The 57671-nt window shown below is 45.5% G+C and carries 56 protein-coding genes (2 of these 56 cut by a window edge); 41 read left to right on the top strand and 15 right to left on the bottom strand.

The genetic code is table 11. The features are described 5' to 3' along the window. The 9 genes from TOL_RS15600 to TOL_RS15560 all read left to right on the top strand — a co-directional run. Positions 1 to 506: the final stretch of an FAD-dependent oxidoreductase gene (locus tag TOL_RS15600; protein WP_015488337.1), read on the top strand. 913 nt of this gene lie to the left of the window's left edge; only the last 506 of its 1419 coding nucleotides appear in the window; its start codon lies off the left edge, out of view; it ends in the stop codon at positions 504 to 506. 165 nt (positions 507 to 671) lie between these two features. Further along, on the top strand, positions 672 to 2258 hold the full coding sequence (locus tag TOL_RS15595; RefSeq protein WP_015488336.1) for a vWA domain-containing protein: 1587 nt from the start codon (positions 672 to 674) through the stop codon (positions 2256 to 2258). 82 nt (positions 2259 to 2340) lie between these two features. Further along, positions 2341 to 3405 (top strand): uroporphyrinogen decarboxylase, encoded by a 1065-nt coding sequence (hemE, locus tag TOL_RS15590; RefSeq protein WP_025266357.1) that lies wholly within the window; start codon positions 2341 to 2343, stop codon positions 3403 to 3405. Between the two features lie 124 nt (positions 3406 to 3529). Beyond that, the gene (locus TOL_RS15585) at positions 3530 to 6340 is read left to right on the top strand and encodes a monovalent cation/H+ antiporter subunit A (RefSeq protein WP_015488334.1); all 2811 of its coding nucleotides are present in this window, start codon (positions 3530 to 3532) and stop codon (positions 6338 to 6340) included. Next, a complete protein-coding gene (locus TOL_RS15580) occupies positions 6340 to 6717 on the top strand; it encodes a Na+/H+ antiporter subunit C (protein WP_015488333.1) in 378 nt (125 codons plus the stop codon). Before TOL_RS15585 ends, TOL_RS15580 begins: the two co-directional genes overlap by 1 nt. Further along, complete coding sequence (locus TOL_RS15575; RefSeq protein ID WP_015488332.1) at positions 6714 to 8222, top strand: monovalent cation/H+ antiporter subunit D; 1509 nt, start codon at positions 6714 to 6716, stop codon at positions 8220 to 8222. The genes TOL_RS15580 and TOL_RS15575 overlap by 4 nt, the downstream gene beginning before the upstream one ends. A gap of 1 nt (position 8223) precedes the next feature. Beyond that, entirely contained in the window at positions 8224 to 8709 is a 486-nt protein-coding gene (locus TOL_RS15570) for a Na+/H+ antiporter subunit E (protein WP_015488331.1), read from the top strand. Then, entirely contained in the window at positions 8703 to 8972 is a 270-nt protein-coding gene (locus tag TOL_RS15565; RefSeq protein WP_015488330.1) for a K+/H+ antiporter subunit F, read from the top strand. The genes TOL_RS15570 and TOL_RS15565 overlap by 7 nt, the downstream gene beginning before the upstream one ends. Positions 8973 to 8979: 7 nt before the next feature. Then, the gene (locus TOL_RS15560) at positions 8980 to 9357 is read left to right on the top strand and encodes a Na+/H+ antiporter subunit G (RefSeq protein WP_025266353.1); all 378 of its coding nucleotides are present in this window, start codon (positions 8980 to 8982) and stop codon (positions 9355 to 9357) included. Positions 9358 to 9366: 9 nt separating this feature from the next. Here TOL_RS15560 and radA read toward each other — a convergent pair whose 3' ends face one another. Then, positions 9367 to 10737, bottom strand: a complete 1371-nt coding sequence (gene radA / locus TOL_RS15555; RefSeq protein WP_015488328.1) for a DNA repair protein RadA — start codon at positions 10735 to 10737, stop codon at positions 9367 to 9369. 145 nt (positions 10738 to 10882) lie between these two features. On the opposite strand from radA, the gene TOL_RS15550 reads away from it, so the two are divergent. Continuing rightward, positions 10883 to 11551: a Frag1/DRAM/Sfk1 family protein gene (locus tag TOL_RS15550; protein ID WP_015488327.1), complete on the top strand. Its 669-nt coding sequence runs from the start codon at positions 10883 to 10885 to the stop codon at positions 11549 to 11551. A gap of 36 nt (positions 11552 to 11587) precedes the next feature. Here TOL_RS15550 and TOL_RS15545 read toward each other — a convergent pair whose 3' ends face one another. The 4 genes from TOL_RS15545 to pomA form a co-directional block, all read right to left on the bottom strand. Further along, complete coding sequence (locus tag TOL_RS15545; RefSeq protein WP_015488326.1) at positions 11588 to 12316, bottom strand: 16S rRNA (uracil(1498)-N(3))-methyltransferase; 729 nt, start codon at positions 12314 to 12316, stop codon at positions 11588 to 11590. A gap of 78 nt (positions 12317 to 12394) precedes the next feature. Then, a complete protein-coding gene (locus tag TOL_RS15540; protein WP_015488325.1) occupies positions 12395 to 12967 on the bottom strand; it encodes a PilZ domain-containing protein in 573 nt (190 codons plus the stop codon). 61 nt (positions 12968 to 13028) lie between these two features. Then, the gene (locus TOL_RS15535; protein WP_015488324.1) at positions 13029 to 14015 is read right to left on the bottom strand and encodes a flagellar motor protein MotB; all 987 of its coding nucleotides are present in this window, start codon (positions 14013 to 14015) and stop codon (positions 13029 to 13031) included. A 5-nt stretch (positions 14016 to 14020) separates the two neighbouring features. Beyond that, positions 14021 to 14779, bottom strand: coding sequence for a flagellar motor protein PomA (pomA, locus tag TOL_RS15530; RefSeq protein WP_025266351.1), 759 nt, complete (start codon positions 14777 to 14779; stop codon positions 14021 to 14023). A 176-nt stretch (positions 14780 to 14955) separates the two neighbouring features. On the opposite strand from pomA, the gene TOL_RS15525 reads away from it, so the two are divergent. The 5 genes from TOL_RS15525 (at position 14956) to nosR (ending at position 21129) form a co-directional block, all read left to right on the top strand. Further along, positions 14956 to 15201, top strand: coding sequence for an exodeoxyribonuclease VII small subunit (locus tag TOL_RS15525; RefSeq protein ID WP_015488322.1), 246 nt, complete (start codon positions 14956 to 14958; stop codon positions 15199 to 15201). Beyond that, positions 15198 to 16073, top strand: a complete 876-nt coding sequence (gene ispA, locus TOL_RS15520; RefSeq protein ID WP_015488321.1) for a (2E,6E)-farnesyl diphosphate synthase — start codon at positions 15198 to 15200, stop codon at positions 16071 to 16073. The genes TOL_RS15525 and ispA overlap by 4 nt, the downstream gene beginning before the upstream one ends. A gap of 206 nt (positions 16074 to 16279) precedes the next feature. Further along, a complete protein-coding gene (dxs, locus tag TOL_RS15515) occupies positions 16280 to 18163 on the top strand; it encodes a 1-deoxy-D-xylulose-5-phosphate synthase (protein WP_015488320.1) in 1884 nt (627 codons plus the stop codon). A 73-nt stretch (positions 18164 to 18236) separates the two neighbouring features. Continuing rightward, positions 18237 to 19814 (top strand): sensor histidine kinase, encoded by a 1578-nt coding sequence (locus TOL_RS15510; RefSeq protein ID WP_144055385.1) that lies wholly within the window; start codon positions 18237 to 18239, stop codon positions 19812 to 19814. Then, on the top strand, positions 19798 to 21129 hold the full coding sequence (nosR, locus tag TOL_RS15505; protein WP_015488318.1) for a response regulator c-di-GMP phosphodiesterase, NosR family: 1332 nt from the start codon (positions 19798 to 19800) through the stop codon (positions 21127 to 21129). Before TOL_RS15510 ends, nosR begins: the two co-directional genes overlap by 17 nt. Positions 21130 to 21167: 38 nt before the next feature. On the opposite strand, the gene ribA is transcribed toward nosR, so the two are convergent. After that, positions 21168 to 21782, bottom strand: coding sequence for a GTP cyclohydrolase II (ribA, locus tag TOL_RS15500; protein ID WP_025266347.1), 615 nt, complete (start codon positions 21780 to 21782; stop codon positions 21168 to 21170). A gap of 120 nt (positions 21783 to 21902) precedes the next feature. Between ribA and TOL_RS15495 the strand changes: the two genes are divergently transcribed. Beyond that, positions 21903 to 22580, top strand: coding sequence for a zinc metallopeptidase (locus tag TOL_RS15495; protein ID WP_015488316.1), 678 nt, complete (start codon positions 21903 to 21905; stop codon positions 22578 to 22580). Positions 22581 to 22582: 2 nt separating this feature from the next. Here the strand turns inward: TOL_RS15495 and TOL_RS15490 are convergent, their stop codons facing one another. Both TOL_RS15490 and TOL_RS15485 read right to left on the bottom strand, forming a co-directional pair. Then, the gene (locus tag TOL_RS15490; protein WP_015488315.1) at positions 22583 to 23068 is read right to left on the bottom strand and encodes a phosphatidylglycerophosphatase A family protein; all 486 of its coding nucleotides are present in this window, start codon (positions 23066 to 23068) and stop codon (positions 22583 to 22585) included. Between the two features lie 41 nt (positions 23069 to 23109). After that, positions 23110 to 25317 carry a primosomal protein N' gene (locus TOL_RS15485; protein ID WP_015488314.1) on the bottom strand — a complete coding sequence of 736 codons (2208 nt, stop codon included), beginning with the start codon at positions 25315 to 25317 and terminating at the stop codon, positions 23110 to 23112. Between the two features lie 144 nt (positions 25318 to 25461). On the opposite strand from TOL_RS15485, the gene rpmE reads away from it, so the two are divergent. Further along, a complete protein-coding gene (rpmE, locus tag TOL_RS15480; protein ID WP_015488313.1) occupies positions 25462 to 25671 on the top strand; it encodes a 50S ribosomal protein L31 in 210 nt (69 codons plus the stop codon). 136 nt (positions 25672 to 25807) lie between these two features. Further along, the gene (locus TOL_RS15475) at positions 25808 to 26359 is read left to right on the top strand and encodes a hypothetical protein (RefSeq protein WP_015488312.1); all 552 of its coding nucleotides are present in this window, start codon (positions 25808 to 25810) and stop codon (positions 26357 to 26359) included. Between the two features lie 22 nt (positions 26360 to 26381). On the opposite strand, the gene TOL_RS15470 is transcribed toward TOL_RS15475, so the two are convergent. The 4 genes from TOL_RS15470 to TOL_RS15455 all read right to left on the bottom strand — a co-directional run bounded on the left by TOL_RS15470 (position 26382) and on the right by TOL_RS15455 (position 29990). Then, a complete protein-coding gene (locus tag TOL_RS15470) occupies positions 26382 to 27029 on the bottom strand; it encodes an MBL fold metallo-hydrolase (protein ID WP_015488311.1) in 648 nt (215 codons plus the stop codon). A 164-nt stretch (positions 27030 to 27193) separates the two neighbouring features. Next, positions 27194 to 28696: a hypothetical protein gene (locus tag TOL_RS15465; protein ID WP_015488310.1), complete on the bottom strand. Its 1503-nt coding sequence runs from the start codon at positions 28694 to 28696 to the stop codon at positions 27194 to 27196. Positions 28697 to 28830: 134 nt separating this feature from the next. Then, complete coding sequence (locus TOL_RS15460) at positions 28831 to 29409, bottom strand: LPP20 family lipoprotein (protein WP_015488309.1); 579 nt, start codon at positions 29407 to 29409, stop codon at positions 28831 to 28833. 98 nt (positions 29410 to 29507) lie between these two features. Further along, a complete protein-coding gene (locus TOL_RS15455; protein WP_015488308.1) occupies positions 29508 to 29990 on the bottom strand; it encodes an FKBP-type peptidyl-prolyl cis-trans isomerase in 483 nt (160 codons plus the stop codon). A 156-nt stretch (positions 29991 to 30146) separates the two neighbouring features. On the opposite strand from TOL_RS15455, the gene hslV reads away from it, so the two are divergent. The 15 genes from hslV to TOL_RS15380 all read left to right on the top strand — a co-directional run bounded on the left by hslV (position 30147) and on the right by TOL_RS15380 (position 45022). Then, entirely contained in the window at positions 30147 to 30698 is a 552-nt protein-coding gene (gene hslV / locus TOL_RS15450; RefSeq protein WP_015488307.1) for an ATP-dependent protease subunit HslV, read from the top strand. Then, complete coding sequence (hslU, locus tag TOL_RS15445; RefSeq protein ID WP_015488306.1) at positions 30695 to 32038, top strand: HslU--HslV peptidase ATPase subunit; 1344 nt, start codon at positions 30695 to 30697, stop codon at positions 32036 to 32038. The genes hslV and hslU overlap by 4 nt, the downstream gene beginning before the upstream one ends. A gap of 135 nt (positions 32039 to 32173) precedes the next feature. Continuing rightward, positions 32174 to 32545, top strand: a complete 372-nt coding sequence (locus TOL_RS15440) for a gamma-butyrobetaine hydroxylase family protein (protein WP_015488305.1) — start codon at positions 32174 to 32176, stop codon at positions 32543 to 32545. Between the two features lie 83 nt (positions 32546 to 32628). Next, entirely contained in the window at positions 32629 to 35205 is a 2577-nt protein-coding gene (rnr, locus tag TOL_RS15435) for a ribonuclease R (RefSeq protein WP_015488304.1), read from the top strand. Between the two features lie 12 nt (positions 35206 to 35217). Then, the gene (rlmB, locus tag TOL_RS15430; RefSeq protein WP_015488303.1) at positions 35218 to 35967 is read left to right on the top strand and encodes a 23S rRNA (guanosine(2251)-2'-O)-methyltransferase RlmB; all 750 of its coding nucleotides are present in this window, start codon (positions 35218 to 35220) and stop codon (positions 35965 to 35967) included. Positions 35968 to 35999: 32 nt separating this feature from the next. Continuing rightward, on the top strand, positions 36000 to 37067 hold the full coding sequence (locus TOL_RS15425; protein WP_015488302.1) for a mechanosensitive ion channel family protein: 1068 nt from the start codon (positions 36000 to 36002) through the stop codon (positions 37065 to 37067). Positions 37068 to 37184: 117 nt separating this feature from the next. Beyond that, positions 37185 to 37880, top strand: a complete 696-nt coding sequence (locus tag TOL_RS15420) for a CsgG/HfaB family protein (protein WP_015488301.1) — start codon at positions 37185 to 37187, stop codon at positions 37878 to 37880. 15 nt (positions 37881 to 37895) lie between these two features. Then, entirely contained in the window at positions 37896 to 38261 is a 366-nt protein-coding gene (locus TOL_RS15415; RefSeq protein WP_015488300.1) for a DUF4810 domain-containing protein, read from the top strand. Next, a complete protein-coding gene (locus TOL_RS15410) occupies positions 38261 to 38914 on the top strand; it encodes a DUF799 domain-containing protein (protein ID WP_015488299.1) in 654 nt (217 codons plus the stop codon). Before TOL_RS15415 ends, TOL_RS15410 begins: the two co-directional genes overlap by 1 nt. A gap of 230 nt (positions 38915 to 39144) precedes the next feature. After that, complete coding sequence (gene ahpC / locus TOL_RS15405; protein ID WP_015488298.1) at positions 39145 to 39702, top strand: alkyl hydroperoxide reductase subunit C; 558 nt, start codon at positions 39145 to 39147, stop codon at positions 39700 to 39702. Positions 39703 to 40241: 539 nt separating this feature from the next. Then, entirely contained in the window at positions 40242 to 41795 is a 1554-nt protein-coding gene (gene ahpF / locus TOL_RS15400) for an alkyl hydroperoxide reductase subunit F (protein ID WP_015488297.1), read from the top strand. A 326-nt stretch (positions 41796 to 42121) separates the two neighbouring features. Beyond that, entirely contained in the window at positions 42122 to 42589 is a 468-nt protein-coding gene (locus tag TOL_RS15395) for an EAL domain-containing protein (protein ID WP_197537930.1), read from the top strand. Between the two features lie 185 nt (positions 42590 to 42774). Further along, on the top strand, positions 42775 to 43245 hold the full coding sequence (locus TOL_RS15390; protein WP_015488295.1) for a hypothetical protein: 471 nt from the start codon (positions 42775 to 42777) through the stop codon (positions 43243 to 43245). A gap of 93 nt (positions 43246 to 43338) precedes the next feature. Continuing rightward, positions 43339 to 44346: an LLM class flavin-dependent oxidoreductase gene (locus TOL_RS15385; protein WP_015488294.1), complete on the top strand. Its 1008-nt coding sequence runs from the start codon at positions 43339 to 43341 to the stop codon at positions 44344 to 44346. 217 nt (positions 44347 to 44563) lie between these two features. Further along, on the top strand, positions 44564 to 45022 hold the full coding sequence (locus TOL_RS15380; RefSeq protein ID WP_015488293.1) for a MarR family winged helix-turn-helix transcriptional regulator: 459 nt from the start codon (positions 44564 to 44566) through the stop codon (positions 45020 to 45022). Positions 45023 to 45038: 16 nt separating this feature from the next. Here TOL_RS15380 and TOL_RS15375 read toward each other — a convergent pair whose 3' ends face one another. After that, a complete protein-coding gene (locus TOL_RS15375; RefSeq protein WP_015488292.1) occupies positions 45039 to 46316 on the bottom strand; it encodes a DUF1302 family protein in 1278 nt (425 codons plus the stop codon). A gap of 50 nt (positions 46317 to 46366) precedes the next feature. Next, complete coding sequence (locus TOL_RS15370; RefSeq protein ID WP_015488291.1) at positions 46367 to 49561, bottom strand: outer membrane lipoprotein-sorting protein; 3195 nt, start codon at positions 49559 to 49561, stop codon at positions 46367 to 46369. A 470-nt stretch (positions 49562 to 50031) separates the two neighbouring features. On the opposite strand from TOL_RS15370, the gene TOL_RS15365 reads away from it, so the two are divergent. The 7 genes from TOL_RS15365 (at position 50032) to TOL_RS18535 (ending at position 56702) form a co-directional block, all read left to right on the top strand. Continuing rightward, on the top strand, positions 50032 to 50514 hold the full coding sequence (locus tag TOL_RS15365) for a protein tyrosine phosphatase family protein (protein WP_015488290.1): 483 nt from the start codon (positions 50032 to 50034) through the stop codon (positions 50512 to 50514). Positions 50515 to 50647: 133 nt separating this feature from the next. Beyond that, entirely contained in the window at positions 50648 to 52342 is a 1695-nt protein-coding gene (locus tag TOL_RS18540) for an NAD(P)/FAD-dependent oxidoreductase (protein WP_015488289.1), read from the top strand. A gap of 24 nt (positions 52343 to 52366) precedes the next feature. Next, positions 52367 to 53395 carry an L-tyrosine/L-tryptophan isonitrile synthase family protein gene (locus TOL_RS15355; RefSeq protein ID WP_015488288.1) on the top strand — a complete coding sequence of 343 codons (1029 nt, stop codon included), beginning with the start codon at positions 52367 to 52369 and terminating at the stop codon, positions 53393 to 53395. A 1-nt stretch (position 53396) separates the two neighbouring features. Further along, on the top strand, positions 53397 to 54185 hold the full coding sequence (locus tag TOL_RS15350; protein WP_015488287.1) for a TauD/TfdA dioxygenase family protein: 789 nt from the start codon (positions 53397 to 53399) through the stop codon (positions 54183 to 54185). 8 nt (positions 54186 to 54193) lie between these two features. Then, positions 54194 to 55153 (top strand): sulfite exporter TauE/SafE family protein, encoded by a 960-nt coding sequence (locus tag TOL_RS15345; protein WP_015488286.1) that lies wholly within the window; start codon positions 54194 to 54196, stop codon positions 55151 to 55153. A 7-nt stretch (positions 55154 to 55160) separates the two neighbouring features. Further along, a complete protein-coding gene (locus TOL_RS15340) occupies positions 55161 to 55823 on the top strand; it encodes an HAD family hydrolase (RefSeq protein WP_041588530.1) in 663 nt (220 codons plus the stop codon). Between the two features lie 24 nt (positions 55824 to 55847). Further along, entirely contained in the window at positions 55848 to 56702 is an 855-nt protein-coding gene (locus TOL_RS18535; protein ID WP_015488284.1) for a DUF1330 domain-containing protein, read from the top strand. Positions 56703 to 56905: 203 nt separating this feature from the next. Here the strand turns inward: TOL_RS18535 and TOL_RS15330 are convergent, their stop codons facing one another. After that, positions 56906 to 57499, bottom strand: a complete 594-nt coding sequence (locus tag TOL_RS15330; RefSeq protein ID WP_041588529.1) for a TetR/AcrR family transcriptional regulator — start codon at positions 57497 to 57499, stop codon at positions 56906 to 56908. A gap of 137 nt (positions 57500 to 57636) precedes the next feature. Between TOL_RS15330 and TOL_RS15325 the strand changes: the two genes are divergently transcribed. Further along, positions 57637 to 57671: the 5' portion of an oxygenase MpaB family protein gene (locus tag TOL_RS15325; protein WP_041588528.1), read on the top strand. It continues 1180 nt past the right edge of the window; the window shows 35 of its 1215 coding nt (coding positions 1-35); the start codon lies at positions 57637 to 57639; the stop codon falls past the right edge of the window.

Genomic DNA, 57671 nt, shown 5'->3' with positions numbered 1-57671 from the left:
ACCGTACTTCGATTCGTCAAGGTGCGAAGAACGTTACTTGTGCTTATCGTCGTGATGAAGAAAATATGCCGGGCTCTAAGCGTGAAGTGACCAACGCGCGAGAAGAAGGTGTGAAATTCTTATTCAATCGTCAGCCAGTCGAAATTATCGGTAATGGCAAAGTGGAAGGCGTTAAAGTCGTTACCACTAAAATGGGTGAGCCTGACGAGAATGGTCGTCGTCGCCCTGAGGTTGTTGAAGGTTCAGAAGAAATCCTTCCTGCTGATGTGGTCTTGGTAGCGTTTGGTTTCCGCCCAAGTCCTGCGCCTTGGTTTAAGGATTTTGGCATTGAAGTGAATAGCTGGGAGGGTGTTGTTGCACCTGAAAAGCAAACCTTTAAGTTCCAGACCACCAATTCAAAAGTCTTTGCTGGCGGTGATATGGTGCGCGGGTCTGACCTAGTGGTAACTGCCATTTGGGAAGGTCGTGAAGCGGCGGAAGGTATTCTCGACTACTTAGATGTTTGATTCTAACGTTAGTGAATAGAGTGGCCGTTCTCGGCTTACTTTACCTAAATAAAACGCGACTTCGGTCGCGTTTTCTTTTTTTGAGGTAGTCGTCTAACTCATGCCAGTGGTATGCTCTTAGACCATATTTATAACCAGAAAAAGCATTCAGACGGAGCTGCTCTTATGGCTAGACTTACCCCTTTTGGGATTCTCTTATCCTCCATGCTACTTGTAGCGTGTGGAGGAGGGGGCGGTTCCGTTGTGCCTGCGGCCTCTACCGATACAACCGACACGACAGACACAACCGATGGTGGCTCTACGGAAACAGATACGGGTGTTACTTATTTTCCGTTGCAGTTCTATTTAAATGGAGATGAATATGTAGAAGAGTCTGGCGTGTTCGAAGGCGTATATTTTCTTCCACTTATTCATGGCTATATTATCGCTCCGGTGGATAGCACTAATTTAGAAAAGCTAGATAATCCCAGCGTTGATGATTACTCCATCACTATTAATGACCAAGCCATTGATCCAGTTGAGCAGGGGTTGGTGATGCAGAAAATTATCGACTTACCGGTTGTGCTCAATACCGCGATAGTCATTGATACCAGCGGTAGTACTCAAGCTATCGATAAAGCGGCCCTTATTACAGCCATTAAGGGTTTTATATCGACGGCTCAAGCTAGCAGTGACAGTGTCATAGCAAATCAAAAGTATACTTTATGGGCGTTTGGTTCGTCAGTTGAGGCTCTAGTGCCAACACTAACTGCGGATGCCAGCATATTAAATACCGCCCTAGATAGTCTTCAGGCCAATTGGAGTGGCTCTCGCGGGGATGCTACCGCCTTGTATGAATCAATCGTACGCGCAGTAGGCTATTACAAAGGTGTGGGCCCTGTTGATTTAGGCACCGAAGTTGATTTGAAAACAGATGGAATCGACGATCTTAATGATGGCTATTTTAATGATGGAGCATATTCGCGTATTGATGGTGTTAAGCTGAGTAATGTCGTGTTATTCACCGCAGGTAATAATAGCGTTAATTTATTCAGTGCACAGTCTGCTAAAGAAGCGCTGGAGTGGCAATCGTTAATTACATACGTCGAGCAGGCTGCTACCGAAACGACGGACTCAGCCACGGATACAACCGCTACAGACACCACGGCTGTCGACGGTTCTGAGACGACGTTAGTTGGCAAGCCATTACTGTATGTATCTGTCGGCACTGGTGGCGTTGATGCGTCTGTTGAGGCCTTAGCTTCAAAAGTGATTGATACGGCATCAAACAATACGTTTAACGTGGCCGCTGAACTGATTGCCGCTCAGCAGAGTGCTATTTCAGTGCGAATTCGTCCTGATAATCAGTATCTCGTTCGGTACGAAATATTAGAGCGCGATGGTAAGCATGTTCATGTATTTTCTAGCGAATCAGCAAGTTATAGCTATAAATTAACGACAGAGTTGGATTTGGCTACCAATGATTTGAGCGGTCTTGCTGAAGCTTCGCCAGCGGTAGAAATTACAGGCCCAAGCAATTCTTACCTTGCTGCAGACCAAGTAAGTGTGACGAGTGTGAAATCGCTTTATCCTGCCACGCGCTGGACTGAGATACCTTACAGTACTGGAAACTATAGCTGGACAGTGGGTGGTGTTAGTCGATCTGCTAATACAGATGGCTCCATTTCCATTACGTCGGCTGATGTCGGCAAGACTGTTGTGTTAACGAACACCTCGTTGTCGATAACGGGAACAGTCACAGTGTTAGATTGATCTAACTCATTATCAAACCCGGCCACTGGCCGGGTTTTTTGTTATTATGCTCGGCATATTTTTGATGAACGCCGAGATTTCTATGTCTGAGCTAAAAAATGATCGTTTTCTAAAAGCCTTGTTGCGCGAGCCTGTCGATCGCACGCCGATTTGGATGATGCGTCAAGCGGGTCGCTACTTACCAGAATACAAGGCTACGCGTGCTCAGGCAGGCGATTTCATGTCGTTATGTATGAATCCTGATTTGGCGTGCGAAGTAACGATTCAACCGTTAGAGCGCTTCCCTTTGGATGCTGCGATACTGTTCTCCGACATTCTTACGATTCCCGATGCTATGGGCTTAGGTTTGTATTTTGAAACGGGCGAAGGCCCATGTTTCAAAAAAATCATTCGCACTGAAGCGGACGTGCAAAGTTTAAACGTTGTGAATACTGAATCCGATCTGGATTACGTCTTGAAAGCGGTTAAAACCATTCGTCGCGAGTTGAATGGCCGAGTCCCTTTGATTGGTTTCTCAGGTAGCCCTTGGACCTTAGCCACTTACATGGTGGAGGGGGGTTCGTCTAAAGACTTCCGTCACGTTAAGGCGATGATGTACGACACGCCGGAAGTTATGCATCAGTTGTTAGATGTATTGGCGAAGTCGGTTATCGATTATCTTAATGCCCAAATCAAAGCCGGTGCTCAAGCGGTACAGATTTTTGATACGTGGGGTGGCAGCCTAAGTGATGTTGCGTACCGCGAGTTTTCGTTAAAGTACATGCAGCAAATTGTTGCTGGTTTGATTCGTGAACACGATGGCCGTAAAGTCCCAGTGATTTTGTTCACGAAAGGTGGTGGTCAGTGGTTAGAATTAATGGCGGATACCGGTGCTGATGCGCTAGGCTTAGATTGGACGACGGACATTGGTTCAGCGCGTGGCCGCGTGGGCAATCGCGTGGCATTGCAGGGCAATATGGATCCGTCGGTGTTGTACGCATCACCTGCGACGATTCGTACCGAAGTAAAACGCATTCTGGATAGTTACGGGCAGGGTAGTGGTCACGTCTTTAACTTAGGTCATGGTATTCATCAGTTTGTTGATCCTGACCATGCTAAGGCCTTTGTTGAGGCAGTAGTTGAGTTAAGTCCGGCATATCACGGATAATTAAAAAGCCCTGTTCTGCAGGGCTTTTTTTTACCCTGATAGTTGTCAGGGGTATTCAATACATTTTGCAGGTATTGACCGAAATAACGTAAGGTAAGTGACCAATTACGGAGAAAGATACACGATGAACTTGCTATGGGTTCCATTATTGCCCTTGTTGGGAGCACTGGTGCCATTGTTAACCGGAAGAATGAGTCGCAATGTGTGTGCGTGGTCGACTGCTTTATTACCGGCTTGCGCGCTTATAATTGTTATCAGTCTTATTCCAGAGGTCATGGCTCAACAGTTGCCATCAGTACATTACGATTGGGTTCCCATTTTAGGGGTATCAATATCCTTTTTTATGGATGGCTTAGGGTTACTCTTTTGTTTTTTGATCTTGGGTATCGGTTTACTCGTCATTTTATATGCCCGATACTATTTATCGCCAACAGACAATGTCGGTCGATTTTACTCCAGTCTTATCCTGTTTATGAGCGCAATGCTCGGCGTTGTACTATCAGCTAATTTAATTCAATTGTGGTTTTTCTGGGAACTTACCAGTGTCAGTTCATTTTTATTGATCAGCTTTTGGTCTAATAAAAGTGACGCGCGCAAAGGTGCGCGCATGGCGTTGACCGTTACCGGTGCTGGTGGCTTGGCATTGTTAGCAGGCTTGTTACTCATCGGGCAGGTTGTTGGTACATACGATTTACAAGCGGTGTTGGCTAGTGGAGATACGCTGCGTGACAGTGCACTCTATCCGGCGATTGTCATACTTGTTTTGCTTGGTGCGTTTACTAAATCGGCACAATTCCCGTTTCATTTTTGGTTGCCGCACGCTATGTCGGCACCGACTCCTGTGTCAGCGTATTTGCATTCGGCTACTATGGTGAAAGCAGGTGTTTTCTTGCTGGCGCGTTTTTATCCTGTTCTTTCACATACTGAACTTTGGTTTGGGATCGTGAGTATGGTGGGCTTGGCGACTTTATTGGTTGGCGCATATTCGGCGCTTTTCAAACATGATTTAAAAGGGCTGCTCGCCTATTCCACTATTAGTCACCTTGGCTTAATTACGCTGTTATTCGGTTTAGACACGGATCTTGCTGCCATAGCTGCAGTGTTCCACATTATTAACCACGCTGTTTTCAAAGCGTCGTTGTTTATGGCCGCAGGTATTATTGATCACGAATCCGGCTCGCGTGATATGCGTAGGCTGAATGGCTTGTTCAAATATATGCCTTACACGGCTACCTTAGCTATGGTAGCGGCATCCTCTATGGCTGGGGTTCCTTTGCTTAACGGTTTCTTGTCGAAAGAAATGCTTTTCACTGAGGCATTGCATCAAGAAACATTAGGTTCAATGTCTTGGCTAATTCCAATTTTAGTCGTTGTTGGTGGGGCTTTGGCTGTTGCCTATTCGTTGCGATTTATTCATGACGTCTTCTTTAACGGCGAGCCCATTAATTTACCAAAAACACCACATGAGCCTCCGCGCTATATGCGCGTGCCAGTTGAGATACTGGTAGTGCTATGTTTGCTGGTTGGTATCTTTCCGCAGTTCATTGTTGGTGACTTGTTGTTGTCTGTTGGCCATGCCTTGATGCCAAATGGCGTCCCGTACTTTAGCTTGTCGATCTGGCATGGTTTCAATATCCCCTTACTGATGAGTTTTATTGCCGTTGCGGGTGGCATGGGATTGTATTATCAGCGTCGCCATTTGTTTGCTTTTCAAAGTCAGTTCGCCGAAGTCGATGCGAAACGCGTATTTGAAGACTCCATCCAGTGGCTAGTAACCAAAGCGCAGTTCGTACAATCTTTTATTGATAATGGATCGTTTCAGCGTTACGCCGTGTGGTTGCTCGTTGCTGCATTATTTGCAATGGGGGTTCCTTTGTTGAATATGCCAGAGGCTGCTGGAATCTTACCGCAAACTCAGGTTGACCCTGTTATCGTCATTGGCGCTGGTCTTATAATTATCGGTTCTATTGCTACTACGCTGATGAGTCATCGTCGATTGTTATCGTTAGTGATGATATCCATTGTCGGTTTAGTTGTATCAATTGCATTTGCTTGGTTCTCCGCTCCCGACTTAGCGCTAACCCAACTTTCGGTGGAAGTGGCCACGATTATTCTCTTTTTATTAGCCCTCTATTTTTTACCGCAAAAAATTACTCATTTGCATTTGTCACCTTCGCGAGTGGTGCGGGATTTAGCCATAGCCGTATTAGCGGGCGCATTTGTTGGCACTCTCTGCTACGCCATGTTGACTCACCCAATGACCTCTATCAGCGATTTCTTCGTCGCTAATAGTAAGACTGGTGGTGGCGGTACCAATATTGTTAACGTTATTTTGGTCGACTTCCGTGGATTCGATACGTTTGGTGAAATTACTGTATTAGGTATTGCCGCTCTGGGTATTTATAAATTACTGGCAGGTATTCGTTTATTTATACCCGCGGCGGATAGTGATGGTCGTTCATGGGCGAGTGAGAAAAACCCATTGATGTTGGCCCAAATCTCACAAAGTTTATTACCACTAGCCTTGCTTGTTTCTGCGTATATCTTTTTACGCGGACATAACTTGCCGGGTGGTGGTTTTATTGCGGGATTAATCACAGCGATTGCGCTAATTCAGCAATATATTGCCCATGGTGTTGGTTGGATGCGTGATCGTGGCGATTTGAATTTTCAATGGTTTATTGGTGGTGGACTTCTGATCGCCTGTTTGTCCGGCGTTGGGAGTTGGATTTTTGAACGACCATTTTTAACATCTTGGTTTGATTATTTCTCACTGCCGGGTGTTGGCAAGTTCGAGTTGGCCAGCGCTATGGTGTTTGATTTAGGGGTGTATTTAACTGTGATCGGCGCGACGCTATCAATATTAGCTAATTTGGGTAAGTTAACGACTATCGACCGACCGGTAAGAAGTGCGGTTAAGGGAGGGCATTTATAATGGAGCTTATTTATGCTATTGCGGTTGGTGTTATGGTGACCTGCTCGGTTTTCCTGTTGTTGCGAGGGCACACCTTTACAATTGTATTGGGTCTAACCTTGTTGTCATACGCAGTGAATTTGTTCTTGTTTGCTAGCGGTGGTCTTAGTTTAAATAGCGCGGCCATTTTGAGTGATGGTGGTAAATACGCTGATCCATTGCCGCAAGCTTTGGTGCTCACGGCCATTGTGATTGGTTTTGCGATGACCGCTTTCGCATTGATTCTCGCGATACGAGCTCGTGCCGATCTAGGTAATGATCAGGTGGATGGCAAGGCAATCCCCGGAGACGTGTTAGGCGATAAGTCCGTGTCAGCAGACAAAAGGGCTAATTCATGATGCACCTACCTATACTACCGATACTGTTGCCATTTATTGGCGCGGTTGTGCTGATGTTTCCGTTTTTTAACGAACGCCCTGTTGCTCAGCGTCAAATCACGCTCATAACTTTGCTATTAACGCTCGTCGCGAGTGGTTGGCTGTTGCACGATAGTTTGTTGTTTGGTCCATTACCTTATGCTTTAGGAGATTGGCGCCCACCGTTTGGTATATTGCTGCTAGCGGACCCATTAGCAGCGATGATGCTTGTTCTCACGGCCGTCTTGGCTGTCAGTGTTTCCTTGTATGCGGCTGCCGGGGATGATCAATCGGGCCGTTTCTTTCATCCATTATTCTTATTTCAATTGCTGGGTATTAACGGCGCATTTTTAACGGCTGATGTATTTAATTTATTCGTATTTTTCGAAATATTATTGATCGCTTCCTATTCGTTGTTAATTCATGGCGGTGGTCGTCAGCGCACTCAAGCTGCATTGCATTATGTGCTTTACAATCTTATTGGATCAGCCTTCTTTTTAATCGCGTTAGCGATACTTTATCGGGTGTTTGGAACGTTGAATTTACCGGATATGGCGGCAAAGGTGGGTGACTTACCTTCGGATATATTGCCTTTAGCGCGAGCCGGTGGACTACTATTGCTGGTGGTTTTTGGTATTAAAGCTGCACTATTGCCGATGCATTTTTGGTTGCCCAATACCTATGCTGCAACGTCGGTTCCTGTTGCTGCCTTATTCGCAATTATGACTAAGGTTGGCGTATATAGTATGTGGCGCTTTCATACGGCGGTGTTTGGCGATGATGCCGGTGAGTTGAGTTTACTGGGTATGAATTGGTTGTGGCCAATGGCGATACTCACAATTATTGTTGGATCTTTTGGGGTATTAGCAAGTCGTTCATTGCGCTGGCTTGCAGCTAATATAATCGCTGTTTCAGTTGGTACCTTGCTGCTAACGGTTGCTATGGCGGATGTTAAGGCAACGGCCGCGGGTGTTTATTATACCGTGCACAGTACCTTACTCTCCGCCGCTTTATTTTTGTTAGCCGGATTGATTCAAGCTCAGCGGGGGCAAGCGGGCGACCGTTTTGTTAGAGCTCGGCCTTTATTACAGCCACGGCTGCTCGGTATTCTTTTTGCCGTTATAGCCATGGCCTTAGTAGGCTTGCCGCCGTTTTCAGGATTTATCGGCAAAGTATTTATCATGCAAGCTGCAGCCGAAAGCGGTTATATCTGGCGCGTTTGGCCAGCGATACTGATTTCGGGTTTAGTAACTTTGATTGCATTGTCGCGTGCAGGTACAACCTTATTTTGGCGTACCCAAGGGCTTCCTTCGGAAAATGACAATAAAGTCGCTCATTCTAGTCAGATTGTGGGCGTTTCAATATTGGCATTGAGTGCACCATTGCTTGTTGTGTTCGCTGGCCCCTTGACGGATTGGTCTATGTTGGCGTCTGAGTGGTTACACCAAGGTGTGCAGTTGCGTGATCTCAGTGTAGGGAGTAAGTAATATGAAGCGTTTATTCCCTATGCCTTGGCATAGTTTATTGCTCTTAATTGTATGGTTACTGCTTAATGGAGGGTCATTTGGCCATTTGATTTTGGGCAGTATTTTAGCTGTACTAATTCCACTGTTGACCCATCGCTATGTCAGTGGGCATCCTCCCATTCGACACCCTTGGAAGGCGGTACGTTATATTAGGCGTTTGCTTTGGGATATTATCGTTGCAAATATTGAAGTAGCGCAGCGAGTGCTGGCGCCCAATAGCACCCTGAAGCCGGGCTGGGTTGCTTATCCTTTACAGGTTACTGATCCCTTTCAGATGACTCTATTAGCGAGCACTATTTCGTTAACGCCGGGCACTGTTAGCGTTGAATTTTCTGAAGATCGGCGTTGGTTATATGTGCACGCACTGCATTTAGATAATACAGAAGAGTTAGTTGATTTTATTCGACGTCGGTATGAACAGCCATTGCAGGAGATTTTTGCATGTTAAAAATTGCAATTTTGCTAGCGTCTGTTTTGGTGTGTATTGCCTTGGTTTTGTGTTTGTGGCGCTTGTTTAAAGGCCCTGATATTACCGATCGTATTTTGGCACTAGATACTCTGTATATTAATAGCATCGCCTTGATTATTTTATTGGGGCTGCATCATGGATCAGCCATGTATTATGAAGGCGCCTTATTGATTGCCATGCTTGGCTTTGTTAGTACTGCAGCTTTATCCAAGTATTTATTACGTGGCGATATTATTGAATAGGTAGTGAATGAATATGGAAATGATTAGCGCCCTTTGGTTGGAAATTTTAGTTGCACTGCTGATTATGATCGGCGGTATATTCATGCTCGTTGGGTCGGTAGCGCTGGTGAAATTACCAGATTTTTTTACGCGTTTGCATGGCCCTACGAAGTCGACAACCTTAGGTATCGGAGCGACTTTGCTCGCGTCGGTTATTTGGTTTAGTGTTGTCGATGGTGAATTGCGTGTGCACGAGTTGGTTATTAGTTTATTTTTATTTATGACTGCACCGGTGTCGGCATATATGTTGGGCAAGGCTGCTTTGCATCGACGTCGTCCGACCATTGCTAGCACGCAGCACCCTAGCGTTCGTGAAAATGCAGAGCACCAGCGAGCTAATGATTAATCGAGCGCCTTAAAGCCGCTCGATTGCTTCTTGTAGTTTATCTACAGCGATAACTTCCATGCCGGGAATAGGCGCTCGTGGAGCGTTTGCTTTAGGTACAATGGCACGAGTAAAACCATGTTTTGCCGCTTCTTTTATACGCTCCTGTCCTGATGGCACTGGGCGTATTTCTCCGGACAAACCAACCTCGCCAAACACAATTAAGCCTTGCTCTAGAGGTTGATTACGGAAGCTAGAGAGTGCGGCCAATAACAATGCTAAGTCAGCTCCTGTTTCCGATACTTTTACCCCGCCCACGACATTGATATACACATCTTGATCCCCAAGATGAACGCCGCCATGACGGTGTAATACCGCAAGCAATAAATTTAAACGGTTTTGATCTAGGCCTACGGCGACACGTTTGGGGTTACCAAAATGACTATCGTCGACCAATGCTTGAATCTCAACCAAGAGTGGACGAGTGCCTTCCCAAATGACCATAACCACGCTGCCAGCAGCGGGTTCATCGCTGCGGCTAAGGAAAATGGAACTCGGGTTTTTAACCTCTTTTAGTCCGGTATCGAGCATGGCGAACACGCCGAGCTCATTAATGGCGCCAAAACGGTTTTTAATGGCACGTAGAACTCGGTAACGGCTATCCCCAGAACCTTCGAGCATGATCGAGCAGTCGATCATATGTTCGAGGACTTTTGGCCCTGCCAGTGTGCCATCTTTAGTAACGTGGCCTACTAGTAACAGGACTGTGCCTGTTTGTTTGGCAAAGCGGGTTAAATAAGCCGCGCTCTCGCGCACTTGCGATACGCTACCCGGCGCCGACTCTATGCCTTCGACATGCATAACTTGAATCGAATCAATTACAACAATCTTAGGCTTATGCTGCTGTAGTAATTGCGTTAGTCGTTCAACATTGGTTTCGCTGAGGATTTGTAAGTCGTTAAGTGGCAAACCTAAACGCTGTGCGCGCATGGCAACTTGTTGCAAGCTTTCTTCACCGGTCACATACAGCACAGGCATATGAGCCGCGAGATTGCATAAGGTTTGCAGTAGGAGCGTGGATTTCCCCGCGCCAGGATGGCCGCCAATCAAGATGGCTGATCCAGGTACGAGGCCACCACCGAGAACGCGATCGAATTCCGCCATGCCACTGGTGAAGCGCGGCACTTCGTTTAAATTGATATCGGCCAGTCTCTGTACGCCTTGGCTAGAGGTATCTCCGGCGTAACCTTCAAAGCGAGCATCGCGTGTTGGGGCTTTACTGCTCGATACTACGAATTCTTGCAAAGTATTCCATTGGCCGCAGTCAGTACATTGGCCCTGCCATTTGCTGTGGTCTGATCCGCATTCGGTACAGACGTATGCTGTTTTTTTCTTGGCCATGATCACTGCCTATTTGTCATTGCGGCCATGATAACAGGCCAAGTTCCTGCGTGGTAATGTATGCGCAACTGACTCGCATTAAATTGACCATACAGGTCTTTAGTAGGCTGGTGTTATGATACGCCCAACGTTTTTGGAGGTAGGTATGTCATTCGGTCAATTTATAGCTTTGGCGTCGTTTGTGTTGTCGATGGGGACCATCGCAGTCACTTATTATGTTGGTGTCGATCAAGGTACAGCCGAGTTTTGTAATCCATTTATTGATGGCTGTACGGATATTACGCATACCGGAATGAAAGGGGATGCAGGTTTTATTTTTCGTGGTGGAATGATCGCAGCTTGCGCGTTTTTTGTTGTGTGGTGGCAAGTGATGCGAACTTGGCTAGCGCCTGTCTCGAATAATATCGCGCTGAATATAATGCAATTTTTTGGCGTTCTGGCTGCGGTCGGCTTATTAGCGGGCACTGCGGTGCTCCTACCCGAAAAAGCCGATACGAATTGGTTTATACATGTGCGTGGCGCCAATTTATTTTTTCAGGGAATGTTGTTGGCATTAACGATTAATTTTATCTTGATTATTCGCGCTTATCGTCGCGGATTTAGCGTGCCGTCATTTCGCTTTAAAAGTGTTTTGATGTTGATTTTATGGGGTATGTTTATTAGCTTTGCCGGTGTTACTGTCGGCGTTGAAATCAGCAATGGCAAGCGCATCATTGAATGGTGGGCGACGTTATTTATTGGTATTTACTTGCTGTCGTCTTATTGGGATTGGCGGCAGGTGAGATTAGTCAGTGCTAATGCCAATAACGATTAAGTTATCGGCTCAAACTGTAAGCTAAAATTTTATCGTTTAGCGAAAGTCGCCCCATACATACTGTAAAACACTAATGGCGGTTAGGGCTGCGGTTTCGGTGCGCAGGATTCGCGGCCCTAGTAGTAAACCATCAAATCCGTTCTTTGCGCTAAGCGCGACTTCGTCGTCGCTAAAGCCGCCTTCTGGCCCGACAAGTAACGCTGTACTGCTCGGGGCCTTATCTGCCGTTAACGGCTGCTGGTTGTGTGGATGTAGTAATAGTTTTTTCTCGCAGTCGACGGTTGCCAGCCACTGACTAAGATTTAGTGGTTCATGAATGGTCGGAATCCGATTGCGACCGCTTTGCTCACAGGCGGCAATGGCAACTCGCTGCCAATGCTCCACTTTTTTGTCTAACCTTTCGCCTTTCAAACGCACATCGCAGCGTTCACTCCATAGTGGAGTAATGTCGCTAACCCCTAATTCTGTTGCTTTTTGAATGGTGAAATCCATGCGATCGCCTTTCGATACGACTTGTCCTAAGTGCAGTGATAAGGGCATAAGGGCATCGCTACGTTCGATAGCAGAAACATGAAAATGGGCAGATTTTTTGCTGACTTGGCACAGGGTCGCATTGTATTCATGGCCGTCACCATTGAACACGCGAATCGGATCGCCCTCGGTCAAGCGCAGCACTCGTATCAGGTGAATGGCCGCTTGATCATCGAGTGGGAATTCATGTGCGATGCTAAGAGGGTGCTCGGAATAAACACGGGGTCCTGGCATGGTCGTGACTCGTCAAAAGAGAAGGCCGCATCATACCAGAAACTGACGCGGCCCCAAGCCAAGATGGTGTTGTTGACCTTATTCTGCGTCGTTCTGGGCTTGGTTGCGTTCACGCAGAGCGCGCGATTGCAGTTGAAATAAATGATGAATTAGCAACTCCTGTTCAGCTTCGCGTAAGCCTTCAAAGTTTACCCGCACAAGGTAAGGTGCATCGATATTGTCTGATGCTTCCACACCAACAACCGTCCCTATTAACGACACTGGTGCGTTGGATGGTTTTAGCTGCATTTGCACGCGTAAGTTTTCGTTTTCAGCCATGGGTTCTTTACTATGAAAAGCCATGCCGCAAGCACTAAGGTTTACGCGCGTGCGCATCTCTGTCTGGCTAATTTCTTTATCCGTATTTTTATTACCCAGTGGCGAAACTAATAAATTCACTTTGCGATTGAATAAATCTAGCACTTTGGTTATTGCTGGATTTTGTGATTGCAGTTGCGCCAGTATTGAACTGATATCTCGCTCTAACTCTGCCAGTTCACTTTGATGCTGAACATGCTTCACTTTCCATTGATGAGCTTCTTCATGGGTAATCGTTTCGAAGTCTAAAATAACTTCGTCATCTAAGCGAAAATAGCGGCGTCTCTCTTCCACGATATCTCTCCTAAAGAGTGTCGTTGCTCTGATAAAAACGATGTCACTACAGAGTATCTTGTTAAAAAATTTCGTTCGGATCTAATTCAAAATCTTCTGGCTGAGCATTTGCAGCATCTTTGATGTCGCGCTGATCAGTCGGTATTTCTGGTGTATCGTCGTCATCATTTTCTTGTGTGCGCAAAATAATAATTTCTACTCGTCTATTGCGTGCGCGCGAAGCATCATCTGTGTTGGCAACGAGCGGCTGTTTGTCTGCATGACCCACGACCTGAAAACGACTTTCGTCCATTTCAGGAGCAATAAATAGCTCCTCAGCAAAGGCAGTTGCGCGTGCAGTGGATAACGCCCAGTTAGAGCGAAAGCGCCCGCCCTTTAATGGGATATCATCCGTGTGACCCTCTACCGATATACGCCCAGGAATCGTTACCAGTACTTCCCGTATTTTATCGATTACGGGTAAGAAGCGATCCTCAATATAATCTGAGCCGGAACGGAAGGTGTCCTTCTGTTGAATTCGGATAATAATTTTTTTCCCGACTGTTTCAATTTCAACTTGTCCTTGCGCGATTTCCTCTTCTAATTTAGCGGCTATCTCCATTGCTTGAGCTTCACTTTTTTTCGTTTCTGCTTCGCTATCTGTGCTTGGCACGACCACTTCACGCGTCAACATGCCTTGGTCGCCCTGACGAGTTTCCTGTTGAGTGATTTCGTCTTGGCATAGCACTTCAAGCGAGCTTTTAGTGATATCGCTGGTTTTTTGTCGTACTTCGTTTATCGGCGTTGGCTCAGGAATCGACGGACTAAAGTGGCGCGCGATAATACTGGTCCCTTTTGGGGGATCACTAACGTTAACGAGAGTTTGCACGCCAAAGGCTTCTCTGAGTTCACCAGCTAAGCGCTTGAATTTAAGGGCGTCCATTTCCGAGAATGAAAGCAACAAAACGAAAAAGCACATTAGCAGTGACATTAGATCTGCAAATGTCATTACCCAAGCTGGAATACCAGCAGGACACGGTGGACATTCTTGTTCTTCTTCAGCAGCCATAGTGATTAATCATCCGCCGTCGCGCGCTTACCTTCTTGCACGTAGGCTTGCAGCATAGATTCAATAACTCGAGGATTTTGACCGCTTTGAATAGCTAAAAGAGCATCAATAATCATGGATTTGAGCGTATCTTCTTCAGCCTTGCGCAGCGATAATTTATCGGCAATCGGTAACATCAACATGGTTGCCATCATGGCACCATACAAGGTGGTGAGAAGTGCTACGGCCATCGCCGGGCCAATGGATTTAGGATCATCCATGTTGGCCAACATGGCTACTAGACCAATCAAAGTACCGATCATTCCCATCGCCGGACCTACGTCCCCCATGGCCTTAAAAATGGTAATACCGGTATCGTGACGTTCGCTGGCGAGTTTCATTTCTTTACTGAGTAAGGTGCGCACCACGTCTGGGTCATGGCCATCCACGAGCAGCTGGATGCCTTTGCCTAAAAATTCGTCGCTAACTTCTTTCCCTTCCAGAGAAAGCAAGCCGCCTTTGCGTGCAAGTCCGGCCATCTCGACGATTTCACCGATCAGGGCTTCTGGTTTTACCAATTTAAACGCAAATGCCTTGCCGGCTATTTTGAATGCTCCTAAAAATTGCCCGAGTTCGAATTTCATTAATACGGCAAACATACTGCCGACGACCACGATAAGTATTGAAGGGACGTTAACGAACATGGAAATATCGCCCCCTAATATCATCGCCATAATAACGATACCAAAGGCCCCGAGGACGCCAACTAATGATGCGAGATCCACTGTTACTCCTTGCACTTGCGATAGGATAAATGCATTTCTTTGTAATTGAGTGTAGTCAACCAGGCATTTTCTTCCTGCTCTGAGTGATAAAATTGTTTTCTATTTCACGCTTTAGCAGCGGTTGACCATGGTTCGCCTTGGGTTTAGTGTGGCCGCACTTATGAAGAGCATTTGATATGAAAGAAGTAAAAGCAGAATTTGAATTTGAATCCGCCCTTACTGAGCTTGAGCAGCTTGTGAATCATATGGAGAGTGGTGAGCTGAGTCTTGAAGACTCTCTTAAAGCATTTGAGCAGGGCGTGAATTTAACGCGCCAGTGCCAGCAATCGTTAGCAGCGGCCGAGCAACGCGTACAAGTGTTGATTGAGCACAGTGGCCAGAGCGTGTCTCAACCATTCGTAACGGGTGATGAACGGGGATGAAGCTAGACCAAATCCAAGGGCGATTAGCGACCTGTTTTGAGCAACAACTGACTACCCTGAATAGCAGTGATCCGCGTTTAGCGGATGCAATGCGTTATGGCGTTATGAATGGTGGTAAACGCGTTCGGCCATTTCTTGTTTACGCCACGGTAGAAGCGCTGGGTGGTTCGCCAGAACAAGCTGATGTAGCCGCCGTCGCGATTGAAATGATTCATAGTTACAGCCTAGTGCACGACGATTTACCGGCTATGGATAACGATGATTTGCGACGCGGTAAACCGACTTGTCACATTGCCTTTGATGAAGCGACCGCTATTTTGGCGGGTGACGCTTTGCTAACAGGAGCGTTCGAGTTATTGGCGAATGCGCCATTGCAGTCTGATACTCAGCGTTTGCAATTGATTCGAATCCTATCGAGTGCTGCAGGTACTGCGGGTATGGTTGCTGGTCAGAGTATTGATCTCGGGCATGTGGGCAAAGACATGACGCTCGCCGCATTGGAACGAATGCATCGCCATAAAACCGGAGCCTTAATTCGCGCTGCTGTGTTAATGGGCGCAGCTTGTGTTAGCACTAACTTACCAACAGAGCAGCGGGATGCTCTCATAAGTTATGCAGAGGCTATTGGTTTGGCTTTTCAAGTGCAGGATGACATTCTCGATATTGAAAGTGATACCGCTACGTTAGGTAAACCTCAGGGTGCCGATATTGCTCTGAATAAACCGACTTACCCAGCCTTGCTTGGGCTGGAAGGTGCTCGCGCTAAAGCAGCCGAGCTGGTGGCAGAGGCGCACAAGGCTTTAACCTGCCTGCCTGGTGACACGAATACATTAGCCACCTTGGCCAATTACATTGTGGAGCGTAAGCACTAAGCTTAACCTCAATGTTTGAACTATGGTTTAGCTTGATGGCCAAATTATGCTGAGAAAGGCACACTTCTGTGACCGGAGCCTATTATTCGCGCTACTCATTGGCGGCAACAGTCGTTAGAATGGCAGCCTTTTCATCGGTGGCATTTGTTAGTCATTCTCAGATCTAGCCAAAAGCCCCCCAATACCCGGATGTCGCAGCTGTTTTGATGTTTACCGAGATTCCCAGTACCCGTCCTGTAACGCCTCTGTTGGATCAAATTGATTCTCCCGCAGATTTGCGTTCTTTGGATGCCTCTCTGTTACCTCAGGTTTGCCTCGAGTTGCGTGAGTTCCTGCTGTATAGCGTTGGCCAATCCGGCGGGCATTTTGCTGCAGGCTTAGGGGTGGTTGAGCTTACCGTTGCATTACATCATGTTTTTGATACGCCTTCGGATAAATTGGTTTGGGATGTAGGTCACCAAGCCTATCCGCATAAAATACTGACAGGGCGTCGTGAAGCGATGCCAACGATTCGTACAGCGGAAGGTCCTGCTGCCTTTCCTCTGCGTTCAGAAAGCCCTTACGATACCTTCGGTGTTGGTCATTCCAGCACCTCGATTAGCGCCGCACTAGGTATGGCTCTAGCCTTTAGAGCGCAAAAAAAACCGCGTGAAACTGTTGCGATTATTGGTGATGGTGCGATTACGGCAGGCATGGCCTTTGAAGCGTTAAACCATGCTGGTCATGAAAAAGCCGATATGTTGGTGATCTTGAACGACAACGATATGTCGATCTCTAACAACGTGGGTGCTTTGAATAAATACTTCACTCGTATTTGGTCTAGCCGTACGTATTCAGCTATGCGCAGTGGCAGTAAAAAGGTGTTGGAAAAGATTCCTGCGGCATGGGAGTTTGCGCGTAAAACTGAAGAGCACATGAAGGGCATGGTTGCTCCCGGCACTTTGTTTGAAGAGTTAGGATTTAACTACTACGGCCCGATTGATGGGCACGATCTCAATGAGCTGATTAATACGTTAGAAAACCTGAAAAAATTATCTGGCCCGCGTTTTTTGCATATAGTGACGCGCAAAGGTAAGGGATTCGAGCCAGCAGAAAAAGATCCGATCAAATATCATGCGTTGAAGCCCATCGCGACTCCTCCTGTTGCCGTTAAAAAGCCGACGTATTCGAATGTTTTCGGTGAATGGTTATGTGATATGGCTGCTGTTGATGAGCGTTTGATGGCGATCACGCCAGCCATGTGTGAAGGCTCAGACATGGTGCGTTTCTCACACGAATATCCCGATCGCTATTTCGATGTCGCTATTGCGGAGCAGCATGCAGTGACGCTTGCTGCGGGCTTAGCTTGCGAAGGTAGCAAACCTGTTGTGGCGATATACTCGACCTTCTTACAGCGCGGTTATGATCAGTTGATTCATGATGTGGCATTGCAGAATCTCGATGTACTATTTGCGATTGATCGCGCTGGGTTAGTGGGTGAAGACGGCCCAACTCATCATGGCGCATACGACATTAGCTATATGCGCTGTATTCCTAATATCGTCATCATGACACCTTCGGATGAAGCCGAGTGTCGCAATATGCTTTATTCCGGCTATCAGCATATTGGTCCTGCGGCTGTACGCTATCCACGAGGATCAGGTGCTGGCGTTGCTACCCGTACCAATATGGAATTACTCGAACTTGGTAAGGGCATTGTGCGTCGTACGTCTGGCGTCGATAGTGGCCAGCGTGTCGCCTTTTTGGTTTTTGGCGCTCCGTTAGTTGAAGCTATGAAGGTAGCTGAAATTATAGACGCGACTGTCGTTGATATGCGTTTTGTGAAGCCGTTGGATGAAGCACTCGTTAGAGAGATGGCTTCAAGCCATGATCTTATCGTTACTCTCGAAGAAAACGCCATCATGGGTGGTGCTGGTAGTGCGGTATTAGAGTGTATTAGTGCCTCACATATCTTGTGTCATGTTTTAACATTGGGTATCCCAGATCATTACATCGAGCACGACACACCATCTCGGCAGTGGCGCGATTGTGGTTTAGATCAAGCTGGAATCCTTAAAGCTGTGCGTCAGCGTCTCGTAAGTCAGGCATAACCCCCGCTAGACTCCCTGCACATTCCGGAAATCCTGCTTTACTTGAAGGCAGGTCAATCCGTTGGAGGAGCAGGTGCCACAACGACATCTCCTCGTGATTATTATTTTGTCTATGGGCGTGAGTGCCTGTGTCTACCTAACGGGTAGTTACATGGAGCAAACACGAGCCCAGGGAGTTGCTCGACAAGTACTTGAGCGAGTTTATATTCGCGCACTGCGTGAATATTACGGCATGTTAAATGATGTTCATGCCACCCTCTACCCAAGCTCGAACGACACGCCGGATACTTTGCAGCCCTTGGCTGGTGGTCGATCCTCCCTTGGCCCTCATATTGTTGTTGCCCCTCAAGCGAAGACATTGAAACAGAACACGGATTGGCAGGTGAAGCTCAATTTAGCGGAACTTGACGGTGAAGTTCGGCCTCCTAGAGTCGATGCCCCTGCGACTAATTTGTTACTCGATATTACCGACGAAGACAAGCATATGGGCGTGCGTATATCGGTTGATGCATGGATGACGGGTTTGTTGGCCGATATGGGTTTTCATGACATTCGCTATCGTATGAGTGAGCGGATTGATGGGCCAGTGACCCAATCGACAATGGAAGTATTTAATGACTTTCTTCTTCCCGAGTTAGCCATCAGTTTTGAAGCTAGCAGTATTCGCCAGTCGTTTTATAACCCCTTCGTGCCGTTATTATTAGCGCTTATCAGTGGTTTGGTAATGGCGATGCTATTGATGTTTGCCTATCGCCGTCAGCGTGCGGAGGAGGCGCTGGATATGAGCCTTCATCGAGAGGAGGGCTTAACGACGCAATTAGAGCGAGCTTCAGAGCATATGCAATCCGCTGAGCGCTTAGCCAGTTTGGGAGAAATAGCGGCTGGCATTGCGCATGAAATCTATAATCCCATCGCCTATATCGAAAGTAATTTAGATGGGTTGCGGGAGGATCTAACCGCCCTTACTGAATTTATTCAAATTATTGATCATGCTTCGGATCATTTAGATATTCGCTCACCGTTTTATCAAGAGCTGCTGGTGGCGTATCAACGTCTGCAAATACAAGATACCTGTATGCTGGCACCGCAGCGATTACAGGATTGTACTGATGGCATTGCGCGGGTTGATCAGATTGTCAGGGATATGAAAAAACTGAGTCGTCACAATAGTTCTGAAAAACGTATTTGCGATGTTAATAGCGATTTAAACAGTGTCATCAATATCGCCCGTAGCCGCATTAACTCGAATACCACTTTAGAGATCAACCTCGTTGAATGCCCACCAATTGTCTGTAGTCCATCTCAGATAGGTCAGGTTGTGATGAATTTACTGGTTAATGCGATTCAGGCATTGGGCGATGAGGGTGGAGTTATTTGTCTGACTGAGAAAATAGTCGACCAGCATTTGAAAATCAGTGTTAGTGACACGGGTACGGGAATGTCTACCGAGGTTGCCAGTCGAATATTTGAACCCTTCTTTACCACAAAGCCAGAAGACCAAGGTACCGGTATGGGGCTGGCTTTGTGCTACAAGTTAATACAGGAACATAACGGTAATATTGAGCTAACTACCGAAGTCGGCCATGGAAGCTGCTTCACTGTGGTGTTACCTATGAATCGCGGGGATGGTAAAGATGTTAACGGAAAGTAGTCATGATCAGGTTACAGAGAAGCAAGGGCGGCTGTTATTAGTTGATGACGAGCCTGGTGTTTTACAGGCACTGAAGCGACTCTTCTATCGCCAGTTCGATGTCGTTGTTGCAAACAGTGGAGACGAAGCGATCGAGCAATTGAACAACGGCTCTTTCGATATGATTATTTCTGATATGCGCATGCCGGGAATGAATGGGGCGCAGTTACTCAAGACATGCTTTGAAACATGGCCGCAGATGATTCGTGTATTGCTGACGGGATATTCTGACTTGGATTCAGCCATTAAAGCCGTGAACGAAGGGAATATTTATCGTTATATTTCCAAGCCATGGGATAATGATCAGCTTCGCACTATGGTGGTTGAGGCCTTAGAGTCGCGCGATTTAAAGGCTGCGAATGTGCGTTTAAGTGCACATATCGTTGATCAGAATGAAGAACTTGCAAGGTTGAATCGAGAGTTGCAAGTGAAGTTCCAAGGCGCCACTAATGCGGTTGGTGAAGCTGAAGCTAAGTTGCAAGAAGCTTATCAAACCTTGCGCCAAGAGTTTGATGCCATGGTGCATATCTTGGTGGGCATCATGGAAGCACGCAATGGTGAGGAGAGGGGCAGTACTGACAAAATCGCCATTCTCACCAAAACTTTCGCCATCGCAGCCAAGCTGGACGATGCGCGCGTCGATGACATTTACTACGCAACTTTGTTACGTAATATCGGCAAAGTAGGTTTGGCAGATGCGATACTCACTAAGGCAATTTCGCAAATGTCGAATGCCGAAAAGGCGGAGTATGGTCGCTTTACGATTAATGGCCAAACCTCACTTATGCTGCTTGAACCACTGCAAAATGCCGCTAACATCATTCGTTCGCATATGGAATTGTACAACGGCAAAGGTTTCCCGGACCGTTTAGCGGGCGATGCTATTCCGAAAGAAGCGCGAATACTGAGAATTGTTGGCGACTTTGTTGAGTTACAACGAGAGCACAACTTCTTGGGTGAAACGTTAACGGAAGAAGATGCTAAAACCTATTTAGTACGAATGGCTGGGCAGCGTTACGATCGCGAGCTGGTGGATGTTTTTGTTGAAGTGCTCGATAGCTTTGATGGTGGCGTCGTACCGAACATGGAACGTATTCCGATCACCGAGGCCAAAGTAGGCATGATATTAGCCGGTAATTTGGTGAGTCCGGGTGGTGCAGTACTGCTACCCACGGATACCGAATTGAACGAACGCCATGTTGCTAAGTTAGCGACGTTGAGTCGCCAGTTTGAAGGGCATCAAATCATGCTGCATATTCGTCGAATTCAAAAATAAAGGCGCTGTTTCGCGCCTTTATTTTTATTCACAAGAAACTAGATAGCTTCTGGGTCGTCGTCTTGATGAGTCATCATATGACCCAGCTTGCTGGCTTTTGTATTTAAGTAGCCATCGTTATGCGGGTTACGACCAACTTCTAATGCAACGCGTTCAACGACACGAGCGCCAGCTTCGGATAAGGCTTTTACCTTACGTGGATTGTTGGTCATCAAGCGAATACCTTTCACACCTAAGTGTTCTAGCATAGGGCGGCACATGCTGTAGTCGCGCATGTCAGCACCAAAGCCCAGTCGCTCGTTAGCTTCTACGGTATCTGCCCCTTGATCTTGTAAATGATAAGCGCGGATTTTGTTTAATAAGCCAATTCCACGACCTTCTTGGCGTAGATACAAAACGACACCGCGCCCAGCTTCTGCAACGGCACGTAGGGCTTCTTCTAGTTGGTAGCCACAATCGCAACGCATGCTAAATAAAGCGTCTCCAGTAAGACACTCAGAGTGCGCGCGAGCCAAAACTGGCTTACCATCGGCTATGTCACCCATACTTAAGGCGACGTGTTCCTTGCCTGTTTCTGTGTCCTCGAAGCCGTGCATGGTGAAGGTACCAAACGGTGTCGGCAGTTTTGATGAGGCGATGAAATTGATACTCAAGGGGCCAACCCTCAGGGTAAAACAGGGCGCGTATTCTAGCAGCCTAGGCTCGGCATGACTAATATCTATGCAAAAATGGTTGGCTCGGATTTAACAATAGACTAATTCAGGAGTGGGATAGTGATCTGGATCTTGGCGTTTGTACTCGTTCTTATCGTCGTGGTGGGGCCATCACAATGGGTGAAATGGGTTCTGAAACGTTATTCTGCGGAACGTGCGGATTTTCCCGGTACTGGCGGTGATATGGCGCGGCATTTAATCACACGACTTGAATTAGGCGGTGTACAGGTCGAGGAAACTGAGGGTGGTGATCACTATGACCCCTCAAGTAAAACCGTGCGATTAACTAAAGATAAGCTCGATGGACGCTCTCTGACAGCCGTTGTCGTTGCTGCACATGAAGTTGGTCATGCCTTGCAAGATCATCTTGGCGAGGCATCGTTTAAGTTAAGATCCGGACTGGCGGTGTTTAGCTATATTTTTCAGAAAATCGCCCCTGCAGCATTAATCGCCGCGCCATTACTGGCGGTCTGGAATCCGGCGATTTCTCGCTGGGCATTTATGGCTGCTATTGGCTCCATGCTGGTCAGTACTCTAGTGAGCCTAGTGACCCTGCCTGTTGAGTGGAACGCTAGTTTTGGTAAGGCTTTGCCGATTTTGCAAAGTGGGGATTATCTCAGTGATGATGACATGCGGGGCGCGCGGCGTATTCTATTTGCCGCGGCCATGACCTATGTGGCTGGTTCGTTAATCAGTTTGTTGAGTGTGGGCGCTTGGTTGAGAATGCTGCGGCGTTAGCGTTAAACAATGAATGCTGTCCCCTGCAGCACTAACAAGGCAAATACACCTGCCAGTACGTCATCAATCATAATGCCGAAGCCACCGTGAACTTTTTGATCTAGCCATTTAATCGGCCAAGGTTTGAGAATATCGAAGAAGCGGAATAAGGCGACGCCATACGCTAGCCAGCCTAGGTTTGCCATGGCGCTATCGCTGTTCGGTAGCCATAACAAGGTTAGCCAGACCCCGATCCATTCATCCCACACAATACCGCCGTGATCGTGCACGCCCATATCGCGCGAGGTGATTTCGCAGATGACAACGCCAAGAGCAAAACCGGCAATAAGAACCCCTAAATAGGCGGATAGCGGTGCACCATCTAGAAACAACCACCAAACCGGCACGGCGGCGAGAGTACCAAAGGTGCCCGGTGCTTTTTTTACTAACCCTGAGCCAAGACCAAAGGCGAGCAGATGGATTGGGTTTTTCATATTTGCTGGTGTCACAGGTTTCTCTCTTAATAGGCGGTGGTAAAAATATCTCGTATTTATATCGTATCGAGTGGATCAACGTCTAAATTCCAGCGTACTTTGCCAAAGCCTTTCAGCTGCTGCAAATACTGCACGAGGGCTTCTAAGGTTTGATGCAGTGGAACGCGCCCTGGACAGAACAATTGCAGTTGGTAACGGAAGCGCCCAGCTCGTCGTTCCATAATCGCAGGAAACGGCCCGAGTAGCGTTACCGGTGCATTATCATGAGCATGTTGGCGCTGCCAATCTTGAATAAAGGCACGCGCCTGTTGCAGTAGTTGTTGGGTTTGAATGCGATCTTCACACTCGCTGCGCAGCAAAGCCATGTGAGTATAGGGTGGTAGCTGCTGTAGCTGGCGCTCCTGCAGCATGGACAGGGCTAACGCATGATAGCCACTGTCAATCAGGAGATTGAGTTGTGGGTGATCGGCATACAAGGTTTGAATCCATACTTGCCCGGGGCTATCAGCCCGCCCAGCTCGTCCGGATACTTGTTCGATTAATTGCGCGCTGTGCTCCATGCCGCGAAAATCGGCACTGAACAATCCGGCATCGCTATCGAGAATCACCACCAAGGTCACATCCGGAAAATGATGCCCTTTGGCCAGCATTTGTGTGCCGACCAAAATGCACGAGCCTCCGGTGTGAATCTCATTAAATAGCTCGTCGAACGCCTGTTTATTGCGCACCGTATCGCGATCAACGCGGCGAATTGGGCGTTGCGGAAATAGCTGCGCGAGCTGCTCTTCAATGCGCTCGGTGCCTTGGCCTACGGCTTCTACTTTATGGCTTTGGCACTGCGGGCAATGCGCGGGAATACCTTGTTGAAAATCGCAATGGTGGCAATGCAAGTGCGGTGGATATTGGTGCAGGGTTAAGCGTGCATCACAGCGGCGACATTCCGCCATCCAGCCGCAATCACGACACGCGAGCAAGGGCGCAAAACCGCGACGGTTAATAAATACCAGCACCTGCTTATTATTTTCTAAATGTTTTTGCATGGCTGCCAACACGGGTTGGGCAAACCCTGCCGTTAGTGGCTGATGCAATATACTGTGCAGCTTCATTTGCGGCGGTTTGGCTTTGCCGGCACGTTGGGACAGTTTTAAGTGTAAATAGCGACCCGTCAGCGCATTGTGCAAGGTTTCTAAAGAGGGCGTTGCTGAACCCAGTACGATGGGCACTTGGCTTTGATGCGCACGCACTAAGGCGAAGTCGCGAGCGGAATAGCGCAAACCATCTTGCTGCTTAAACGAGCCGTCGTGTTCTTCGTCCAAAATAATCAGACCAAGTTCTGGCATGGGGGTAAACACTGCCGAGCGTGTTCCGATAAGAATGCGGGCTTTGCCTTCGCTGACCTGACGCCAACCTTGTAGGCGTTCACGATCATTCAAACTACTGTGCAACAGCGCAACGGGGACATTAAAGCGTTCTTGAAAGCGCTGAACCGTTTGTGGGGTAAGGCCAATTTCTGGCACCAACACCAAGGCTTGCTGGCCCTTACTCAATACCTGATTAATTAAACGTAGATAGACTTCGGTTTTGCCAGAACCGGTAACGCCTTCTAGCAAACAAGCTTTAAAACGACCTAAGTAGGGCTCAATCGCATGCAAAGCGGCTTGTTGTTCAGCATTTAAGGTGTGAAATACCGGATCAACGGCTGGAATATTCGGTAGCGGTAGGGCTTCTTCCTCAACAATCAGTCCAAGCTCGGCAAGGCGCTTAAGTTGTGCAAGGGCAAAGCCAGCTGCCGTCATATCGGCATGAGCCCAGCATTCGCTGTGCTGAAATTTTTTCCACAAAGCAATTTGCTTTTCGCCGCGCAGTTTTGGATTCGTGTCGACATTGGCGATGCGACGCCAAATACGCTCATTGGCTTCGCTGAGTGAGCAGCCACGGCGTAACATCACCGGCAGCATGTGCTCTAGCACTTCGCCTAAGCTGTGATGGTAGTAATCGGCTAACCAGCGACACAAAGTCAAGCTGTGCTCATTGATTAAGGGGGCGTCATCACAACGTTCGAGCAGGGCTCGTAATTTATTCTGCGGAACTTCCGTGTGGTTTTTGCAACCAACAACGATGCCAGTAAGCAACTGTCGGCCGAATTCGGCGCGCACACGTTGGCCCGGAAGGTAGTGTTCTTGCGTGTCGTTTTGCACCGGTAAATAATCGAACGTGCGGTGCAATGGGACGGGGAGAGCGATCTCAACTACAAAAAAGGACATGAAAAGACTTGCTGCTTAGGTCGGCTCTGGTATTATGCGCGTCCTTATTGCCCTTGCAAGGGCAACTTGTATTTAAATCATTAGCTAGTAACGCGGTGCTTGGCGACAGTCGGCAGGTGGCGGCGTGAAGACATGAGGTGTCCTATGAAAGAAGGTATTCATCCAGAATACGCTGCTCTAGAAGCAACTTGTTCTTGTGGTAACGTGGTTAAAACCCGTTCAACTAAGCCTGGTACTATGTACTTGGACGTATGTTCTGCTTGTCACCCGTTCTACACTGGTAAGCAGAAAGTTCTGGACACTGGTGGTCGTATCGACAAGTTCCAGAAGCGTTTCGGTGGCTTCAAGAAGTAATAGCCCCAAAGCGAATGAAGAAACCCGTCTCGTGCGGGTTTTTTTATGCCTAGCGATTAGGGTTTTAGCCATTAAATCTCGATTTTTTCAGATTCTGCTACGCTTAGATTGTAATGATTTAACGTGAGCACCAGTTATGGCAAAAAGCGAAGAGGAAGAGGTTGAACTCACCGAAGTTCAGCGGATTGCGGCGTTGGAGGACTCGGTGTCCCTCAATCGTAAGATCGTATTTGTGCTGGCTATCCTCGCTATTGTTGGTCTTTCTACGGCTTCAACTCTAGGCATTGTTAGTTTGTTGCAGCCTGACGTTGAGTACGTCGATAAGCGCGCATTAACCCTGTTGCAAGAAGAAGTGGATGCGTTGCGAAAGCAAGCGACTGAGTCTGCAGAAAGTTTTAGCCAAGCGAAACAAATATTGGATAGCAGCAGTGCTACTGCTTTCAAAAGTGTGTTGTTGGATCAAGAACAGAGCTATCAATCGCACTTAACTGCTTTGAAACAAGGGATGCGTGATCTTGCCAGAATGCTGCCGGGTTCGCGTACATGGTTAGATATGTACGATGAGCAAATGAATGCTGCGATAGCTCAGAGTGTAGCGCGGAGTAAGCAACTTGCTGCTCTGCAAACCAATGCTTTGCCAATTCCACAAGCCATTCCTGGACAAGCAGCGACTGCCTCAAAACCATGAGTGCAGTCGCCGTTAGCTAACTTTAACCGCGGTGGTCGGACACAAATGGGTTATGTAGGCGCTCATTACCAAAGGTGGAATTAGGGCCGTGACCGCACACAAATTCAACGTTATCGCCCAGAGGAAATAACTTTTCACGGATGGATTCTAGTAATTGTTGGTGGTTTCCTTTCGGAAAATCGGTACGACCAATCGAACCATTAAAAATAACATCTCCCACCTGCGCGAATTGATTCTCTTTGTTGTAGAACACGACATGCCCTGGGGTATGACCGGGGCAATGAATCACATCCAATTCGACGTCACCAACCTGCACCTTATCGCCATCATCTAGCCATTGCGTAGGGGTGAATTTTTCTACGGCTGGAAAGCCAAACATGGCCGACTGTTGCGGCAAGGCCTGAATCCAAAAATCATCATCTTTATGCGGACCAATAATCGGCAGGCTGAGCTGTTTGGCGAGTGCTGCGGTGCCACCTGCATGGTCAATGTGAGCATGCGTCAGTAAAATCTTAGTGGGCTTAGCGCCCATGGAATCGAGCTGTTCAATAATACGATTGATATCGCCACCGGGATCAATAATCGCGGCTTCAAGAGTTTTTTTGCACATAGCAATAGTGCAGTTTTGCGCAAAGGCAGTAACGGGGACGACGGCGATAACAAGAGACATGATAAACCTTTCTACAACAATCATGAGCTAAAGATGAGGCGCAAGAGTAGCGCGCTAGCGCCTTCTAGAAAAGGACTAGTGTTGTCGTATAGGCCAACCCTCACGACAAAGCGGGCAACCGCGAGTCACACTCGATATCGGTGCCCGTTTATTGCAGGCTGGGTTCAAAACGCTTCGACTTTAGGTTGTACCTGCTCGTACTGCGGCATGCCCATACCCACTGTGGCATTAACATAGGTCGGGTCGGCAATGGTGTAGTGTTTTCCGCCAAAGTTGATAGAGCTGCCTACTGCCGGTTCGGTGAAGGCCACTGCTGTGGCTACGTGTCCAGGATAATCCAAAATCACGACATCTAAATTTAATAGTGTTTCGGTTAACCAAGCAAATAGCGCAGCGCGATCTTCACAGTCAGAGTATGGGTAGTACAAGGTCTCTAGCGGAAATAAATAATTTTCGTAATGAAATTGCTGCTCATCGGTTTGATACGCAAATGCGGTTTGTACAAATCGCAGTAAGCGATTAACAGCAACCACTTCACTTTGACCGTTAATCATCGGCCGCAGTTGCGTAAGTAAAGCATCTTTTGCGTTAGCGGGCAGTCCTGCGCGAAAGTAACGACGCAGCGGTAGCTGCGGCAAGCTGTTTAAATAGGCTATTTGTGCGTCGGTGTAGGGAATGTCGACACGCCATTCTTGCCCAGCATCAGTGAATGTTAACTGGCGTACTTTAGGTTCGCCACGGGCCATGAATGCATCCGCAGGGATAAAGCGCATTTGCGTGCGCGCTGCATCGTATTGCCCTTGATAGGTATAGGCTTGAGAGCTTGAGTAAGGACGCTTATCGGGACTTTGTAGCGCGTTGTTTAAGGTGTAATAACGCTTATCGTTTAAGGTGAAGTAAGTAACGCCAAATACCGGCTCGTCTGCGGGCATTAATAATAAAATCGAATTGTTAAATGCAACCCGGGCGTCGTATCCCGATTTAACCAGCAAGAACCAACTCAATAATGAGCGGCTATTATCATCACGCGGATATAACGTCCCTGAAAACGCTGCAGTGAGTTGCAACATGGCCCAATCGCTTAGCTGTAATTCGTGTTGAATTTGCAGTAAGCGTTCGACTGTGGGCTGAAAATTACTCAGCGCCATGCTTTGCCATTGATTCGCGATCATGTCGCTATTAGGGCTGCCTTTAGCGGGCTTAATCAGTTTGGTATCGTATGGCACTTCGATGGCATAGCCATAAAAGTTGAACTCCGCGCTGGGTTGCTGGCTCGGTGCTAATGGAGTGATGGCTACTGTAGGTGGTGGAACGGTTAGCGGCGGAGTGGGAGTCGCTTGTGGTTGGCTATCAATAATGGGTTCGTTTGCAATCGGCTCTTTTATTACAGGCGCTTTTGGCAGCTCAACGGGTTTAGGTTCTGTGTTTTGTTGTTCAGGGCGTTTCAGCTCAACGGGGTCCCAGCTTTCCTTTAAAAAGCCAATAAAAGCACGGTCATTTTCATCGAGGTACTGCTGAAACGTTTCTTTTGTTTGTTGCCGCCACTGGGCAAATTCATCCGCAGCAGAGCGCGGATTGGAGGGCGTGTTGGCGTAGCTGGATAGCGTTGTGAGACTACAAAGACTCGTTACCGCCAATGAAATACCTATGTGTTTTAGCGTCAGCATGGCTTTGCCCCAAAAGTGTCGTTGTCTGCAAAATTCTTATTATGTGATAGCGCGCTTGGTGCCCATAGTATCTAACAATCATAAAAAAAGCCGGTGAGGAATAATCCAGCACCGGCTTTTATACGAACTACGGATTACTTACGTTTAGCGATTTCAGCTGCTAATTCATCGAAAGATTTTTCCGCTTGGAATTTCTGCCACAATGCTTTTTCGTTATTCATTGAGGTTTTGATTGCTTGCTCAGCCAATTGGTTCACTGTATCTGCATCTAAGCCTACCAAAACGACCATGCCGCCGGTTGGGGTTGGCATTTGACGGAAGATTTTAGAACCAACTAAGGTTTGTTTTGTGATCTGTTTAGTGACCGATGTGTTCACGCGATCAACCGTTTCCGCATCACCTGCCCCTGTGGTTTCTGCGTACTGTTTGATCATGTTTTCCACTTCTACTTGCATGGTTTGTGCAAGTTCAACACGTGCTGCAGTGGCGGCCATCTGTTTCATGAAGTTCGGGCCTGCGGCTGATTTGTCGGAATAACCAACAGCGGACAGATCCAAGCCTTCGACTGGAGCGCCACAAACCCACTCAGGCGCTGCTTGGCCAGAGCCATCAGCAAATGCACAACTAACAGCTTCTTGTGGTACAGGTTGATTCGACGAGCAAGCAACTAACAAAGTAGCCGCCGCAGCAGCGAAAAGATTACGGATGTTCATCCTGACTCTCCTTCAATCTTGCATTAAATAATTTCTCCGAGCATAGCGGATGGATTTTAAAAATACCACCGCCTACCCGCAGGCATTTGGGTTAATGATTAATGATGGTGACCGCCGTCACCATGCGCGTGACGATGAGAAATCTCGTCTTGAGTGGCCGCACGTACGTTAACAATTTCAACATCAAAATTAAGGGTCTTGCCGGCTAACGGGTGATTGGTATCCACATCAACCATGAATCTACCTACCTTAACGACGGTGACTTGGCGTTCGCCTTGTTCGGTTTGAACGAAGCCAATCATGCCCTTTTTCCACACTTTGGCTCCCTGTAAATGTTTTACTGGCACGCGCTGCACGGAACCTTCAATACGTTGGCCATAACCTTCTTCAGGCGTAACGGTGACGCTGAGTTTATCGCCCGCTTGCTTGCCTTCCATTGCCTTCTCGAAGCCAGGAATCATATTGTTGTGGCCTTGCAGATAGGCAATTGGCTGATCGCTAGGGGTGCGTTCTATCGTTTGGCCTTGCTCATCAGACAGAACGTAATGCAGCTGAACAACAGAATTTTTGGCGATTTGCATGAGCAAACTCCTACATCGAAAGAGTAAATAACATCAGAAAGGGCGGCAGTATCTAGCGCCGTTCGGTCTTTGGCAAGGTACGGCAGTTTTCAACCCTTGATATGCCATTAAACACCCCCATATTCGAAGTTCTAGACATAGTTAGGATAGTTTTACATGACAACAATTGTATCCGTACGACGTGGCAACGAAGTCGTCATTGGTGGTGATGGCCAAGTGTCTTTAGGCAACACCGTGATGAAAGCCAATGCGCGTAAGGTTCGTCGCTTATATAACGGACAAGTGCTCGCCGGTTTTGCAGGTAGCACAGCCGATGCCTTTACCCTGTTTGAAAAATTTGAAGGTCAGTTGCAGAAGCACAACGGCCAATTGACCCGAGCAGCCGTTGAGCTCGCTAAAGAGTGGCGCTCGGATCGCGCTTTGCGCAAACTTGAAGCGATTTTGGCTGTTGCGGATCATACCGCGAGCTTAATCATCACCGGCAACGGTGATGTGCTGCAGCCAGAAGACGATTTGATCGGTGTTGGCTCTGGCGGCAACTATGCCTTATCTGCAGCACGTGCCTTACTCGACAATACTGAGCTAAGCGCAAAAGACATTGTTGAAAAAAGCTTAAAAATTGCCGGTGATATTTGTGTATTTACCAATAACAATTTGACGATAGAAACATTGAATTCAGATGCGCTAACGGCGGGGGAAAACGCATGAGCCAGATGACACCTCGCGAAATCGTTCACGAGTTAGACCAGCATATTATTGGCCAGCATGATGCTAAGCGTGCAGTAGCGATTGCACTGCGTAATCGCTGGCGTCGCATGCAGCTTGAACCCGGGCTGCGTGAAGAAGTAACGCCAAAGAATATTTTGATGATAGGCCCAACCGGTGTCGGTAAAACCGAAATTGCGCGCCGTTTGGCCAAACTCGCTAATGCGCCTTTTATTAAAGTAGAAGCGACCAAGTTCACAGAGGTCGGTTATGTTGGTAAAGACGTTGAATCGATCATTCGCGACTTAGTTGAAACCGGCGTAAAGCTGCTGCGCGAGCAAGAAATGAAAAAGGTCAGCACCCGTGCCGGTGAGTTGGCCGAAGAACGCGTATTAGATGCTTTGTTGCCGCCTGCGCGTAGCAATACCACCAGTTGGGATACGACGGAAGAACCAAAAGTAGAAGACAGTTCGACGCGTCAGATCTTTCGTAAAAAACTGCGTGAAGGTGATCTCGACGATAAAGAAATTGAAGTGTCGCTGGCGCAAGCGTCCGTTGGTGTTGAAATCATGGCTCCGCCGGGCATGGAAGAAATGACCAATCAGTTGCAAAGCATGTTCTCGAACATGGGCGGCGATAAAAAGACCAAACGTAAGCTCAAAATTAAAGACGCGCTTAAGCAAATGCGCGATGAAGAAGCCGCCAAGTTGTTGAATATGGACGAGCTAAAAGCCCGAGCCGTCGAGCTGGTGGAACAAAACGGTATCGTCTTTATTGATGAGATCGACAAGGTGGCTAAGCGCGGTGAAAGCGGCACGGGTGGTGATGTGTCACGCGAGGGCGTGCAGCGCGATTTATTGCCATTGATCGAAGGCTGCACGGTAAGCACCAAATACGGCATGATCAAAACAGATCATATTTTATTCGTCGCATCCGGCGCTTTCCATTTGGCCAAACCATCGGATTTGATTCCTGAGCTGCAAGGTCGTTTGCCGATTCGCGTTGAATTGAAAGCGCTGACGCCGAACGATTTCGAACGCATTTTGACCGAGCCTAATGCTTCTTTAACTGTGCAGTACAAAGCACTAATGAAAACCGAAGGCGTGGACATTGATTTTACCGCTGATGCGGTCGCTCGTTTGGCGCAGATCGCTTATGACGTTAATGAAAGCACCGAAAATATCGGCGCGCGTCGTTTGCATACGCTGATGGAACGCTTGTTAGAAAGTGTGTCGTTTGATGCAACGGACTTAACCGAAGCCGTCAATATCGATGCTGCGTATGTGGAAGATAAGCTTGGCGCCTTGGCGAAAGACCAAGACCTCAGTCAGTTTATTTTGTGAGTTTGCAAAACCCGCTTCGGCGGGTTTTTTGTTATATAACAATGCGTTTAATATTGGCTTAAGAAAATTGCTCTAATCGTCGCAAATCTTATTAGCAAAGGGGTAGAATCCTGATTGTTAAATAAAAGGTGAATCATGATTCCAACAGGTATCAAAGTAAGAAAAACCAGTCGGTGTTTAGAGCTCACTTATGGTGATGAGAGCTTCCAATTACCTTATGAATTTTTGCGCGTTCAGTCGCCGTCTGCGGAAGTGCGTGGTCATGGTGTCGGCAATGACGTGCTGCAATTTGGTAAAAAGGACGTGAACCTTGTTCGCATTGACCCAGCGGGTAATTACGCCCTTAAGCTAGTATTTGATGACGGCCATGATTCAGGCCTGTACGATTGGGTGTATCTAAAGCACTTATGTGACAATCAGCAAACGCTGTGGGATACCTACCTGCAACGCTTAAATGACGCGGGCAAAAGCCGCGAAGCGCAGCAGATTAATTTTAAAGCGCTATGAACCGGAGGGCCGACGCCAATTGCGTGCGTCGGATGGTCATCTATCCGGTATACTCAGTGTAACTATCAGATAGGAGCCGTAACTTGACGGATTCCCAAAAACCTAAGCAAAGCCCAATTCACGATCCGAATGCTGCGCTTGAGGCAGAAAAATACGAAAATCCAGTTCCCAGCCGCGATGCTTTACTTGCCTTAATTGAGCAAAATGGCAGCCCGATGACGCACAGCGATGTCTGCGCGGCTCTGCAAGAAACCGACGAAGATCGCATCGAAGCCTTGCGCCGTCGTCTAATCGCCATGTGCCGCGATGGTCAAATGATCAGTAATCGTCGCAACCAATACATGCCAATGAAAAAAGTCGACCTCGTGAAAGGTACCGTGCATGGGCATCGCGATGGCTTTGGTTTTGTATTGCGCGATGGTGCCGATGATGTGTATTTATCAAATAGCCAAATGCGTCGTGTGTTTCATGGCGACAAGGTTACCGTACAGATTATGGGTTTAGACCGTCGTGGTCGCCCAGAAGGACGTATCGTTGAGGTGTTAGAGCAAAATACCCAACAAATAGTTGGTCGTTATTTTGAAGAATCGGGTGTTGGCACAGTGCAGCCTGATAACAAACGTGTGTCGCAAGAAGTATTAGTGCCGTCGGATTGCCGTAATGGTGCCGAACATGGTCAGTTCGTGGTGGTGCAGATTACTCGTCAGCCTTCCGCAAAAGGATTGCCGATGGGAGAAGTGGTTGAAGTTTTAGGTGAGCACTTGGCTCCCGGAATGGAAATCGACGTAGCGATTCGCAGTCATAATATTCCTCACGATTGGCCTGCGGATGTTCTCACTCAGGCCGAAGGCATTCCTGCCGAAGTTCAAGAAGGCGATAAAGCACGCCGTATTGATTTACGTGACTTGCCGTTTGTTACCATTGACGGTGAAGACGCACGCGACTTTGATGACGCTGTCTATTGTGAGAAAAACAAAAGCACGGGTGGCTGGCGTCTATACGTCGCCATTGCCGATGTTTCACATTATGTTGGTGTTCGGTCGCCGCTCGACAAAGAAGCACATAATCGCGGTAATTCCGTGTATTTTCCCGGCTTTGTTGTGCCTATGTTGCCAGAGAAACTATCCAACGGATTATGCTCGTTAAATCCGCAGGTCGATCGTTTGGTCATGGTGTGTGAAATGACGATCTCAAAAGGGGGTCGTATTTCTGGTTATAAGTTCATGGAAGGGGTTATCCACTCCCATGCGCGTCTGACCTACAATAAAGTATGGGACATCTTAAAACCCCTCGGTGAAGATGACGACGTTGAAACTCAGTTGCAATTGCGTCAGCAATTTCATTCGGTCGTTCCTCATGTAGAAGAGCTTTATAGCCTATTTAAAATTTTACGCGAGCAACGTGAAGTTCGCGGTGCAATGGATTTTGATTCGGTCGAAACGCGCATTGTGTTTGATGCTGAGCGCAAAATTCAAGAAATCGTACCGACCACTCGTAACGATGCGCACATGCTGATTGAAGAGTGCATGCTTGCTGCTAACGTGTGTTCGGCGGATTTCTTCCAGCGTTACGAAGTACCTGCGCTCTACCGCGTACACGCCGGACCCGGCGCTGAGAAGTTAGAAAACCTTGCGCAGTTTTTAGGTGAGATGGGTTTAAGCATGAATCATGGCAAAGACCCGTCGCCAAAAGATTATCAGGCCTTGTTGCAGCAAATCCAAAACCGCCCTGATTCACATTTAATTCAGACGGTTTTATTGCGCTCGCTTAGCCAAGCGGTATACAGCCCAGAAAACGAAGGCCATTTTGGTTTAGCGTATAAAGCCTATACCCACTTTACCTCGCCGATTCGTCGTTACCCCGATCTCTTGGTTCATCGCGGTATTCGCAGTGTGATTCGTAGTGAGCGTGAGTGTAATCATGTGCGTCGCGTTGACGGTGCTAAGCCCATCGCGGCAAAAGATATTTACCCGTACGATTTCGCGGCTATGGTGCAGTTTGGTGAGCAGTGTTCCATGACTGAACGTCGTGCGGATGACGCGACTCGCGATGTAACAGACTTCTTAAAATGCGAATACATTCGTGATCGTGTTGGCGAAGAATTCGAAGGCGTTATTTCTGCGGTAACCGGTTTTGGTTTGTTTGTATCGCTAAAAGACGTGTACGTCGAAGGTTTGATTCATATCAGCAGCTTAGCCAATGATTTCTATCAGTTTGATTCGATTAAGCATCGCTTAACCGGCGAGCGTACTCGTCGTAGCTTCCGACTCGGTGACAGTATTTGGATTCGTGTTGTTGGCGTTAATCTTGATGATCGTAAAGTCGATTTTGAGTTAGCCACATCGCCAGAAAATAAAGGCAAGGCGGGTGTTGATGCGCCAACGCCTGCGCGTTCTCCGCGCCGCCGCAGTGCTGGCGGTAAAGAAGAAACCTTAAAACCAAGCAAGCGTCCTGCGCGCAGCGGCGCAGCTAAACCTAACGCTGGCGCTAAGCCTAAAGCGGGTGCTGCTAAAGCCGATGTCGGCGGTAAGCCCGCAGCGAAAAGTAAAAAGAAAAAGCCGAGCAAACGTCAAAAGTTGAATGCCAAAAAAGCACCAACAGCAGGTGCTCAACCGGCAGCCAAGAAACCAGCGCGTAAAAAACCAGCAGCGAAGAAATAGGTCACCACCCCAATGAAGTTAGACATAGTATTTGGCATTCATGCCGTGATGACCCTGCTGCAACGTAGCCCTGATCAAGTGGTTGAGATTTGGGTGCAAAAAGGCCGTGTAGATGAGCGTATGCAGCGCTTGTTAGAGGTGGCCCAAGCCGAAGGTATGGACGTTCGTGAAGCCGATAAAGGCTTAATGAATCAGAAAGTCGATGGCAATCACCAAGGCATTATTGCCATGCGTAAGCCTGTGCAGGGGAAGTCTGAAAAGAATTTACCTGACATCCTTGATGCCATTGATGGTCATCCTTTTGTACTTATTTTAGATGGGGTTACTGACCCTCATAATCTTGGTGCCTGTTTACGTACCGCGGATGCGGCGGGCGTGCATGTCGTTATTGCACCGAAAGACAAATCCGCACCGATGAACGCCACCGTTGCTAAAGTTGCTTGTGGTGCAGCGGAAGCTGTCCCTTATATTCAAGTGACCAACTTAGCGCGCACTATGAAAGAACTGCAAGAACGCGGGATTTGGATTGGTGGTGCTGCTGGTGAAGCTGAGCAAAGCGTCTTCGAGCAACCGCTAACAGGCCCATTGGCCTTGGTGATGGGGGCCGAAGGTAACGGTATGCGTCGTTTAACTCGCGAGCATTGTGATTTTTTAATTAATATTCCTATGGCCGGAGAAGTGAGTTCGCTGAATGTGTCGGTGGCCACAGGTGTTTGTTTGTTCGAAGCAGTGCGTCAACGTCGTATTAACGTTCCCGCCTAATTTATTGTTATAAAAAGCAGAGGAGATAACGCGTGTCTTGGTGGGGTGAGCTGATTCAGCAGAATTACGACTGGTTCTGGGATATCAGCATTGTGCTGGGAATTACCGTCGTTGTTTCATTACTTTGGCGCTTAGCTCGTAAGCGCTTGGTACAAGTGTTCGCGAATACGAAAAACGATTGGGACGACGTCGTGATTGCTGCGATAGGTATGCCCATTACTTGGATGATTATTGTCGTTGGTTTTACTTGGGCAGGCGACATTACATCGACCTACTTCGAACGTGATATCGGCGAGAGCATTTCAGCAGTACGACAATTATCATTGTTGATTATGGCGGCATGGGCACTTTGGCGCTTAATTAATCGGGTTGAAGAAAACCAGCTTATTAGCGGCATGGATCCAACAACCGTGCAGTTAGTAGGTAAACTTGCCAAGTTGAGCGTTACTATTTTAATCATCTTGCCGCTATTCCAATTATTAGGTATTTCCATTTCTGGTATTTTGGCTTTTGGTGGTATGGGCGGCTTGATTGTTGGTTTAGCGGCAAAAGATTTACTCGCTAATTTCTTTGGCTCCATGATTATTTACATGGATAAGCCATTTAAAGTAGGCGACTGGATTCGCTCACCTGATCGCAGCATTGAAGGTACGGTAGAAAGTATTGGCTTTCGCGTCACGCGTATTCGTACCTTCGATAAACGCCCCTTGTATGTTCCTAATTCGGTCTTTACTAGTATTGCGGTTGAGAACCCGTCACGTATGTTGAACCGTCGTATTTATGAAACCATCGGTGTGCGCTACCAAGATGCACGTCAAGTGCCTGCGATTATGGAAGCCGTGCGCAAAATGCTGCGTGAGCATGAAGATATCGATCAAAATCAAACCATGATAGTAAACTTCAATGGTTTTGGAGCCTCAAGTCTCGACTTCTTTATTTATACCTTCACCAAGACTACAGACTGGGTGAAATATCACGATATTAAACAAGACGTGCTGCTCAAGGTGATGGCCATTATTCATGAAGCCAACGCCGATTGTGCCTTCCCAACACAAACATTGCACATCGATAGCTTGCCGCCAGCCGCACTGCAGCAATAATGAGCTTCTGAAAAGCCTTCAGTAATGAAGGCTTTTTTGTCTGCGTCTATAGGGACATTGAAATATTGTTCACTGAATGGGATCATCTGGGATCACTTGCATAGGAACTTGCATCTAATGAAAATTCATCAAAATTTAGTGAGCATCTCGGCAGTTGGGACAGCAGCAATATTGGCTTTGACCATTACTGGCTGCTCAGCGACTCAATCTCACCAATTAGTTAAGTCAGAAACCGTTGAAACCTATAAATCCGATTACAGCGGCGTTAAAACAACCTTAGTGGTCGGTAATTTCCAAAACCGTTCGACTTATATGCAAGGTCTGTTTTCCTCCGGTGACGACAAACTAGGTAATCAAGCAAAAACCATTCTTAAAACGCATTTGCAACAAACCAATCGTTTTAAAGTGGTGGATCGTGAAAATCTAGAAACCATGAAAAATGAAGCCAAATTGAATGGCGTGGAAATGAAGCTAACTGGCGCACGTTATACCGTCACTGGCGATGTCACTGAATTCGGTCGTAAGGTGACAGGTGATAAACAGTTCTTCGGTATTTTAGGTTCAGGCAAAAAACAAACCGCATACGCCAAAGTTACTTTGAACATTGTTGATGTGGTTAATGGTGAAATCGTTTATTCGACTCAAGCTGCAGGCGAATACGAAATGAGTAATCGTGAAGTCATCGGTTTTGGTTCTACCGCCAGCTATGACGCAACACTAAATGGCAAGGTATTGAACTTCGCTATCACAGAAGCCGTCAATAACATGGCTCGTGATATTGATAACGGCTCTTGGAAAGTAGAAGCCAACTAAAACAAGGAAAGTTAAATGTTGTTGCGCAACAGTTTGATCGCCGTGGGTCTTTTATCATTGATGACCTTGACCGGCTGTGCTGGAAAAAAAGAAATTTTTTATTGGGGAGATTATGAAAACTTGATATACGGCATGTATATCGAGCCTGGCACTGCCGATTCAACCACCCAAATTTCAAAATTATCCGCCGATATCCAACAAGCGGAAGCTAAGGATATGCCTATTGCTCCTGGTATCAATGCCCACTTGGGTTATATGTATGCGTTAGAAGGGGATATTGGTCAGGCGAAAGCAGCGTTCTTAACTGAAAAAACGCTATTCCCAGAATCGGCAAGTTTCATCGACGGCATGATGAGCCGCATTGATGGAGTTAAAAAATAATGAATTATTTAACTCGTATCGTTACCGTTTCTATTCTTGCAGCGACAGCCTTCGTTACCGGATGTGCTAATAAGCCACCGTACAATTATGAAGCGCTATTAGCGGCAAGCCCGCGTTCGATTGTGGTTATTCCACCAAAGAACGACACCGTTGAAGTCGATGCGCCTTACATTTACTTATCAACCATATCGCGTCCATTGGCGGAAAAGGGGTATTACGTATTCCCTGTGGCCATGATTGATAATTTCATGAAAGAGAACGGCCTGCCTACACCAGAAGAAATGAACAATGTCCCACTAGACAAAATCTACGAAAACATAGGTGCCGATGCGGTTCTCTATGTGAATATTAATCAGTGGGGGCAGAAATATAACGTTGTTTCTTCTAAAGCCATGGTGAGTGTCAGCATGAAGTTGGTTGATGCTCGCACCGGTAATTTGCTCTGGGATGGAGCTGCTTCTGCAGTGAAAGAGCCTGGCTCCAGTGGCGGCGGTTTGGTTGGCATGCTAGTGAGTGCGGTGGCGAATCAAATCGTGGGCTCAATTTCTGATGCCACACCACAATTGGCTCGAACAGCGAATCAGACCGTGCTTAACACTCCAAACCAAGGCTTGCTTAACGGCCCATACGCGCCAACAACCGACACTAAGTGATCGTGCTTGATGATTAACAGTACCGAGCGATAGTCGTTCAAAGTAAGAAGCAACGGGGCCTAGCAGGCCCCGTTGTTGTTTCATTACGGGATGATTAATTTCTTTAATGGCTCTTTTGATTAGTCGATAGTTAAACCTAATCGACCTGTTAAAAAACCTTAATTTAACTTATAGATTTTATTCGCCTACTATGGCACCTGTTTTCAAAACAAACTTAATGGAGTTAGACCATGATCAACACAGAAATCAAACCTTTCAGCGCAACAGCTTTCAAAGCAGGCGAATTCGTAGACATCACCGAAGCAGACGTGAAAGGTAAGTGGGCGATCTTCTTCTTCTACCCAGCTGACTTCACTTTCGTATGCCCAACTGAGCTTGGCGACGTTGCTGATCACTACGAAGAACTGCAAAAGTTAGGCGTAGAAGTGTACTCAGTATCAACTGACACTCACTTCGTACACAAAGCTTGGCACGACGCTTCTGAAACCATCGGTAAGATCAACTACTACATGGTTGGCGACCAAAGCGGCAACATCACTAACAACTTCGGCGTAATGCGCGAAGGTCAAGGTCTAGCAGACCGTGCAACCTTCTTGGTTGATCCACAAGGTATCATCCAAGCAATGGAAATCACTGCAGAAGGCATTGGCCGTAACGCTGAAGAACTGATGCGTAAAGTGAAAGCGGCTCAATACGTAGCGGCTCACCCAGGTGAAGTGTGCCCAGCTAAGTGGAAAGAAGGCGAAGCGACTTTGGCACCTTCACTCGACCTAGTCGGTAAGATCTAAATCTGAACTAGCTGCGTTGCCTGTGCATTGTTAAAAGTTGGCTCAGAATGCTCATTTAGGAAACTAAACTCCGCTTCTTCACCAACTTTTGCCTCGCACAGCCTGCCTCGCAAACGTTCAGACTCTAGACAGAAAGCCTCAGCGGAAGCTGGGGCTTTTTTGTCTCTGGCGTTATTTTTTCGTTCGACCCTTCGCCTACCTATTTGGTATGTCTCGGGTTCTCACTTAAAAATGCCTAGCAGCTCAGCGCTTCGGCATTGCCAGATCTTCTGAGCCAAAGCGAGCTTCTCGCAAACGTTCAGACTCTAAACAGAAAGCCTCAGCGTAAGCTGGGGCTTTTTTGTCTCTGGCGTTATTTTTTCGTTCGACCCTTCGCCTACCTTATGGTGTGTCTCGGGTCATTTGTTCCTAGTTCTGCTTAGCAATGCTAGCTGTTAGTAAAAACCTATCGAAGCCTTAGAAAACATTGATTTCAATTATTGATTGGCCGTCGTTACTATAAGTCCATAGAGTGAAATTCATAACAGAAGGTAAACACCATGCTTGATGCAACGATGAAACAACAATTGGGCGCCTACTTAAACAATCTGCGTAATCCGATTGAATTATTGGTGTCTGTTAATGATTCGCCAAAATCGAAGGAGCTAGAAGAGCTAGCTAACGAGATTGCGGCACTGAATGACAAAATTTCGGTGAATACGACGTCCGATAAAATCGGTGGTCGCTCGCCAGTGATGACGATTGCCAAAGAAGGCACCGAGGCACGTGTCGCGTTTGCTGGGGTGCCAATGGGTCATGAATTTACTTCGTTGGTTTTGGCGCTATTGCAAGCGGGCAGTCATCCATCAAAAGAAGCGCAGGCTTTGCAGGATCAAACTAAGTCACTGAGTCGCGAACTGAACTTCGAAGTGTACGTGTCGCTATCGTGTCACAACTGCCCAGACGTTGTTCAGGCCGTTAACTTGATGGCAGCTTTAAATCCAAAAATCACCGCCACTATGATTGATGGCGGTGTATTTCCGGATGAAGTAAAACAGCGCGATATTATGGCGGTACCCTCGCTTTACCTAAATGGTGAGTTATTCGGCAACGGCAAAATGACCTTGGCGGAAATTCTCAATAAGGTTGATGACGAAGCGGATGCCAAAGCTGCAGCCGCTTTGGCAGATAAAGCACCTTATGACGTTTTAGTCGTTGGTGGTGGTCCCGCTGGGGCTTCCGCTGCGATTTATGCGGCGCGTAAAGGCATTCGCACCGGTATTGTTGCCGAGCGTTTCGGTGGCCAAGTATCTGATACTGTGGGTATCGAGAACTTTATTTCGGTGAAATATACCGAGGGTCCAAAACTGGTTGCGCATTTAGAAGAGCACGTCAAAGAATATGATGTTGACGTGATGAACACGCAAAAAGTTGTGGCGGTGCGTAAAATTGATTCTGGTTTAAGTGAAGTTGAATTAGCTAACGGTGCCGTATTGAGCAGCAAATCAGTCATTTTGGCCACGGGTGCGCGCTGGAGAGAAATGAACGTGCCGGGCGAAGAGCAATATCGTAATAAGGGAGTTGCCTACTGCCCACACTGCGACGGCCCGTTATTCAAAGGCAAAAAAGTCGCAGTCATTGGTGGTGGTAATTCAGGTATTGAGGCGGCGATTGATTTAGCCGGTATCGTTGCTCATGTCACGGTATTGGAATTTGCCGATACGCTGCGCGCTGATGCGGTATTGGTGAAAAAAGCGCAATCTATGAGTAATATCACCATTATTAAACAAGCCATGACCACCGAAGTGCTGGGCGATGGTACTCGCGTGACTGGCTTGCAATACAAAGATCGCGCCACTGATGAGATGCATGTTGTTGAATTGGCGGGTATTTTTGTTCAAATCGGCTTAGTACCTAATACCGAATTCTTAAAAGAAACGGTAGGCCTGACTCAGCGCGGTGAAATTGTCATTGACGGTCATGGTCAAACCAATCTACCTGGTATCTTCGCCGCTGGCGACTGTACGAACGTAGCGTACAAACAAATCATTATTTCTATGGGAGCAGGTGCGACAGCTGCATTGGGCGCTTTTGACTACCTTATCCGTAATTAATGATGTGTTGCTGATCCCGCAGCACCCTTTACCTACTTTTAATTAAGTGGGTATCAATTAGGTGGGAACTGGCCGGTCCTTGGCAATGAATGCCATGGGCCGGTTTTTTTTGTCGGCAGTCACAGTCGGTCGTGCCAACTGAATTCAATGACTTGGAGATAGTTGCTGAGTGCGAAGCAATTAGCCTTAGCATCTTGATACTAAGCCAAGGTCTTCGGGTATACGCATTTTTGTAACGAGATTCTGCAGGATGCCGTATTTACTACTAAGCTTGTTGCCAAACTGAATTAAGATTCAATGTTAAGTATTAATTCTTACCGAATGCTATATATAAGCCGGAGCGCTGTATCCGTACAACCTTAGATGCAGCTAAAAATTATAATTTTCCTGCTAATAAAATCATGTTTGAATTTACTGAGGTTGAGAAAATTGAAGACTCTTCTTTTATAAAAAAGATTGTTGAATATTATAGTGAGTTGGGTTTTATTACGGCTGTTGATGACTTTGGTGCGGGGAATTCAGGTTTAGGACTTTTGGCTGATTTTCAGACAAATATTATTAAGCTTGATATGGGACTGATTCGAGATATTCATAAAGATAAGAATCGCCAAATTATTATAAGTAATGTATTAACGATGCTCCGTGAATTAAATATTACAGCGTTAGCTGAAGGTATTGAGGTGATTGAGGAAATGGAGTGGCTTCGAGATTCTGGTGTGGAGTTGATGCAAGGATATCTTTTTGCCAAACCAGCCTTTGAACAATTGCCAGAAGTCGATTTTAACGCTTTCTAGCGTGTCATTTTACCTTGAACAGTATTGTTTGAATGACTAGCTGCTTTAGTGACCTGAAGTTATAGTGCATAAGACGTCAATCTATATTTATCCATACTTGAACGTTATTTCTTGAAAAATGTCTCAAACTTTCCCGTTATTTCATATCGGCTGGATCGCAATCGTACACTTAATTGAGACTAACAATGAAAAAATCGAGCGCACAGTTAACCAAAATGGTTTTTGCCAAAACGCTTACCGTAATATTCTTCGGTCTTACGGCGGTTATTATCTTTTCGCTGTTTGTGAATGTCGCCGAAGGAATAATCAATCAAGAAGGTATCACTACTGTACTTCTTGGGAGTATTAACACTGGGGTTATTGCGTTGGCGGTCTTTGAGTTGGCGTTAGTGGTTAAGAAAGAATATGCATCGCCCAACGATGATGAAGAAAAAGATGCCGTATCCAGTCTTCGCGAAACACTGCCACGTTTCATCGGTATGGTTTGTGTAGCTTTGTCACTTGAGGGATTAATTATGGTTATCAAATATAGCCAGCTAGAGTTGGCCGGTAACTTGTATTATCCCGTGGCGATCATCGCAAGTACCGCGCTATTGTTAACGGCTCTAGGTCTATTTATATATTTAACCGGAAAGGGAGCCATTAAAGAGTTATAAGCTGTCACTGTAACAATCTGTTCCTTAAAACCAGGCAGACGCGAGCTTAGCTTTCTGTCAGGCTTTGATTTTTATTTTGTTGAGGCTGGGCCTATGTCCGTTTTAGAGAAAATGCCTTTCTCTTTGTTAGAGCTGGCCTCGGTTCCTACCGGCTCTGATATTCCCGCAACATTGCTAGAACTACGTCGCTATGCGCAGCATGCTGATACATTAGGTTTTACCAGACTATGGTTAGCAGAACACCATAATATGGAAGGTATAGCGAGTAGTGCGACTAGCGTGCTTATAAGCGATTTAGCGGCACATACCGAACTAATGCGCATTGGTTCTGGCGGCATTATGCTACCTAATCATCCGCCATTGGTGGTGGCCGAACAATTTGGTACTTTGGCTTCCTTATATCCTGACCGTATTGATTTGGGACTGGGCAGAGCGCCGGGCACCGACCCGCTCACTAGTCGAGCTTTGTATCGAGATGAACGTCGCGCCGATAATTTCCCAGAGGAAGTTGCTGAGTTGCAACGGCTGTTGGGAAAGGATGTTGATGCTAGCCTAGGTAAAGCACATGCATATCCTGGTCGCGATACTAACGTACCAATTTGGATTTTAGGATCCAGTTTATTCAGTGCGCAACTGGCAGCTAAGCGCGGGCTGCCTTATGCATTTGCTGGGCACTTTGCACCTGCTTTAGCTGAAGAAGCTTTAAGCTTGTATAGACGTTTATTTAAACCATCGGCAACTTTGCAGCGTCCTTACGCAATCTTATGCTTACCGCTAATTCTTGCCGATACGGATGAGGAGGCGCGCTATCTCAGCACGAGTTCGCAGCAAAGGGTATTGGCGCTTATGTATGGTAAGCCACTGTATCTACCACCTCCTGTTACCGATATGGATCTTCACTGGGATTTTGCCAGTAAGCGCCAAGTGGAGAATTTTTTAGCACTTGCTGTTGTTGGCAGTCCAACGACGGTCAGCTTTAAATTGCAAACGATACTCAAGCAATTTGAAGTAGATGAGCTGATGTTTACAAATGATATCTATGATCGAAGTAAACGTCTGCACGCTTTGAGTTTGTTGAATGGTTTGGATGTTTCGAACTAGAGCATAGATTTTGAAATAACGATCAATGTTATGTATACGAATAATTATGGTTATCAAGTGATTTCTATTTTTTGAGTAAATAAATCCATAAATGTCGTAAATTGAAAGTGAGATTTTACAAAAATATCTTATGTTGGTGTCTTGCCATTTAGGTAACATCTAAAGGTGGCGTATGAATGCCATTTGAAATATCAAAGAAACGAGATAAACTAAACCGATGCTAAAAGAAAACTCACCAGTAAGCCCTATGGCACCAGAACCTTGTCTTAATCTTAGTTTGCGTAAAGCAGATCGAGTTATTAACCATGTTTATAATCGCCACCTTGCTGAGTGCGGCTTATCCGTTAGTCAGTTCTCGGTTATGCGTGCGATGCATTATGCAGGCACTTGTACCAGCCAAGTGATTCAAGACATTCTGGTGTTAGATCAAACAACTCTCAGTCGTAACCTTAAAAAATTGGTTAGTGATGGAATGGTTGTTATGAAAGAAGACAAAGGTGATCGCCGCCGAAAATTACTTTCTCTTTCCGCTAAGGGAAAGATTATGTTTTCCGCCGGAGAGAAACAATGGAAGTTGGCACAAAATGAAATGAGAGAAACTCTCGGTAATAGCATCGCAGATCAAATCATTGAGCTGAGCGATGCGATTGTAGGTAAGTGTGGTACTCCAATTTAAGATTTATCCGTAGTTACTAAAAGCCAACACTAACACCTACGGTTACTTGATCTTTGGCCGCAAACTGGCCAAAGAAGCCACTCTGATTGCCATAAAATATATCTGCACCTAACTCAAATTGAACAAAAGTATTGAACTCGTATTTGATTTTTGGCCTAATCAGACCATCTGAGTTATCTAATGAATGCAATGTCAAAGCTTCTAATGTAATTGTCTGATTGGCATAGTAGCGACGTAATAATAAGGTGAGTGTGTTTTCTATCGCATCTTCTGCAATATCTTTTTCATAACTTAACAATTGGCGTCGAAACCATTGGCCACTAATTAAAGTGTCGCTAATGCCCGAGTAATCCAAGCCAATGACGTACTGAAGCTCTTGAGCTTTATCAATAAATCGCTGATTAGGATTATCTGTAGAATAATAACGGGAGTTATTTAAAACAAACTCTGTTCTCAGAACGAAATCTCCAAAAGCATTGTTCGCCGTCCCGCCAACAAGTGTATTACGTTTATACTCCGGATTGACACTTACTGCACCACCACCATCAACGTCAATAAATACCACTGGGTCATCATGATAGTGGTAAAAATAGTTGAGCGTAATATCCCAGCCGGATGCAAAGGTTGCGTAGCGTAATGCGAGTTCGCTGTTATGCAAAGATTGTTGAGGTTCCTTTGCGGAATTGATTTGTAGCGAAGTTGGCATTTGCGACAGTTCTGGTAACGGGTGGCTCAGTTCAAATTGTGTACCGGTTTTGGCGTATTGATTGAACTTAAGCTCAGGTATAACGATAATGGTTAGCGAGCTACCATCGCTGATAGGAATGTCCGCACTGGCAGATGTAAGCGAGATTCGTGAGTTATCGAAGTCATCTAGGATAAATTCGCGATAGTTTAGCGGGTTAATAACGTCCAGTAGTCGTAAGCCATCGCTTGCACCCCAAACAATGGTTTGCTTCCCTAGGCGCCAGTATGTTCCTTGATTTTCAAAGTCTATAAAGGCATCTCTAAATTGAATTTCTGATTGTCGACTATCTATTTGGTCTTCAAGGTCATAACGGAACCTAGCGTCAATCTTAAAACCTACCTGACCAACTTCTCCAGATATATCCGATTTTAATAAGCTTTCCGATTTAACTATATCAACCTCATCGAAGTTTTCTTTCTGAGTGACCGATGTTTCGTGTACGATCTGGTTAGCTACGGAAATTTCACTTGCATATAAAAATTGTGGACTAAAAATAACAAGAGTACATCCGAAATACAGACTGATGTTTTTATAATTTTTAAGCATTTCAAACCTTCTTAATATTAGTCCACAAAAATTAAATGTTTATTTTATTATTATCGACGCGATAGAGCTCGAACATCAAAAATCGATTCCGGCACTTCGGTATCATAGTTTATGTCTGAGAAGTCAAATTCGGTTGTATGGCCTGTTTTATAATTAATAACAACCAACTTTTTACGGCTCCATATTCCTTGTATCTTTTCTAGATCTTTTAGGTATATGGTTTTTAAAGGTTTGTCTTTAATATCCCAATAATCGTTTTTCACGATGATCCAATTTGACTTATCAACCAAAAACTCGTTGCGGCTGTAGCCTAGTTCTTGAGCGATTTTCTCTGATTTTGGAATGGCGCGAACTTGGAATACATCTTGTCCTTCGTATTGAACGCTCCCTAGCAAAGTGAAATTATAATCTGACAACTCCATCTTCCCTTCGTTTTTGATATCTTCATAAGTGAAGTCCGTACCTAGAAAGTAATCACCGCGATTTGAAGCTGATATCCGTCTAGATTTTTTTGTGGCTGGCAGATACAGCCACTGATCATCTTCGTGCTCGGGGGATTGATAATCGTACGTCAGGAATGCGGTATCTTTTACGTTTGTCGGACGGTTATACACAACCAAGGTCCGTTTCTCGTCGTCTAAAGTGCGACGATAAATTGTGGTTTCACTAATGCGTTCTTTGCCTTGTTTGTTAATCAAGCGCATTTTTAGACTACGAGTAACATGATCGCCTTCGTCTACCTGAACGATTTTGGTGACGATGTCTTCGACCTTCATAGGGCTCTCGCTGGCATCGGATTTACTGGCAAGGCCTAATGTACCCGCTACGATGAGGAGAACTGCGGTGCTCGATACGGGAATGACTAATGACTCTTTTGCTCCGTGTATAAAGGCTGGCTTGGTTAGCTTAATAAGCGCAGGCAATAGCGTCATACTGCATAAAAAGCTACCTACAACGGCAACGACGACAATAGATCCAAATTCATTCAACGGCACGACGCTGCTGGCGATCAGAACACCGAAGCCACAAGCAAGAGCAATAAAGTTAAATAGTAATGCGCGACCTGTGCTCGGATATAACTTGGCAATTAAGGTATCAATATTTTGTTCTGGTTGTCCCTCAATGCTTTTCTCTTTACGAAATAGCTCTCTGATTCGATCGATTGTATGAATCGAAAAGTCTACTCCTAAGCCTATCGCTATTGATGCAAACATAGAGGCACCGATTCCCAGAGGGATTTTTAATATCGCCATTGTTGCGTAGACAAAGAGTAGTGCAGTGCAAACAGGTATTAGAGTGAATATTCCGGCGAGCATCGAACGGAACATAAGTGCTGACACCAGTAGTACGAGAATTAAAGCAATACCAAGACTGAAGAAGTGACCATCGCCTAGGTCTCGTATCCAGAAGTAGTCAACAGTTACACGGCCAGTCATAGTTGCAGATATATTCTCATCGTTAAACTCACGCCCAATATAAGTTTGTAAGCTCTCTACAATCTCTTTATTACGGTGATAACTGCCGGTTTTAAAAGTGAGGCGTACGTTAGCTACCTTATAGTCGTAGTCGACTTCTTCGTCGAAGTCTGTTGATTCACCAGACGCTGAATAGATCAAGAAGTACTGCGCGATGCTCTTGCGATCACCAGGCAACACATAGGCTGATGGGTCGCTATTGTTGAGCGACATATTCATTTGCTTAAGATAATCAACAATAGACGTAGCACTAGTGACGTCATCAAAAGTTAAGGCATAATTTTGTAACGCTTCTACTTTAACTAGAGCTTCGGGTGAAAATAGGCCTTCTTTCTCATTGGTCTCGACAATAATATCTAAATTATTCGCCCCATTGGTGTGACCATTGATCAGTTTATCGGCCTTGTAAATCTGCTCCTTTTTATTGAAAGTATCGATCCGGTCTTCATCAATGACGATATTTGAGCCAGTGACAGCACCGATAACAATAATCAAAGATCCTAGCACTACAACCGACTTAGAGTACTTTAATGACAATGTGCCGAGCTTTTGAATAAAGCGAGAAAAAATATCTCGTTTTTTATCATCGTTATTAAGATAGTTTAGCAAATAGCGCTTGGATGCTTTCGGTTTAGTTAAAATGAGTACCGCTGGGAGTAGTGTCATCGAGTAGACCCATGCAAGAGCAACCCCTACTGCAGCGAAAAGACCAAAAAACTTAAATGGAGGCATGTCGGAGGCAAGATAAAGACCAGCAAAGCCCGCGATCGTTGTAAGGGAGGTCAGCGCAACTGGGCGCCACATTTCTGCCATGGTCTCTATGACTAAGTCACGATTCATCTCTCGCTTGGGATCTGCTTGAAGTTCGAAGTAATGACCTAATATGTGGATAGTGTCGGCAACGGCAATACCAATAAGAATAACGGGTAGAGCATTAGTGATCACATAAAAAGAAACTCCCGAAGCTGCCATAATACCAATAGTAGAAAGAACCGTTGTGGCAATCATCATTAATGCCAGTAGTCCTGAGCTGAACGCAGAAAAGCAGATGACGACGATAGTGAAGATAATGAGTCCCGCAATTGGGTTTAATATCTTCATATCGTTATCGATATATTCGCCTAAGTATCCAGCAATAGCGCCTTCACCAGCGACGTAAGACTCGATACTTGTACCGTGCTCTTCATTAAATCGAACAATTTCAGCAGCCGCTAAATCGTTAACCTGCTTGTAGGTTACATTAGAAATATCTTGATTCCATAGTTCGGCAACTATTAAAGCTACATCACCGTCCTTCGATACAATACTGCCGTTATATAGCGGAAAATTTTGAATAGCTTTCTTAACCAATAGAGCTTCGCTTAAGGTTGAGGGCAATGGATCAAGAAAATCCTCAACGATCAGGCTCCCATCATCCCCAAACATATTCTTTTCAGTCGCTAAGCTGAAGACTTTATCTTCCTTAACATTTTCAAGGCCTTCGATTGTGTTCGTTAGGCTAGCAATTAGTTGCAGTACTTCAGGCGTGTAGATGTCGGCCTTTATTGCGACAACAACCGGGTCATTTAAACCAAATTGATCACGAACTCGCTCGCGATATAGCAGCGCGGGATTGTCTGGTGAAAGGAAGGCATCTCCACGAGTATCTTTAACTATTGTCGGCAAAAAGCTCGCAGCACCTATAAAAAAGATGAGCGGGATGATGACCAATGCAATAGGTTTTTTGAATAGATTGGAAAAAAAGCGCCAACTGGCAGTGTCGTTTTTCATGGGTAAACCTCCATTGTTATTAGACGTAATGAGCCTTTGCTTTGATGGTTATCGTCATTGCATGTCACTCTTTCTCGATAATGCATGTACTTACATGCATTGTCAAATTGGAAGAGTGAAATGCTGATCGGATAAATATTAGATAGTCATTAGTGTTACAAAATGAATAAATGGCCATTTTTTGCTTTAAAAACAGGTTTTTTACAATTTTTAGTGAATTTATAAGGAGTTTGTTATTGACCTGTTTGTCAGATTGCATGTATTGAAATTGCTTGAAAGTGCATAATATGTAGGTGCATGGTAAAGGAGTTTGGTTGCAACTGATAAGTCTATGCAATAGCATGCTTTCCGCTCATGTTAGTACACGCAGAGTATCTGTGAGTAAGTTGTAGCACTTTTGAATTTAATCAATCTGTAGATATACGAATGATTGACGGTATTAAAGCGTTAACTTAGGAGGAGGCGAGATCATGAATACTATGAAAAGTAGCGAAGTCTTTAACTACAAGAAGATAAATGACCTGATAAGCACGAGTGGTCAGCCCTCGAAAGAGGATTTCAGAAAGATCAAAGAAGATGGTTTTGAACTAGTTATTGATTTGGCTCCTGTGGATTATGATAGATATTCAATTCAAGATCAGCCCGCATTGCTCAGAAACTTAAACCTTCCCTATATTCACATCCCAGTCGATTTTAAATCTCCGTCTACTGAAGACTACGAACATTTCAGTACAGCTCTAAAAAATAATTACGGAAAAAAAATATGGATTCATTGCGCAGCAAATTATCGCGTCACAGTCTTTTTCTCCATTTGGGCTGAGAAAAACTTGAACTGGAGTGAAGAAAAATCTAACGAACTTATAGATTCGATTTGGAAATCAGATCCTAACTGGACTATGAACGATGTTTGGCGCGATTTTATGATGAACGCCAGATCGTTAGAGCCTGCTTAGTTTGCTATCTAAATTATTTTAATTTTGAAATATTTTTATAGCATTAGAATAATAGATTAAAAATTATAAAAAATATTCTCATCGTGTGAAAGCACAAGTGCCAAGCGCATTTTATTTTAATCAAGGAGTTGATATGAACGAATTAATGTCAGAAGAAAATCACGAAACACAATGCGATTTGCTTATTATCGGTCATTCAATGGCTGGCGGCTGTCTTGCTAGACAGATGAAGCTAGAACATCCTGAATTGAGAATTACCGTTATTGAACGCAAAACTGAATTCGGATACTGGGTAGGCGAGTCTACCTTAGAGGCATTCTGGAACTATGCTGCCACTAGTCTGGATTTAGGCCACTACCTAGATACTAACCATTTGTACAAGCACGGCCTGCGCTTTTTCTATGACTCGAAAGAGCATGACTTAGCCTTAAAAGATATGAGTGAAGTAGGACGTTCTTGGTATCACGGCACACCGGCTCATCAAATTGATCGTAAAAAGTTTGATACTGATCTTTGTCGTATGAATATTGAATCAGGCATTGATGTACGTTTAGGCGTGACAGTCACAGATGTCGCACTGGATCGCGATCATGGTCATACGATTAAAACTGCAGCCGGTAATTTTCGCGCTAAATGGGTTGTGGATGCAGCGGGTTTCGCATCGCCTATTGCTCGTCAACTTGGTATTTGTGAAATTAAAAACGATGAGCATCCGATTAGCTCATATTGGGCTCGTGTTTCTGGTGTTGCGAATCTTGATCTACTTGGTGGCAAAGAATGGCGTCAGCGTGTGCGTTACACCACCCGCACATTGGCGACGACACACTTTATGTACGGAGGATATTGGTTCTGGCTAATTCCTCTAGATGGCGAAACATATAGTATTGGGCTTGTTACTAAAAATGATGAATGCGATATCAAGATAAAAGGTGAACAAGAGTTCTTAGATTTCTTGCGCACTCACAAGTGTATGGAAGAACTATTGCCAGTAGAAACGACAAGGATTCTTGACTATACCCAGATGAAAAATCTTTCTCGTAGAGTATCGGCTCCTTATTCTGAAGATCGCTGGTTCCTAACGGGTATGTCTGCTGTATTTTTGGACCCACTATTGTCACCAGGATCGGCTTATCTCTCCGATAGTAATCGTATGATCGGCGATATGATTAAAGCTGACATGCAAGGTGATGATGAAGCTTACCGTGTAATGGTTCCGGTATTTAATCGTTTTTCTCAATTCTGGCTTGATAACTTCTTTCTACATATTAAAGGTCTATATCATCCTTGTTATGACCGTCAAAAAGTCTACTTTACCTCGATGTTGATGCAGTGGTTTGGGATTATCCTGCCTTCGTCAATGGTGAAGAATTGGGGTTATATGCCCGGTATGACGATGGCTGATTTACAGGGTTTTTATGATCAGATGGATTATTTAAGTGCTAACAATGTGATCCATAAAATTGATCACATAGCTCATGAATTTGAAGACTTATTGAAGAGTCGTGGATTGGAATTTTCGCATAATGAAGGTCAATTCTTCGATGTTGAAATTGACGATTGTTTCATGGAAAACACCCGCACCATGGGTAGCACGTTAACCATGGACTCCATTGTGCACATCGAGCAAAAAATGCTGGAAGTAACTTATCTCGGCATTCTTCAGCGCTTGGCTGAACTAGATAATGTTCAGGCAACTAAAGCCGATCTAATGGATGCAGCGCGAGAGTCCTGCCAATACGAATTAACGGTATTGGAGGCCTTTAACACTTTATGTACGAAAGCTAATAAGACTCGTAAAGAGCAAGAAAGCCAAGTAGCAATGGCCTAACCCACCCACATGGAGATCTGAACTATGGAAGATTTAACCGTAAGTCACCGCGATACTGAAACGTTGGATACAGAGAACTCTCTTGTTCCTACTGTTAATGCCGCAATGTTGGCCGATCAAATATTGAATGTTATTTTTGATAAGCGCCGTTTATTGCCCGACGAAGATATCGCCGAAGTAGGTGAGCGAGAAGAGCGTCAAGTTCATTTTGAGAGAATCCTTGCTTATGTCGAAGCAAGAGAGAAAATTCAAATGATTTTACCAGCATTTCCGGTTAAATCTCCAAATCGTAACAAGACATTAGCCCATTTACCTGACTATGCTGAACGCCATGCATTTAAACAACTGAGCTTGTTGTGCGATGAAATAAAATCTATTTACTCGCCAGGTGCTGAAATATCAATTTGCTCAGATGGTCGGGTGTTTTCAGATTTATTGAGAATTTCGGATGATCACGTAACGGAGTACGGTGAGACCCTGAGATCAATGGTTGAAGAATCGCACCCAGGTGTGTTTACCTTCTTTAATTTAGACAAGGTTTATAGCTCTATATCTTGTTTTGAGACAATGCGTGAAGACCTAATGGTATCTTATGGAGAGGCACTGTCGGATTTGGTTTATCGAACTAAAACTGAGCCGCATGCTAAATCCATGTATCTTGGAATTACGCGTTTTATTTTTGAGGATTTTAGCGGAATTGATCCATTTCGATCATTGGCGCGAAATGCTATCCAAAAAGCTTCAAAGCTGGTTTCTTATCGTGTTATTCAGCGCTCGAACGCTTGGAGTCGCTTATTGAAAGAGCAGTTTCCTCAGGCCGTGCGTCTTTCGATACATCCGCAGTTTCGAGTATCAGAGAAGATAGGCATCTATCTTGGTGATGCGGAAAATGCTTGGGTAACGCCTTGGCATTCCGTTGCAGTTGTCGAAGATGATCGTGTCCTATTTATGAAACGTTCTGATGCTGAAGCTCAGCCCGATGTGTTACTTGCTTATCAAGATGGCCGCCCAAGTCACTTTGTGCGTCAGATGCGATTAGAGCGAGCGTCTTGATATGAATATCGAAAATCTATGTGAATTCGGAGGTATTGTTCACGCAGCGGACAATACCAATTTACTCGAATTACCTAGCAGCTATATCGAGAACTTATTTAAGGATTATCACTTACTACTATTTCGTGGATTTGATTCTTTATCTAAGGACGAAATGGTGGCTTTTTCGGAGCGATTCGGGCCGCTATTGAAATGGGATTTTGGCTATGTATTCGACCTACAAATCCAAGAAAACCCAAAGAATCATATCTTTCGCGAAGGTCGCTTAGAGTTACATTGGGATGGTAGTTATCTTGGGCCTGAAAAGACGCCAAAGTACAGCTTTTTTCAATGTATCGAGGGTAATGATTTTGAGGGAGGCGAAACGATTTTTTGTGATTCTATCAACGCATTTGAAGATAGCGATGACGAATTCAAGAGCAAGTTGAAGGCCGCCAATATTACCTACCAAACTGAAAGAAAAGCCCATTTTGGCGGGACCTTGTCTTGGCCGCTTGTGTGCCCAATGACCAATGACGGTCGGCCGGTGATTCGTTATATGGAGGCCTTTAATGAAGATAATGAAGATATAAATCCTATCGACGTGTCGGTTGATGGTATGGATAGATTAAATTCGGATGCTTTTTTACGGGAGCTTAATGCTCATTTGTATAAGTCGAAATATCTCTATCAGCACCGTTGGACAAAAGGTGAGTTTTTGATGTTTAACAACAATGCGTTGTTACACGGCAGAAATTCCTTTCAAAGTGCATCGGATCGACGACGCATACAGCGTGTCCACATATTGTAGAGGCTCTTATGCATATCGATGCTAGTGGTAGTGAAGTAGTTGATACTGGGGAGCCCAGAAGTTATTTCTCAACCCAGTTCACCAAAGATTTAGTCTTCTTTGCTGTTGCCATTGTCGTTGGTTTATTGGTCATCGCTTTTTCTTTCGATGAGCCAATAGACCTGATTTTAGAGCGATGGCCCGTGTTTTTTACCGCTATCGTCGCCGCAGCCGTTGCTAATGCAACGGCTGTTGGTGGCGGTTTTATATTCATGCCATTGTTTACTTTCGGTTACGGGTTCACTTCTCTAGAATCGTTAAAATTAGCATTAGCGACTCAAGCATTTGGTATGTCTTCTGGTGCTTTAGCGTGGTCGGTAAAGCGCATTGTAATGAGTGTTCTCGGTTTTTCGCTTGTTTTTGCTATTGCTGGGATGTTCATTGGAAGCTTTTATATTACTCCTAACCAAAATCACATCGATATAGCCTTCGGTGCAGCATCTTTGGGGTTGGCGGTTATCTTGATTATTGAAGTTTATTATTCCAAAAATAGTTCTGAATATCGCAACATCCGCAAGCCAACGCTTTTGGATCTTATTGTCTTTGCCGCGTTATGCCTACTTGGCGGAATGATAAATGCTTGGGTTTCTATCGGTATAGGCGAGATCGTTGCGCTATGGATGTTGTTACGTTGGCGTTATCCGCTTGCGTTATGTATTTCAACAGGGGTTGCTGCATTAGCCGGCTGCTCTATAGCTGGATTACTTATTCATTCTGAATTGGGTGGTATCCGTTGGGATTTCCTCGCATTCACTGCGCCAGGTGTCGTCATTGGTGGGCGTTTGGGCGCAAGAATGGGTGTGGCAATTTGCGGTGATGCTGGGGATGTCGGAGAGGTATCTAATGTCAAATCTAGCGATAGACTGAAGCACTTCATTATTGCCGTTATCTTCGTTGACGGTGTGGCTGTTCTATTCAATGCATTATGAGGCTCTAATGGAAAATAAAAGATTATTCGTATTCGATCTTGACGGTACAATCGTAGATACCGTCGAGGATATCGCGGCTTCAATGAATGCTGTTCTTAATTTCTATGGATTGCCAACTAAACCGTTAGAGCATTATCGCAAGCTCGTTGGTAACGGAACGTTGAATATGGTTACTAAGACGTTAGGGGATGAATTTGATGCCGTTGAAGAAGCTCATTTTTTGTTTGAGTTAAACTATAAAGAAAATTGCTTGGTTCGTTCTAAGCCATATCCTGGCATAGCGGTCGCGATGGCGTCTATTGCAAGTTCAGGTGATTATCTTGCGGTTTTAACTAACAAAATTCAGCCGTTAGCTCAGAAGATCGTTGCTGCAATGTTTCCTAATATTTCTTTCGATGCCATTGTCGGACTAAGCCCTGAAAACAAAGCGAAGCCGAATCCTGATACTTTAATCAGACTGATAAACCAGTTTAAGCCAGTTGAGTGTTTCATGATCGGAGATACCATCGTTGATCTGCAAACAGCCCGAAATGCTGGAGTTAACTCAATTGCAGTATTGTGGGGGTATTCTAGTTCCAAGGAATTGCAAACGATGAATCCAGGACGTGTATTTAGTGACGTTGATTCGATGTTGCTAAGTTTTGGTCTTGAGGTTGTTGTTCCTGCTTAAGTTTATATAAAAATGGAGGATTTTATGAAGTTTCTAAAGTGGTTGGTTGTTGGCGGGATCTCGATTTTAACTCAGTTTTCCTATGCGCAAGAAGATGTGATTATTGATCAAAACGAAAAAATTAATAAGGCATTTATCATCTTGCAGGCGGAAATTGTTGATGTAGACATGTTCTTTAATCAGTATGCCGTGCCGGCAGAGGTTGAAGTTGATTTTTACGGAGGAAAGCCGCTGGTTGCGACTTTCGATAAAGAAGTGTTCGAAGGTGAATGGGATAATAATTGGACCATTATTTTAACCTTTCCATCGTTAGATGCTGCTAAAGAATGGTATTACAGCGACAATTATCAGGCCGTGCTTCCTTATCGCCATGCTGCTACCGCATTCGGTAATATGATTTTTTTTGAGGGTACTGATCAAAGTAAAATTAATTGGAACATTCGCCAGTACAAAAATGCTGAAGTTGATCTGGTTGAGCCATTAACTTTGGATACTGAACCGGATTATTTAATCGCGGTTGATGCCAACTGGACAAGCAAGCGAGGGCGCTTCCAATTAGAAGCAGCCTTTGATTCGGTAGATGTGACGGGTCATACCATGGCTCTCTCATATCGAATTATTACTGATGAAAGCCTAGTTGCTCAAAGTTGTCGTTATCCCTTAGTTGTGTCTGTCGGCGATACTTCAGGAGATTTAAAGAGATTGGGTGTGTATTCGGACGCGGAACGAGACTGGACCAATTTAGAGTTTACTTTGAAAGGAAGGCATATTTCACAGTTACTTGAATCTGCTAGTCGCGTGACATTTGATTTGGCTTCACCAAGAGGCGGTGATTGTGGGAATACACGTTTAGAAGTGAAAAACTTGGTTATACGTTAAGTATTTCTCTTATTAGGTCTATATAGCTGCCTTCGTTGTTGTCGAAATATTCTTTGTATTTCTTTTAGCTTGGCAGCTTATACATGATAACTTTTTTGTCAGCATCACTAAGTTATGGAATCTACATTCTGAGCTCTATTAGCGACAGTTCTTCTGTATCACTTGGATGTGTGTCCGCTAATATTAGATTGGAATTTTAATTGCTAAATTTTAGAGACGCTGTGAATAATTTGTACCGCAGTGCTGGTTAGGTCAGTTAATCTGGCTTTATTGTCATCTAGTAATCGATTGAGGATTAATTGGTTTATCCCCGAAACTAGGATGACGCCGACGTCATGCGATATTTCGCGCAAACTATCGCCTTTTAATATATGCATTTTTACTTGATTACATAAAAAATCTGCAAATATGTCGGCAATTTTTCGGCGTAGTTGTTGTCCTTCTAGTCCCAATGCACCCAACTCGATATATAAAGCACGCATTAGTACCGTTTTTTTCTGTATCTCTTGCAAATAAGCGTGACTGATTTTCTCTACTTTATCTTCCCAAGAATCGGCGCCTGAAAACGAAGTAAGTATCGCTTTCATTATATGGGCACTTGTTTCCTCACTTAATGCCAGTAGGCACTCATCCTTGTTGGCAAAATGTTCATAGAAGGTTCTACGTGAAATGTGCGCTGCCGCCGCGATATCGGTGAGAGTTATATCCCGAAACGATTTGGCGTCTAGACACGTTTCTAACGATTCTAGAATGCGAGTGCGATGTGAAGTGCTTTGGGGGGGGGCAATATTTTTCATACATTAAAGTGTATTCGAGGTCTCTGTTGTGGTCTATCTAAGCGTTAACTTATTCGTCATCTCAAGATTGGTACTTTACAGTACCAAAGGTTCGTCATTAAATTGGTACTATAAAGTACCATTAAGGTCGTATTCTTATGAAAAGCCAAACAATACCGAGCCGCCATGGCGC

This window comes from Thalassolituus oleivorans MIL-1 (genome assembly GCF_000355675.1).
GTDB classification, from domain to species: Bacteria; Pseudomonadota; Gammaproteobacteria; order Pseudomonadales; family Oceanobacteraceae; genus Thalassolituus; species Thalassolituus oleivorans.
Note: the sequence above shows the minus strand (reverse complement) of the source record. Positions and strands in the feature narration are given on the sequence as shown.

Bases quoted from the DNA above. Each gene is read 5' to 3' on its own strand.
- TOL_RS15575 (WP_015488332.1), top strand. From the start codon at position 6,714: ATGATGCACCTACCTATACTACCGATACTGTTGCCATTTATTGGCGCG.
- TOL_RS15415 (WP_015488300.1), top strand. From the start codon at position 37,896: ATGTTGTTGCGCAACAGTTTGATCGCCGTGGGTCTTTTATCATTGATG.
- TOL_RS15470 (WP_015488311.1), bottom strand. From the start codon at position 27,029: ATGTCTCTTGTTATCGCCGTCGTCCCCGTTACTGCCTTTGCGCAAAAC.
- TOL_RS15345 (WP_015488286.1), top strand. From the start codon at position 54,194: ATGCATATCGATGCTAGTGGTAGTGAAGTAGTTGATACTGGGGAGCCC.
- TOL_RS15410 (WP_015488299.1), top strand. From the start codon at position 38,261: ATGAATTATTTAACTCGTATCGTTACCGTTTCTATTCTTGCAGCGACA.
- TOL_RS15535 (WP_015488324.1), bottom strand. From the start codon at position 14,015: ATGGCTGCTGAAGAAGAACAAGAATGTCCACCGTGTCCTGCTGGTATT.
- TOL_RS15370 (WP_015488291.1), bottom strand. From the start codon at position 49,561: ATGAAAAACGACACTGCCAGTTGGCGCTTTTTTTCCAATCTATTCAAA.
- nosR (WP_015488318.1), top strand. From the start codon at position 19,798: ATGTTAACGGAAAGTAGTCATGATCAGGTTACAGAGAAGCAAGGGCGG.
- TOL_RS15380 (WP_015488293.1), top strand. From the start codon at position 44,564: ATGCTAAAAGAAAACTCACCAGTAAGCCCTATGGCACCAGAACCTTGT.
- hslU (WP_015488306.1), top strand. From the start codon at position 30,695: ATGAGCCAGATGACACCTCGCGAAATCGTTCACGAGTTAGACCAGCAT.
- rpmE (WP_015488313.1), top strand. From the start codon at position 25,462: ATGAAAGAAGGTATTCATCCAGAATACGCTGCTCTAGAAGCAACTTGT.
- TOL_RS15420 (WP_015488301.1), top strand. From the start codon at position 37,185: ATGAAAATTCATCAAAATTTAGTGAGCATCTCGGCAGTTGGGACAGCA.
- TOL_RS15580 (WP_015488333.1), top strand. From the start codon at position 6,340: ATGGAGCTTATTTATGCTATTGCGGTTGGTGTTATGGTGACCTGCTCG.
- TOL_RS15460 (WP_015488309.1), bottom strand. From the start codon at position 29,409: ATGAACATCCGTAATCTTTTCGCTGCTGCGGCGGCTACTTTGTTAGTT.
- TOL_RS15330 (WP_041588529.1), bottom strand. From the start codon at position 57,499: ATGAAAAATATTGCCCCCCCCCAAAGCACTTCACATCGCACTCGCATT.
- ahpC (WP_015488298.1), top strand. From the start codon at position 39,145: ATGATCAACACAGAAATCAAACCTTTCAGCGCAACAGCTTTCAAAGCA.
- dxs (WP_015488320.1), top strand. From the start codon at position 16,280: ATGTTTACCGAGATTCCCAGTACCCGTCCTGTAACGCCTCTGTTGGAT.
- TOL_RS15545 (WP_015488326.1), bottom strand. From the start codon at position 12,316: ATGCCAGGACCCCGTGTTTATTCCGAGCACCCTCTTAGCATCGCACAT.
- ahpF (WP_015488297.1), top strand. From the start codon at position 40,242: ATGCTTGATGCAACGATGAAACAACAATTGGGCGCCTACTTAAACAAT.
- hemE (WP_025266357.1), top strand. From the start codon at position 2,341: ATGTCTGAGCTAAAAAATGATCGTTTTCTAAAAGCCTTGTTGCGCGAG.
- TOL_RS15455 (WP_015488308.1), bottom strand. From the start codon at position 29,990: ATGCAAATCGCCAAAAATTCTGTTGTTCAGCTGCATTACGTTCTGTCT.
- ispA (WP_015488321.1), top strand. From the start codon at position 15,198: ATGAAGCTAGACCAAATCCAAGGGCGATTAGCGACCTGTTTTGAGCAA.
- TOL_RS18540 (WP_015488289.1), top strand. From the start codon at position 50,648: ATGAACGAATTAATGTCAGAAGAAAATCACGAAACACAATGCGATTTG.
- TOL_RS15565 (WP_015488330.1), top strand. From the start codon at position 8,703: ATGTTAAAAATTGCAATTTTGCTAGCGTCTGTTTTGGTGTGTATTGCC.
- TOL_RS15375 (WP_015488292.1), bottom strand. From the start codon at position 46,316: ATGCTTAAAAATTATAAAAACATCAGTCTGTATTTCGGATGTACTCTT.
- TOL_RS15560 (WP_025266353.1), top strand. From the start codon at position 8,980: ATGAATATGGAAATGATTAGCGCCCTTTGGTTGGAAATTTTAGTTGCA.
- TOL_RS15440 (WP_015488305.1), top strand. From the start codon at position 32,174: ATGATTCCAACAGGTATCAAAGTAAGAAAAACCAGTCGGTGTTTAGAG.
- rlmB (WP_015488303.1), top strand. From the start codon at position 35,218: ATGAAGTTAGACATAGTATTTGGCATTCATGCCGTGATGACCCTGCTG.
- TOL_RS15355 (WP_015488288.1), top strand. From the start codon at position 52,367: ATGGAAGATTTAACCGTAAGTCACCGCGATACTGAAACGTTGGATACA.
- radA (WP_015488328.1), bottom strand. From the start codon at position 10,737: ATGGCCAAGAAAAAAACAGCATACGTCTGTACCGAATGCGGATCAGAC.
- TOL_RS15550 (WP_015488327.1), top strand. From the start codon at position 10,883: ATGTCATTCGGTCAATTTATAGCTTTGGCGTCGTTTGTGTTGTCGATG.
- TOL_RS15465 (WP_015488310.1), bottom strand. From the start codon at position 28,696: ATGCTGACGCTAAAACACATAGGTATTTCATTGGCGGTAACGAGTCTT.
- TOL_RS15385 (WP_015488294.1), top strand. From the start codon at position 43,339: ATGTCCGTTTTAGAGAAAATGCCTTTCTCTTTGTTAGAGCTGGCCTCG.
- TOL_RS15475 (WP_015488312.1), top strand. From the start codon at position 25,808: ATGGCAAAAAGCGAAGAGGAAGAGGTTGAACTCACCGAAGTTCAGCGG.
- TOL_RS18535 (WP_015488284.1), top strand. From the start codon at position 55,848: ATGAAGTTTCTAAAGTGGTTGGTTGTTGGCGGGATCTCGATTTTAACT.
- TOL_RS15485 (WP_015488314.1), bottom strand. From the start codon at position 25,317: ATGTCCTTTTTTGTAGTTGAGATCGCTCTCCCCGTCCCATTGCACCGC.
- TOL_RS15570 (WP_015488331.1), top strand. From the start codon at position 8,224: ATGAAGCGTTTATTCCCTATGCCTTGGCATAGTTTATTGCTCTTAATT.
- TOL_RS15365 (WP_015488290.1), top strand. From the start codon at position 50,032: ATGAATACTATGAAAAGTAGCGAAGTCTTTAACTACAAGAAGATAAAT.
- TOL_RS15525 (WP_015488322.1), top strand. From the start codon at position 14,956: ATGAAAGAAGTAAAAGCAGAATTTGAATTTGAATCCGCCCTTACTGAG.
- TOL_RS15350 (WP_015488287.1), top strand. From the start codon at position 53,397: ATGAATATCGAAAATCTATGTGAATTCGGAGGTATTGTTCACGCAGCG.
- TOL_RS15340 (WP_041588530.1), top strand. From the start codon at position 55,161: ATGGAAAATAAAAGATTATTCGTATTCGATCTTGACGGTACAATCGTA.
- TOL_RS15585 (WP_015488334.1), top strand. From the start codon at position 3,530: ATGAACTTGCTATGGGTTCCATTATTGCCCTTGTTGGGAGCACTGGTG.
- hslV (WP_015488307.1), top strand. From the start codon at position 30,147: ATGACAACAATTGTATCCGTACGACGTGGCAACGAAGTCGTCATTGGT.
- TOL_RS15390 (WP_015488295.1), top strand. From the start codon at position 42,775: ATGAAAAAATCGAGCGCACAGTTAACCAAAATGGTTTTTGCCAAAACG.
- TOL_RS15595 (WP_015488336.1), top strand. From the start codon at position 672: ATGGCTAGACTTACCCCTTTTGGGATTCTCTTATCCTCCATGCTACTT.